This is a genomic window from Janthinobacterium sp. GW823-FHT06H09 (assembly GCF_058794735.1).
In genome coordinates this window covers 1-57,671 of record NZ_JBXAHC010000014.1, presented here as the reverse complement: position 1 = coordinate 57,671, position 57,671 = coordinate 1, and the positions used below count along the sequence as shown (strand labels likewise).

The window sequence follows — 57,671 nt, the reverse complement described above, 5'->3', positions numbered from 1 at the left end:
GAACAGGAAATCCTATGTCTGAACACAATCAACACGCCGCCATCGATCTGGAATGGGCGAATCTCCTTTCGCCGCAGCGCCGCACGCTCTTGCGCGGCGGCGGCCTGGTGGCGGCGCTGGCCGCTTCCGGCCTGGCGGGGTCGGCCCTGGCGCAGGATGGCGCGGTAAAACGAGTCAAGCCGCCACCCGGTAAAAGCCCATGGGGCGAGCATACGGATACGGCGCCCACGCCGCGCCCGGTCAGCGTGCGCCCCGGCGAGGAAACCTTGCCGAGCAAGCCGCGCGCCTACACGGATATCGAGAGTTATCACGCGCATATCTATTTTGACGAAGACAGTTACCAGAAGGCGGCGCTGATACGCAAGTGGGCGGCCGAGCGCTTCCAGATCGAGCTGGGCGACTGGAATCTGGAGCCGCGCGGCCCGCACGTGACGCCGTCGTTTTATTTTGGCTTTACGAATGACCTGTTACCGGTGATCGTGCCGTGGCTGCAGCTCAACAGCCTGGGCCTGACGATATTGATCCACCCGAATACGGAAGATCCGCGCGCCGACCACCTGTATTACGCGTTGTGGGTGAACCGTTCGCAGCCCGTGAACGGCTATGCGATGAAGAAGCCGGGACCGGGCGAGCCAAGGGTCGAGCAAATCTTTGTCAATACGCGCCCGACGGTGAAAATCGAACGGGCATGAGCGAGGCATAAAAGAAAACGCCACGCCAGTATGAACTGGCGTGGCGTTTCGATGGGTATGCCGTGTATCAGCCGTGTTTCTGGATGAATTCGCCGATCTTCGGGCAAATGATCTCGCGCCAGCGGCGGCCCGAGAAGATACCGTAGTGGCCGCATTTCGGCGCCACGAAGTCTTGCTGCATGTCGGCAGGGATGCCCGAACACAGATCATGCGCCGCCTGCGTCTGGCCGGCACCGGAAATGTCGTCCAGCTCGCCTTCCACGGTAAACAGGGCCACGTTCGTGATGTCTTGCGGACGCACCAGCTGACCGCCCACTTTCCATGTGCCCTTCGGCAGGCTGAATTCCTGGAAAACCGTTTTAATGGTTTCCAGGTAGTACTCGGCCGGCATGTCCAGTACGGCGTTGTACTCGTTGTAGAACTGGCGGTGGCCTTCCGCCGGCTCGTCATCGCCCGTCACCAGGTGCATGTAGAACTCGCGATGGCTTTGCGCGTGGCGGCCCGGGTTCATGGCGATGAAGCCGGCGTGCTGCAGGAAGCCCGGATACACCTTGCGGCCAAAGCCCGGGTAGTTCGGCGGCACCGCGTAGATCACGGTGTTTTCAAACCACGAGAACTTCTTTTCCGTCGCCAGGTTGTTTACTTGCGTGGGCGAGCGGCGCGGGTCGATCGGGCCGCCCATCATCGTCATGGTTTTCGGCATGTGCGGATCTTTTGCCGTCGCCATCAGCGAGATGGCGGCCAGCACGGGCACGGTCGGTTGACAGACGGAAATCACGTGCAAATCAGGCGCCAGCAGGCGGATGAATTCTTGCACATAATAAATGTAGTCATCGAGGTGGAACGGGCCTTCCGTCAGCGGTACCATGCGCGCGTCCGTCCAGTCGGTGATGTAGACATCGTGCTCGGCCAGCAAGCCGCGCACGGTATCGCGCAGCAGGGTCGAGTGGTGACCGGACAGGGGGGCAACCAGCAAAACTTTGGGCTGTTGCAAGCCAGTGGCTTCTTTTTTGAAGTGAATCAGGCGGCAAAACGGTTTTGTCACGACAACGTGTTCGCGGATGTCGACGCTCTCGCCCTGGACGAGAACGGATTTGATGTCGAATTGCGGTTTTTCGTAGTCTTTGCCAAGGCGGTACATCAGCTCGTAGCCGGCTGCGATGCGTTGCGAAAACGGGGTGTGGGCCAGAGGGGAAACCGGGTTGGTAAATAACTTGGAGGACATGTCTGCCCATTGCATCACCGGAGTGAGGAAAGAGCGTTGCAGTTCGTGCAGTTGGTAAAGCATATAGAGTCCTTGTTTGATTCCAAGCGCCAATATCGGCTCAAATATCATAATCCAATTTTACGATATTTGTTGAGGACAAAATGTGCTTTACCGCGCATAGGTCCACTGTTTGCGCATAGTTGTGACAGCGCGCCACAGTTACGTGGATAGAGCTGCAACGATGCTTTAAAAGCAAAAAAAGCAGCGTTTCCGCTGCTTTTTGTCTGTTTTTTTGCCGCCACGCCCCTGCGGGGAAGAATATCCATCCCCGCCGGAATTGCCGCCGCAGCTGCCGTGCGCTTAGCGCACCAGCATGTCGAGCTTGTCCTTGACGTCCTTGTATTGCTCCGCTTCCGGCAAGGCAGCCTTCGTCTTGGTGATCGAAGGCCAGTTACGGGCCAGATCGACGTTGATCTTGATGAAGGCTTGCTGGTCGCCCGGCACGTCCTCTTCCGCGAAAATCGCGTTCACCGGGCACTCTGCCACGCAGACGGCGCAGTCAATACATTCGTCCGGATCGATTGCCAGGAAGTTCGGGCCTTCCCGGAAACAATCTACCGGGCAGACATCGACGCAGTCGGTATAGCGACAGGCGATGCAGGATTCGGTGACAACGTGGGTCATAACAGTCCTATCAATTTGGGGGAGGTGCTGTAGCGCCTGCAGGAACCTCGGCGGCGCATACTAAAGCAAAGCATTGTATTTTAAGGCAATTCGCTATTTCTCACAAATCCCGCTTATATACAATACATATAAGCAAATTCATTTTTTGGCAGTGTCATTGCCGCGCAGAGCGGGCAATTCAGCGACTATCCGGGACGTTGCCATGAAGAACGCAGCAAGAACGCGACAGTCGCCCGATGCGGCAGGGGGCAGGGCGGGGGATGTGCTGGCTTGACGTGTGGTGTTTTTGTTTTACTCAAATCAAGATCGGCACAAATAAGTGCCGGAACACTCAGGCGCTGGCGCGTATTTGCGCCAGCAATTGCTGCCATCGTGCATTTTCAGCGCTGCCATCCTCGGCAAACGTGATGGTGCGCCGCGCGGTGGGCGCGTCGACGGTGATCTGCCAGCGGGGAATATCGGCGCCCACGTGTTCATCCGTGGCCTGCGGCTGCGTGAAAAAGCCGCTGCTGGCCAGTGCCGCTTCCAGCCTGGGGCCAGCGGGATGGGCTTGCGTATCGATCTCATACTGTTCGCTCAGGCCGGCAAAGCCGCCACTGCTGCGGGCTGAAATTTTCATGCTGCTCCTTGCTGTTGTGGGTGGTGTGGGCCGCGTCATGGCCTGCCGCTGCTGCGGCTGGCCTGAAGCGGACGCGCCGGTGCGCTGCCTTGCATGGGACTGTTTACCGGGGACCGTAACTGCGGCACCAGGCGGCCAGCGCTTCGCGCTCCGCTTCGAGCAACTGGTCCGATTCGCTGTATTCCGCATGGTTCATGGTACCGCAGCAGGCGCGCCGGTCTTGCACGGCGCCGTCTTCGTCGACGATATCGGGGGCAAACGTCATTTGCCCCTCCTCCGTCATGGCATTGGCCTTGAGCACTTCGCGCACGGTAAAGCTGTTGCGGATAAAGTCCAGGTAGGCGCCATTGCCATCGGCCTGGGCGATCGTCAGCATGTGGCCGGCCACGTCGGCATAGGTGGCGGCCTGGTCGGGCGATGCCACCAGCGCGCGCAGGACCAGGCTGCGCAGGTAGTCGCCGCAGCGGTGCAGCACGGCCGCGTCGTCTTCCAGCTGGGGCTGGCGTTCGTGGGCAAAGATGTCGGCCAGGATGTCGTAGATGGCGCCCGTAAACACTTGCGAGATGGCGTGCACTTCCGTGCCCGCTTCCGACAATTTGATGTCATTGTCGGCATTGCGCAAGCCATTCGGCCGGCCCAGGGCCAGGCCGAACTGCTCCGCCAGGTCGGCCAGGAAGGTTTTATCGTGCAGGTCGGACTTCGTTTGCGCGATCACCGCTTCCACCTGGTCCAGCTGCGACAGGGCCAGGAAGATGGCCGTCAGGTCGCCAAACGATTCGTGCAAGCCGCCCGTTTGCGGCGGATTGTTGCTGAGCAGCCAATTCGGCTTGAGGCCATCGAGCACGGCGTGCCCCGTTTCATGCGAGACGATGTCGAGCGAGCGGCAGGTGTAGACGCGCTCGGTGGCGCCGCTGGGGATGAAGTCGCCGAACTTGAGTGCCTTGTCGCTGCGGCTGTAATACGCATTCATGACATTGGGCAAGCCATGCGGGAACACGCGCAGCGGGGCCGTATTGCTGGCGCTGTTCCATTGCCAGGGCAGGGGCGGCGCCGTGTCGTTGCTGGCCAGCGCGCGCTGGTACATGGTGAGTGTCATGCGCACGATGGCAAACGTGTGCACGGCGTCGAACTGGTCGGTATTGGGCGAGACGATGAAGTCGCCGAAGGCATTCGGGCTGACTTGCGCGATGCCCGGTTCGCCAAACGTGATGCGCGCGTCGCGCGGGCCTTGCAGGATCAGCCCGGGCAAAAAGGCTTTACGGGTGCCCAGGTCGCTGACGGACGGATCTTGCTTCCAGATCAGCACGCGTGAACCGACGGGCACGGCGGCCAGGTTGCGCACCGTTGCCTCCGTCAGGCGGGGCGGGCCCGGCTGCAAGGTCAGTTGCGCATTCTTGCGGTGCTGGCGGTAGGGCGCCGAGGGGGTAGGGACATAGCCGACGGGCAGGGACACGCATTTGGTCAGGACGGCTTCGACCGGCACGATGACTTTCTGGTCCATGGTAGTTCTCCAAGACACGCGCAACTGGAACTGGAATAGTCGTCCCGCTTGGGCGCATCCGGTTTGATTCCGCGCAAACGATGCGCGGGAAGGACGGGCTTTTTTGGCCGTACGGCGCCCGCTGCGGCCGTGCCCGCCGCATGGCGGCTGGTATGATGCTGGCCGTATTGCCCCCGTTTTTATAATAAAAGGATCGTTTGATGGCGGATATAAATATAGTTCAGCAACATAAGCTGACAGCAGCAAAGGCGCGCGAAGCGGCGCAGCAAGTGGCCGACAAGCTGGCCCAGGAATATGACCTGGCGTGCGCCTGGGATGGCGATGTGCTGCGCTTCGAGCGCAGCGGCGTCGATGGTTCGCTGACCCTGGAAAAAGAGCAGGCGCAACTGCAAATCAAGCTGGGTTTCATGCTCAGCGCCTTCGCCTCCACGATTGAAGGCAAGATTGCCGAGAAAATGCGCAAGGTGTTTACCGAAGCAGTTTGATGGCATTTGGCCCGCTTGTCTGGCGCCCTGTTTGGTGCTAGGGAGCATGTCGCGGCGATGGGCGAAAGACGATGAAAACATGTCGCTTTTCGCCTTTTTTACGTCCGACTGTACGCTGGCGAACATTGCTAGCACATTTCTATTTGGAAAGCCATTGGACTTTGATGGCTTTTTGCGTTATACTTGAGTCATATTTACAACAGCTACACCGCGTTTCACCTTCTGCTTCGCAGTACTCTCCGCTCGCTGAGTGGTGAATAATTCTTCGGGTTTTACACCCGCATCCAGTTTAAAAGTAGCTTGGTCGATTTTTTTTCGGTCAAATACATTTGGTGCCATGTATTTGCATGGCGCTAGCGTTGTTAAAAGTCCTGAACCACAGCCTCTTTTAGCACGCACACGGCACCCCGGCACCGGCTTTGGCCATCCGCTGGTCACACGCGTGTCACCCCCTGTTTCCTGTCGCTCCCGTGCGCATTGTGCGCCGTGGCGTAGCCGACGCAACAGGGTTTGCTGATTCCCGCCGCAAGCTAGCAGGCTTGCTGGGTTTCAATCCATTCGTCAAATCGAGGGAGAACCACATCGTGGCAAAACAAATCATTATCGACCATGTGTTCAAAGTGTTCGGCGACAAGCCAGAAGAAGCACTTGAACTCGTCCGTCAGGGCGCCAGCAAGCAGGACATCCTGGCCAAGACCGACTGCACCATCGGCGTCTTCGACGCCACCTTTACCATTGAAGCGGGCGAGATTTTCGTCATCATGGGCCTGTCCGGTTCGGGCAAGTCGACCCTGGTGCGCATGCTGAACCGCCTGATCGAGCCCACCGCCGGCCGCATCCTGATCGACGGCAACGACATCAATACCTTGCCGGACGCCCAGCTGCGCGCCCTGCGCCGCAAGGACATCAGCATGGTGTTCCAGTCGTTCGCGCTGCTGCCGCAAATTACCGTGCTCGACAACACTGCCTTCGGCATGGAACTGGCCGGCATGCCCAAGGCCGAGCGCCATGCGCTGGCCCAGCAAGCACTGGAGCAAGTGGGCCTGGACGGCTACGGCGCCAGCTATCCCGACGAATTGTCGGGCGGCATGCAGCAGCGCGTGGGCCTGGCGCGTGCGCTGGCTTGCGATCCATCGATTTTGCTGATGGATGAAGCGTTTTCCGCGCTCGATCCGATTATCCGTACGGAAATGCAATCGGAACTGCTGCGTTTGCAGCAAATCAAGCGCCGCACCATCGTCTTCATTTCGCATGACCTCGATGAAGCCATGCGCATCGGCGACCGCGTCGCCATCATGAAAGACGGTCACGTGGTGCAAGTGGGCACGCCGGAAGAAATCCTGCGCAAGCCGGCCAACGATTATGTGCGCAACTTCGTGCGCGGCGTCGATGCGGCGGCCGTCTTCAAGGCCAGCGATATTGCCCGCAAGAGCCAGATCGTCGTGTCGGAATCGCCGAGCCGCGGTTCGCGCGCCGCGCTGTCGATGCTGGAAGAGCAGGATCGCGCGTTTGCCTATGTCGTCAATCCGCAGCGCAAGTTCCTCGGCGTCGTCTCGGCCGATTCGCTGCGCAGTGCGCTCGACGGCCATGTGGGTCCGCTGGGCCTGGCGCATGCCTATCTGCCCGACGTGCAGACCATCGATGCAGACGAGCCCGTCGCCGGCCTGTTCGGCCAGGTGGCGCAACTGCCTTACGCCGTCCCTGTGGTGGCCAATGACGGCAGCTTCCGCGGCGCCATCAGCAAGACGACCTTGCTGAAGTTCCTCGACCGCGACACGCCAGCCATAGCCGAACAACAACAGAAAGGACAAGCATGAACCCAAGCACCGTTTCCACAGTAGAACCTGTTGTTGAACAGGCCGCCCAGATCAATCCCTGGGCGCTGACGCCCCCCACCGACGCCAGCACCGCGTGGCTCGACGCCGCCGCGCCCGCCGTACAGCCGGAACATGCGGCCGGCTTTCACCTGACGCAGATTTTCGACGGCTCGCTGCCGCTGGAAAGCTGGATCAACCAGGGCCTGGGCTGGGTCGTCGCCCATTTCCGTCCGTTCTTCCAGGCCGTGCGTGCGCCGATCGACAGCGTGCTGTCCGGCGTGGAAGGCGTGCTGCTGGCCGCTCCGTCGCTGACGGTGATCGCCATCATCGGCTTGCTGGCGTGGCAGTTCACGAGCCGCACCCTGGCCATCGGCACCGTGCTGGCGCTGCTGCTCGTGTCGATGCTGGGCATCTGGCCGGAAGCCATGACGACCCTGTCGCTGGTGTTGACGTCGCTGGCCTTCTGCCTGGCCATCGGCTTGCCGCTCGGTATTTTCCTTGCCAGCAGCGACCGCGCACAGAATATCCTGCGCCCCTTGCTCGATGCCATGCAGACGACGCCCGCCTTCGTCTACCTGGTGCCGGTGGTGATGCTGTTCGGTATCGGGAATGCGCCGGGCGTGATCGTGACGATCATCTTTGCCCTGCCGCCGCTGGTGCGTTTGACCAACCTCGGTATCCGCCAGGTGCGTCCCGACCTGATCGAAGCGGCCCGCGCGTATGGCGCCTCGCCGTGGCAGTTGCTGACCCGCGTGCAGTTTCCGCTGGCCATGCCGTCCATCATGGCCGGTATCAACCAGTCGCTAATGCTGTCGCTGTCGATGGTCGTGATCGCCTCGATGATCGCCGTGGGTGGCCTGGGCCAGATGGTATTGCGCGGCATCGGCCGCCTGGACATGGGCCTGGCAACGGTCGGTGGCCTCGGCATCGTGCTGCTGGCCATCACCCTGGACCGCTTGACGCAAGCGATGGGCCAGCCACGCCGCGGCGTGCGCCACTGGTACCAGACGGGTCCCGCCGGTTTCGTGCTGCGCCTGGTGCGCGGCAACACGGAGAAAAATAATGTTGAACAGCAAGCAACGCTGGCCAACGCACAATAAGAAAGGATTTACATGCATCAAATTGACAATTTTAAAGTGACGCAAAAATCGCAACGCAAGTTCCAACTGTTTTCCGCCCTGGCCATCGCCGCCATGGCCCTGACCACCAGCCTGGCCATGGCGCAGACGCCGGCCGCAGCTGCCGATGCGCTGCCCGGCAAGGGCGTCAAGGTGCAGCCGCTGCAAAGCTCGATCGCGGAAGAAACCTTCCAGACCATGCTGGTCGACAAGGCGCTGGAAAAGCTCGGCTACGAAGTGCAGCCGATCAAGGAAGTGGAATACCCGACCGCGCATATCGCCATCGCCAATGGCGACGCCACCTTCATGGCCGTGCACTGGGACCCGATGCACAAGGATTTCTATAATAATGCGGGCGGTGACGCTAAGCTGTCGCGCACGGGCCAGTATGCGGGGCCTGCCGCGCAAGGTTATCTGATCGACAAGGCAACTGCCGAGAAGTACAACATCACGAATATCGACCAGTTGCGCGATCCCACCCTGGCCAAGCTGTTCGACCACGATGGCGACGGCAAGGCCGATTTGACGGGCTGCAACCCTGGCTGGGGCTGCGAAGCGCTGATCGAGAACCACATGGATGCGTACAAACTGCGCGAAACGGTAACGCACGTGCAGGGCAGCTATGCGGCTCTGATCGCCGATACCCTGGGCCGTTACAAGCGTGGCGAACCGATCCTGTACTACACGTGGACGCCATACTGGGTCAGCGGCGTGCTGGTGCCGGGCAAGGACGTGGTCTGGCTGAAAGTGCCGTTCTCGGCCAATCCCGACAAGGTGAACACCCGCCTCGACGATGGCAGCGACTACGGTTTTGCCGTCAACACGGCGCGCATCGTATCGAACAAGGCCTGGGCGGAGAAAAATCCGGCCGCGGCCAAGCTGTTCGAAGTGATGCAATTGCCCGTGGCGGACATCAATGCGCAGAATGAGCGCATGCGCCGTGGCGAAAACACGCAAGCCGGTATCGCGCGCCATACGGCCGGCTGGATCAAGTATCACCAGCAAAAGTTTGACGGCTGGATCGCGCAAGCGCTGGCGGCGGCAAAAAAGTAAATTACGGCTGATACAGCGTAAAAAAAGTGGCTACCGGTTTGGTAGCCACTTTTGCGTTAACGGCCTGTTTTGGTGGTTTTTGGTGAGTTTTCAGCCGTTTACGGCCAGTTTCAGGTGCAAAATGGGGAAAGGCTTGCCAAAGGGGTCGCATTCCGAGCGGCTTTCCCCGATAAAACCCAGGTGGCGGTAAAAGCCGTGCGCTTGCGTGTTGTGCTCGTTGACGTCGACGGCCGTGGCGCCCAAGGCCGTGATGGCGTACTGGACCAGCGTGCGGCCGGCGCCGCTGCCGCGTTGATCGGGATGCACGAACAGCATCTCGATCTTGGCGTGCTCGACGCACAGGAAGGCGTAAGCGCTGCCATCGGCATCGCGCAGCACGTGCAGCAGGCGTTCGGCCGTCACTCTGGCCAGCTCATCGCGAACGAAGGGCATGAGGAAAGCGATATCGCTGTCGGCGAGGAAATCGTGGGTGGCGCGTACGGACAGGTGCCAGACGTCGAACAAACGGGGCAGGTCGGCGGCATGGGCCAGGGAAATCGGTGATGGTGTCATGCGGAAATAATAACATTGCCCCGGGCTGTGCCGGGGCAGGGGGATGATCAATCCTTCAAGTCTTCGATCAGGTCGATGTATTGCTGCTGCGCATCTTCCTTCGAGGTGCCGGCCAGGGCCGCCCAGGCGTCGAACTTGGCGCGGTTGACGAAGTCGGTCATGCCAGGGCGCTCGCCCGTGGCGTCGCCGCTCGACGCTTGCTTGAACAAGGCGTAGATTTTCAACAAGGTCATATTGTCCGGACGCTCGGACAGGGTCTTGGAATCGAGCTGCGCTTGGTCGAATTGCTCTTGTAAACTCATGATGGCTCCTGTGTGCTGATGGAATCGCTGGAAAAGTGCGGCAGGCCCGACGGAGTGGCCACCGTGCGTGCTGCAGTGCCTGACATCATAGTGAAAAAAGCGCGCCGTGCATTAGAGGACACACTCAAAACAAAAGCGCCGCCGCTGCGTGAACAGGGGCGGCGCCAGGTACAGTCGCTCGAGCGCTGCGGAGTCGGTACTTATACGCCCAGCAGTTCGACGTCGAAAATCAGGGTGGCGTTCGGTGGAATCACGCCGCCGGCGCCGCGGGCGCCATAGCCCAGTGCTGCCGGGATGATCAGCTGGCGCTTGCCGCCCACTTTCATGCCTTGCACGCCTTCGTCCCAGCCCTGGATGACGCGGCCTGCGCCCAGCGGGAATTCGAACGGGTCGTTGCGGTCCTTGCTCGAATCAAATTTCGAACCGGCGCTGCCGTCGTCGTTCTGCAGCCAGCCCGTGTAATGCACGACAACATTGTTGCCGGCTTGCGCTTCAGCGCCTTCGCCGACGACGGTATCGATGTATTGCAGACCGGAAGCGGTAGTGGTGGTGGTCATGATAATCCTTGTGTTGGCGATGAAAGCTTCAGATTGTAGAGCAATGAGTTGCAAAGCGCCATTCCAGGCCCGCTGCAGGGAAAATGGGGAAGTTACGACGAGGTTTGGCGACGGCTTGTATTTAAGGGGGGATTTCACACAATAAATACGGTGTTCCACGTAAAATGCATGTTTTGTATTTAACAGTGATTTCTTCCATGTTCCGCAGTCTACGCCGCCTTGTTTTTTCCTCGCTGTGCCTGGTTTCCGCAATATCGACGGCGCAAGCCGAAGTGGTGGTGGTACTCAATTCCCGTGATGCTACGGTGCAACTGCTAGACCAGAAAACCTACGCCCCCCTGTCCACCTTTGCCGTTGGCAAGGAACCGCACCACCTGATGGAGACGCCGGACGGCAAGTCGCTGATCGTCGCCAGCTCCGTCGGCAACGAACTGATCTTCCTCGACCCCGTCTCGGGCCAGATCCAGCGCCGCATCAGCAACATCCTCGATCCCTACCAGATCGGCTTTTCGCCGGACCAGAAGTGGTTCATCTCGAATTCGCTGCGCCTGGACCGCATCGACCTGTACCGCTACGACGGCAAGAACCTGACCCTGGCCAAGCGCATCGCGCTGCCGAAGCTGCCCAGCCACATGGCCTTCACGGCCGACAGCACCATGGCTTTTATCACGCAGCAGGGCAGCAACCAGGTCAGCGCCATCGACCTGGCCACGCAGACGGTGAAATGGACCATGCCCGTCGGCCCCGCGCCGGCCGGCATCACGATGACGCCCGACGGTAAATATTTGCTGGTTGGCATCATGGGCAGCGATTACGTGGAAGTGATCGACTGGCGCACGCAAAAGACCGTCAAGCGCATCAAGGCGGGCGCCGGCACGCATAATTTCCGCGCGCTCGGTGACAACCGCATGACGTTCGTGTCGAACCGCGTGTCGAACACGATCAACATCATCGACCAGCAAACCCTGGAAAACGTGGGCACCATCAACGTGCCCGGTGGCCCGGACTGCATGGAAATCACGCCCGATGGCAAGACCATGTGGGTCACCCTGCGCTGGATCAAGAAAGTGGCTGTGATCGATTTGACCACGCGCAAGGTGATCAAGACGATCCCCGTGGGCCGCTCGCCCCATGGCGTGTATTTCGCCACGCACTCGCCGCGCATGTGATGACGGGTGTGATGATGAAACGCCTGATTTCCGCGGGCCGCGTGCCCGCCGTGCTGCTGTGCGCCAGTGCCATGCTGACGTCCGCGCATGCTGCTGCACCTGCCGCCGCTGTACCAGCCGCAGCTTCAGTGCCGGCCGCCTGCAAGGGCACGATCTACATGACGTTCGACACGGGCAGCCAGTCGCAAGCGCAACTGATCGCCGACGTGTTGAACAAGCGCCGGATCAAAGCCACGTTCTTCCTGGCCAATGAAAAGACGACGCGCGGCGACTATTCGCTCGACCCGTCGTGGGCGCCGTACTGGAAAGCCCGCGTGGCCGAAGGCCATGCGTTCGGCACGCACACGTTTGACCATGTGTACTGGAAGAAGGATCTGGCCAACGGCTTGATCCAGGTCAAGCCCCAGTTCGGCAAGGATGGCGGCAAATTGGCGTCGGTGACGGATCAGCAGTTCTGCGAGGAATTGCGCCGCGTCGATACGCGCTTCCAGGAACTGACGGGTCGCAAGCTCGACCCGTTCTGGCGCGCGCCGGGCGGCTACACATCGCCGCGCACCCTGGCGGCCGGCAGCGCCTGCGGCTACCAGCATGCGGGCTGGGCGCCGGCGGGGTATTCCGGCGATGAGCTGCCCAGCGACAAGTATCCAAACGCCATGCTGCTGAAGAAAGCGCTGGCGAATTTGCGCAGCGGCGACATTTTCATTGCGCACATGGGCATCTGGTCGCGCAAGGATGCATGGGCGCCCGCCAACCTGGACGCCTTGATTTCCGGCCTGCAAGACAAGGGTTTCTGTTTTGCCACCCTGCGCGAGCATCCTGCCTACGCGCGCAAGAAGGGCCAGCCATGATGGCCGCCGACATCGTCAGTTTCGTCACCCCGATGATCGACGCCGTGATCGATGCGTTTGGCGTGGCGCAAGGCTGGCTGTTCCAGACTGTGGTGAATCCCCTCGTCTATCACCTGGGCTTTGGCGAATTTACGGAAGAAGCATTCGAGGGCACGGAATGGCTGCTGATCGGCCTGTGCGAACTGGTGCTGCTGTTCCTCGTGCTGCGCCCGCTCGAAGCCCTGATTCCCGCGCAAAAGATCACGGACCCGCGCGCCCGCTGGAACGACTTCATCTACACGGTACTGCACCGCATCGGCCTGTTTTCCGTGCTGGTCTTTTTCACGCTCGATCCGCTGATGGATGCCTTGGCAGGCGCCTTGCGTTTCGACAATATCCATCCATTGAACCTGGAATCGCTGTTGCCCGGCATCAGTCCCTTAGTCAGTTTTATCATTTATTTTGTGATACTGGACTTCGTCGACTATTGCTACCACCGTGCCTCGCACCATTTCGGCTGGTGGTGGGGCTTGCACAGCCTGCATCACAGCCAGCAAAACATGAATTTGTGGAGCGATGACCGCAATCACCTGCTCGACGACTTCCTGCGCGACGTGGTGATGGCGCTGGTGGCGCTCGGCATCGGCGTGCCGCCGGGCCAGTACGTGCTGCTGGTGTCGGTTTCGCGCATTCTGCAAAGCTTGCAGCATGCGAATGTGAGGATACACTTCGGCCGCATCGGCGAGCGGCTGCTGATCTCGCCCCGTTTCCACCGCACACACCATGCGATCGGCGTGGGGCACGAGTCGAAAGGCAAAGGCAGCATGGGGGGCTGCAACTTCGGCGTGGTGCTGCCGATTTGGGATATGCTGCTGGGCACCGCGAATTTCTCGGCCGGCTATGCGCGCACGGGCGTGCGCGACCAGCTGGCCCGTATCGACAGCCAGGGCGTGGGCCGGCCCGGGCGCAACTATGGCCGCGGCTTCTGGCAGCAGCAATGGCTGGGCCTGCGCCGCATGGTGGAATTTGCAAGAATCAAACGAAAAGGACGCCGTTGATGCGTAATGTGCTGAATTCGTATGGCCGTGCTTTCCTGTCGCAATTGCACGGCAGGATATTGCTGCTGAGCATAGCGCCGTTCATCCTGTCGCTGATCCTGTGGGGCGCCCTGCTGTATGTGGGCTTGCAGCCGCTGATCGACAGCCTGCATGCGCTGTTTACGCAATATGACTTCTTCCGCACCAGCGGCCAGGTGCTGGCCGCCTTCGGCCTGGGCATGCTGAAAGCGGTGATCGTACCCCTGATCGCCATGTTCATGCTGCTGCCGCTGATGATCTTGACGGCGCTGATCTTCATGGGCCTGTTCGCCATGCCGGCCATCGGCCGGCATATCGGCGGGCGGCATTTTCCGCAGCTGGAAAAGAAGCATGGCGGCAGCCTGCTGGGCAGCGTCGCCACTTCGCTGGCGACGTTCCTGCTGTTCATCATCGTCTGGGTGCTCATGCTGCCCCTGTACGCGTTTCCGCCGGCCGCGCTGGCGGGCCAGGCCGTGCTGTGGGGCTGGCTGACCTACCGCGTGATGGCGTATGACGCCATGGCCGACTACGCCAGCGTGGAAGAGCGGCGCGCCATCATGCGCACGCAGCGCTGGCCCCTGCTGGCCATCGGCATGGTCTCCGGCGCGGCCGGCGCCGTGCCCGGCATGCTGTGGATGGGCGGCGTGATGTCGGTGGTGTTCTTCCCCTTCCTGGCGGCGTTCGCCATCTGGCTGTATGTATTGATCTTTATCTTTACGGGTCTGTGGTTCCAGTATTACTGCCTGGAAGCACTGGCGCGTTTGCGGGGCGTACGCGGCATGACCGACGTGGCGCCGGCGGACGCTTGAGTATTTTCATCGAATTCTACGAGGGAGCTTCATGGCTATCGGATTGATCATCATCGGCGACGAAATCCTGTCGGGCAAGCGCACGGACCAGCATTTTCCGAAAGTCGTGAGCATGCTCAAGGCACGCGGCTTGCAGCTGAGTTGGGCGGAATACGTGGGCGACGAGCCGGCCCGCCTGGTCGCCTTGCTCCAGCGCAGCTTTGCAAGCGGCGACATCGTCTTCAGCTTTGGCGGCATCGGCGCCACGCCGGACGACCATACGCGCCAGGCGGCGGCCGATGCGCTGGGCTTGCCGCTGGTGCTGCATCCGCAGGGCAAGCTCAATATCCAGCAGCGGATCACGGAAATGGGCGAGGAGGCGGGCGTGCCGGCCGATTTGAACTCGCCGGAAAACCTGCACCGCCTGAAAATGGCGGAATTCGTGCAGGGCGCCGAGCTGATTCCGAATCCGTACAACAAGATTGCCGGCTTTGCCGTGCGCGAACATTATTTCGTGCCGGGCTTTCCCGTCATGTCCTGGCCCATGATCGAATGGGTGCTCGATACCCATTACGCCCACCTGTTCAACCAGGTGCCGCACGCGGAACATGCCTTGCTCGTGTATGAAACGGCCGAATCCTTGCTCACGCCGCTGATGGTGCGCCTGGAAGCGGAGTTTCCGCTGATTAAGGTGTTCAGCCTGCCCAGCGTGGGCGATGCGCAGACGCGCCGGCATATCGAACTGGGCGTCAAGGGCGAGCCCGCGCAAGCGGCGGCTGCCTTTGCCGAGATGCGCGCCGCACTCGATACCTTGCAGGCGGAGTACACCACCATTTGAGATGCCGCCAGCCCGGCGCCGGCGGCTTTTTCGCTGGCGTCCAGCCCGCCATGCATCTATGTACGCCAGCGTACGTTCCAAGACGTTGTTTTTTTGCGAAAATCTTCAATGAAGCAAGATTTTTGTGCGCGCTCGTCAGTCGTTTTCATGCCGATGTGGTGGAATGGTGAACAGGGGCCTTGCGTGTCGAACGCGCGGTCGCCTGCCTGTGCAGTAGCGTGTTTTTTTGATTCACCGGTATGGACATCATGTTAAGCAAGTTTTGTTGTGACCGGCCCTGGCTGGCCCTCGTCTTATCCTGCGCGGAGCGGCATCGTTGCCGCCTTTTCCGCGCCGTCCAAACCCAACCTTACCCCAGCATCCCATGAAAGACACAGGCGTCAATCTGGCCGCGCAAGAGCGGCCCCCCTCTGATCCAGCACCCGAGGCGCCGCCGCCGGCGAGCCCGCCGAAGAAGCGCCGTTCACGCATCTGGCCGATCTTTGCCATCATCGTGCTGGCGCTGATCGCCGGCGTGGCGTGGTTCGTCATGCGCGAAGTGCGCACGTCGGCCCTGCAGGCAGAGTTTTTCACGCGCCTGGACCGCCAGCTGGCGTTCAAGGTCGAGCCCGGCCCTGCACCGGCGGGCGCCATCCGCTATCCGCAGCACGGCCCGTATGACGAGCGGCTCGGCTATGCCAGCTTGCCCGACTTCATCACCAAACTCAATGCGCGCGACTACGCCGTCACGGCGCAGGCGCGCATGTCGCCGAAAATGGTGCAGCTGGTCGACCGTGGCATCTTTGCCACCTATCACGAGAAAAACCGCGCGGGCCTGACCATCCTCGATTGTCGCGCCGCACCGCTGTTCGCGGCCAGCTATCCCGAGCGCATGTTCGACGGCTTTGCCGAAGCGCCGCCCGCGCTCGTGCAAAGCCTGCTGTTTATCGAAAACCGCGAATTGCTCGACCCGGGCACGCCCAAGCGCAATCCCGCCGTGGAATGGGACCGTCTGAGCAAGGCGATTCTCGACAAGGCGCTGAACCTGTTCGGCGGCCACCGCGGTGGCGGCGGCAGCACGCTGGCCACGCAGATCGAAAAATACCGGCATTCGGAAGACGGGCGCACCAGTTCCATGCAGGACAAGCTGCTGCAGATGATTTCGGCCAGCCTGCGCTCGTACCAGGATGGCGAAAACACCATGGAAGCGCGGCGCAAGATCGTCGTCAATTACCTCAATACCGTGCCGCTGTCGGCAAAGAGCGGCTTTGGCGAAGTCAACGGCATCGGCGACGGCATGTGGGTCTGGTATGGCCGTCCGTTTGCCGAAGTGAAAACTTTGCTTAGTGGAAAAATGGACCAGCCAGGCAGCGCGCTGGCCTACAAGCAGGCGCTGAGCCTGCTGATCGCGCAGCGCCGTCCTTCCCATTATCTGGTGGCTGGCGGCGCCGACCTGGAAGAATTGACCAACAGCCATCTGCGTTTGCTGGCGCAGGCGGGCGTGATTTCGCCGCAGCTGCGCGATGCGGCCGTCGCCGAGAAGCTGCGTCCGTCGACGGCGTCCGGCGTGCAATCGGAAGCATCGACCTCGTTCGTTACGCGCAAGGCCTCGAATGCCGTGCGCAACCACCTGGCCACCATGCTCGGCGATCCGCGTTTGTACAACCTCGACCGCCTCGACCTGAAAGTGGTCAGCACGCTCGACGCGCAGGCGCAAAACGCCGTCACCAAGGTCTTGCGCGAGTTGCGCGACCCGGAAGTGGCGAAAGCGGCGGGCTTGACGGGCAAGGGCATGCTGGGCAATGGCGACCCCGCCAACGTGGTCTACAGTTTTACCTTGCTGCAAAAGGGCGAGCAGGCCAACTTGCTGCGCGTGCAAACGGATAACTTTGACCAGCCGCTCGACATCAACGAAGGCGCCAAGCTGGACCTCGGTTCCACGGCCAAGCTGCGCACCCTGGTCACGTACCTGGACATCATCGACCAGTTGCACCAGCGCTACAGCGGCATGGGCGCCGCCGAGCTGGGCAAGATTGCCGTCGATCCCAAGGATATGCTGTCGCAGTGGGCGATTGCCTATCTGAAACCATTGCCGCTCGGCGAAGCGCGCAACCTGCCGGCCATGCTGGCGGCCGCCATGGAACGCAAATATTCGGGCAACCCGGGCGAAGGCTTCTTCACGGGCGGCGGCTTGCACCATTTCGGCAACTTCTCCAAGCTCGACGACAGCCGCATCATGACGGTGCAGCAGGCGCTGCGCCAGTCGACCAACCTGGTGTTCGTGCGCCTGATGCGCGACGTGGCCCGCTACTACATGTTCTCGCGCCCCGATTCTTCGGCATCGCTGCTGGCGGACGCGGACGATCCGCGCCGCGCCCAGTACCTGAGCCGCTTTGCCGACAAGGAAGGGCGCGAATTCCTGCACCGTTTCTATCAGAAGTACCGCGGCAAGAGCGTCGACGAGCAGGAAAAGATTTTATTGGCCAGCATCCGCCCGACGCCCGTGCGCCTGGCGAATATCTTCCGCACCGTCAACCCGAAGGGCACGGTGGCGGAATTCGGCGATTTCCTCAACGCCAACCTGCCGTCGCAAAACGAAGTGCCGCCCGAGCGCGTCGCCAAGATGTACCAGCAGTACGCGATGGAAAACTGGTCCTTGGCCGACCGCGGTTATCTGGCCAATGTGCATCCGCTGGAACTGTGGATGGTGGCGTATCTGCGCCAGCATGAAGGTTCCACCCTGACGCAGATGGTGGCGGCCAGCGAAAAGGAACGCCAGGAAGTCTACAAATGGCTGTTCAACACGCACCGCAAGCATGCGCAGGACCGCCGCATCGCCAACTTGCTGGAAGTGGAAGGCTTCCTGGAAATCCACCGCCAGTGGAAGAAGATGGGCTACCCGTTTGATTCGCTGGTGCCGTCGTATGCGACCACCCTGGGCGCGTCGGCCGACCGTCCCGCCGCGCTGGCCGAATTGATGGGCATCATCATCAACGATGGCGTGCGCAAGCCGAGCGTGCGCATCGATTCCATGCATTTCGCCGCCAACACGCCGTACGACACCATGGTCAAGCGGGGCAGCAAGGTGGAGGCGGAGCAAGTGTTGTCGCCGGACGTGGCCAAGGCCGTCGCCAAGGCCATCCGCGAAGTCGTGTCGGACGGTACGGCGAAACGGGCGAAGACGGCATTCGTCGGCGCCGACGGCGTGCCGATCCCGATGGGCGGCAAGACGGGCACGGGCGACCAGCGCTTCGACGTGTATGGCGCCGGCGGCCGCCTGATCGAGTCGCGCTATGTGAACCGCTCGGCCACGTTCGTCTTCAATATCGGCGAGCGCTTCTATGGCAGCATGACGGCGTATGTGCGCGGACCGGAATCGAAGAACTACGATTTCACCAGCGCCTTGCCCGTGCAACTGCTGGTGTCGCTGGCGCCGAGCTTGATGCCGCTGATCGAGCCGCCTGCGCCGGCCGAGGGTGTGGCCAGGCAGTGCACGAATTAACCGGCAGTATGCGGATTGAGCAAAACGCCAGCTTCCATGCTGGCGTTTTTTCTTGCTAGCCGGCAAACATGGCCGTTTTATCTTCCAGGCGCGCGTGATAGGCGGCGATGGCCGGATAATCGGGGCGCTGCATCGGAGCCATCAGCCAGCGCTTGACGGACAGGCCCAGCACGATATCGGCCAGGGTGAACGCTTCGCCGCAGACGAATGCGCCCGTGCGCTGCAGCTGCTGTTCCAGCACGCCCATCATCTTGTTCCATCCGGCAATACCGGCCGCCAGCTGCGCCGCATCCTGGTGGGCCGGGCTGTGGCGCACCAGCGACATGAAGGCGTAGCGCCAGCTGTTGTTCAAATCGCCCATTTGCCAATCCATCCATTTTTCCACTTCCGCGCGGGCGCGTGGCGTGCTTGGAAGCAAGTCGTCGCGGCCCGCCTGGGCGCACAGGTAGCGGCAGATCGTGTTCGATTCCCACAGCACCAGGTCGCCATCGAGCAGCACGGGCACCATGGCGTTCGGGTTCAAGGCCAGGAAAGCCGGGTCGTCGGTGGTGCGAAAGCCGCTGCCCCAGTCTTCGCGTTCGTACGGCAGGTCGAGTTCCTCGCACGTCCAGAGGACTTTGCGGACATTGATCGAGGCGGCTTTTCCAAGAATTTTCAGCATGCGGGGCTCCAGAGGGCAGGTGATCGATCTGCCACTGTAGCGGAAATGGCCAGGCCGCGCATGTGAAAGTGCCTTGCATAGTTGGGCTTTTCTTGGCATCGTAGCCACCCATGAAACCTATGCGCCACCACATGTCCAAAATTCTCGCGTTCAGCCGCTTTTCCGTGCGCGATTTCCTCGCCACTGCCGGTCCCACCCTGCTGCTCGTCGGCGCATTCTGCGCGCTTGCTTACTGGCTGGTCGACCCGGCGCCGCCGCGCCAGGTGAGCCTGTCGACGGGGCAGGACAATAGCGCGTATGAAGAGTTCGGCAAGAAATACGCGGCTACCCTGGCCAGGCACGGCATCAAGGTGACCTTGCAGCCATCGCTGGGTTCGCAGGAAAACCTGCAGCGCCTGAATGCGGGCAAGACCGATATCGCCTTCGTGCAAAGCGGCTCGACGGAACACGCCGATGCCGAGCGCCATGGCCTCATCTCCCTGGGCAGCCTGTTTACGGAACCCGTCTGGCTGTTCTTGCGCGAAGACAAGGCGGTGACGGAACTGACGCAATTGAAGGGCATGAAGATCAACCTGGGGCCGGAAGGCACGGGCGTGCCCAGCCTGTTCCGGCAGTTGCTGTCCGTGAATGGCGTCGAAGCGAGCGAGCTGACCGTGAGTGCCTTGCAAAACACGCCCGCCACGGTGGAGCTGCTGGAAGGGCGCATCGACGGCCTGGTGTTCAGCTCGGCGCCGGAAGCGCCGCTGATCCAGATGCTGCTGCAAACGCCGGGCATCAAGCTGTTTGATTTTTCGCAAGCGGAGGCGTACACGCGGCGCCTGCCTTTCCTCACGCATGTCGTCTTGCCGCGCGGCATAGTCGACCTGGGAAAAAACATCCCGGCGCAGGATTATCACCTGATCGCGCCGACCGCCACGTTGGTTGCGCGCGAAGACTTGCATCCGGCCCTCGTCGACCTGTTCGTGCAGGCGGCGGCCGGCATCCATGGCGGCACGGGCTGGTTCCAGCAGCAGGGGCAGTTCCCGTCCGCGCGCTACACGGAAATTCCTGTAGCGCCCGAAGCGCTGAAATTCTACAAGGATGGCGCGCCCGTGCTGCAGCGCTATATGAGTTTTTGGCTGGCTAATTTCTTCGACCGCATGTGGGTGCTGGTGGTGGCGCTCGGTGCCTTGATATTGCCCTTGTCGCGCGTGGTGCCGCCCCTGTACGTGTGGCGCATCCGCTCGCGCGTGTACCGCTGGTATGGCCAGCTGCGCACGGTGGAGCAGGCGCTGGAAGACGTGCCGCAGGAGCAGCGCGCGCAAGTGTATGCGGAGCAATTGAAGCGGCTGGACCAGATCGAGGACATGGTCAACCAGATCTCGATTCCCCTGTCGTTTGCCGATGGCCTGTATGGCTTGCGCAGCCATATCAATTTCGTGCGCAAGCGCATATTGACCCTGATGGGCGAGCATCCCGAGGCAGGCGAGGCGGCCTGAGCGCTTAAGTCGCTTAAACGAGGGTGACCGACAGCTTGCGTCCAAGCAGCACGGCGGCCCGCTCCAAGGTGGAGAGCGTCACATCGCTGCCGGGGTCGAGCAGGCGGTCGAGCTGCGAGCGGCTCGTCTGCAACAGGGCCGCCATGCGCGTCTTCGACATCGCTTGCTCCTGCATCGCCTGCGTCAGTTGCCAGGCGATCACTTCCTTGATGGCGCGGGTTTGCGTTTGCTCAAAGATGCCTTCTTCCTTGAGGAAGTCGTCGAGGCTGCTGCCGAGATGGGGGGCGGTGGCGTTCATGTCAGTTCCTTGTAGCGTTTGCGGGCCAGCGCCAGGTCGTCTTCCGGCGTCGTCCGGGTTTTCTTGATAAAGCCGTGCAGCGCCACCAGGCAATCGCCGTGATGGCAGATCAGCACGCGCGCAATGCGGTTGCCGGGCAAGCTGCTGCGCACTTCCGACAAGCCGTGCCCGAGATGCCGGCACAGGGGCATGCCCACGGGCCAGCGCCATTGCGCATGCATCAAGTCTTGCCCGATCACATGGCGCTCTTCAAGCGGCAAGGACTTGAGCCAGTCGCGCACGGGTTCGCCGCCATTGCCGTTCGCATAGAACAGCAGGGTAATCTGCCGCAAGCCGGAAGCATCCATGACGCACCTCTACGTTGTACTATATAAGGTACATTTCTTCAAGGAGAATTTGCGCCGCAGTTGAAAAAATCGGGCGCGCATGGATGGTTGTAGTCGATGACGGGCCATCGCGTGGCCCGCCAGATCAAACACTGTTGAGATAGTCAGGCGGCCAGCGTCAGGCGCCCAGCCACGGCAGCCCGGCCTTGCACCAGCCGCCGATCTGCTTGCGGTGGCCGTCCGCATCCTTGTCGCCTTCAAACCCTTCAAGGATGTCGAAGCAGTTGATATAGCCGTGCTCGGTGGCCAGCTTGGCGGCATGGCGCGAACGCACACCCGAGCGGCACAGGAACAGCAGCACCTCGTCTTTGCCGGCCTGGGCCGCCAGCTGCGCGAGGAAATCGGGATTCGGCACGCCGCCCGGGTAGGTGGCCCACTGCACCGCACCATGCTGGGTATCGGCGATGTCGACCCGGCCGACCCAGTCGCGCTCGGCGTTCGTGCGCACGTCGATGAGCTTGGCGGCTGCGTCCAGTTGCAGCAGCTCGTACGCTTCCTGCGGCGTGACGGCGCCGGCATACGGCGTACCTTCATTGGCCCGGCTGCGGGCAGTGGTCAGGATGTCGGCGGCGGTAGTCATGGCGTCCTCGATGAAAGTGGGCAGGTATGGTCGATTATAGTGCGCCATCCGCGCCCCGCAAACGGGAATGCCGTGGTGCACACTCAATGCACCACAACGAGGCATTTTTCAGAAATCCGCACAAAATGCACGATAATGGTGCGTTATTCGTTTTTCGCACTTGCATAGTGCATTCTTGATTTGACGCAAACTCAGCAGGAAAATCGCGGGCGGGAAAACTTTCATTGGGATAGCCGGGTTTTGCCTCTGGCGGCCAGGTCTCTTCTGGAGCTGGCATGGAATCTGCTATGATCCTTATGAGTTTTGGTGGCACGCAATGTTTGCTTCGCTTCATCAGCCCAGACGCACTAAGGTCGGCTCACCCCACATTCATTTAGGAGATACGCATGGCAATGACAGCCGCAGAAGTCTTGAAGATGGTAGAAGAAAACGAAGTCAAATTCGTTGATTTCCGCTTTGCTGATACCCGTGGTAAAGAGCAGCACGTGACGGTTCCCGTGTCGCACTTCGACATGGACAAATTCGAGTCGGGCCACGCCTTTGACGGTTCTTCGATCGCTGGCTGGAAAGGTATCGAAGCGTCCGACATGATCTTGCTGCCGGATCCAAACACGGCCAATATCGACCCGTTCATGGAAGAAACGACCTTGTTCATGCAGTGCGACGTGATCGAACCGTCGGACGGCAAGGGCTACGACCGCGATCCGCGCTCGATCGCGAAACGCGCCGAAGCCTACCTGAAATCGTCGGGCATGGGCGACACCGCCTACTTCGGCCCTGAGCCGGAATTCTTCATCTTCGACAGCGTGCGCTGGAAGATCGACATGTCGGGCTGCTTCGTCAAGATCGGTTCGGACGAAGGTTCGTGGTCGACCGGCAAGGATATCGAAGGCGGCAACAGCGGCCACCGTCCTACCGTCAAGGGCGGCTACTTCCCCGTGCCACCAGTGGACAGCTTCCAGGACATGCGTTCGGAAATGTGCCTGATCCTGGAATCGCTGGGCATCCCGGTTGAAGTACATCATCACGAAGTGGCCGGCGCCGGCCAGAATGAAATCGGCACCAAGTTCTCGACCCTGGTCGAGCGCGCCGACTGGACGCAAAACCTGAAATACGTGGTGTGGAACGTGGCGCACAGCTATGGCAAGACCGCCACCTTCATGCCAAAACCTATCGTTGGCGACAACGGTTCGGGCATGCACGTGCATCAATCCGTATGGAAAGATGGCAAAAACCTGTTCGCTGGCGACGGCTATGCCGGCCTGTCCGATTTCGCCCTGTACTACATCGGCGGCATCATCAAGCACGCCAAGGCGCTGAACGCGATCACCAACCCGGGCACGAACTCGTACAAGCGTCTGGTACCAGGTTACGAAGCGCCAGTGAAACTGGCGTACTCGGCGAAAAACCGTTCTGCCTCGATCCGTATCCCGCACGTGGCCAATCCAAAAGGCCGCCGCGTCGAAGCGCGCTTCCCGGATCCGCTGGCCAACCCGTACCTGTGCTTCGCCGCACTGCTGATGGCCGGCCTGGACGGCGTTGCCAACAAGATCCATCCGGGCGAAGCCGCCTCGAAAGATCTGTACCATCTGCCGCCGGAAGAAGACGCACTGATCCCTACCGTGTGCGCTTCGCTGGAAGAAGCACTGGAAGCCCTGGACAAGGACCGCGAGTTCCTGACCCGCGGCGGTGTGTTCAGCGATTCGATGATCGACGCTTACCTGGAACTGAAAATGCAGGACGTGCAGCGCATGCGCATGACCACGCATCCTGCCGAGTTCGACATGTACTACTCGCTGTAATGGCGCCACGCCGGCAACGTGCCGGTAGTGAATAAAAAAACGCGGGTGAGGCGATGGTCTTGCCCGCGTTTTTTGTTATGGCGCCACAGTGCGTTGTTGTATAGTCGGCCCAGGAACGATGCGGCATGTGCCGACAGGAGTAGAGATTGACCAAGCATTACAGAATGGCGCTGATGGCAGGATTGCTGGGCGCGGCGGCACAGGCGCACGGGCAGTTGTATGTGTGCGCCGATGCGCAAGGACACAAGACGTACACGGACAGGCGGGCTGGCGCGCATTGCCAGCTGCTCGATTTGCCGGGCGCCCTGACAGAGCCGCCACGCAAGACGGCGCCGCTGGCAGGCGCGCCTGCCCGACCCGCCACACAGGCGGCGGTCACGGCGGCGCCTGCCGCCGGCGCGTTTCCCAAGGTCGATGGCGCCGAGCAGCGCGCGCGCGACCTGGACCGGCGCCAGATCCTGCAGGACGAATTGCGCAGCGAAGAGCAGAAACTGGCGTCGCAGCGCCTGGAATTTAACGGCGGGCAGCCCGAGCGCCAGGGCAATGAGCGCAACTATGCGAAATACCAGGAACGGGTGGCGCAGTTGAAGGACAACATCAGCCGCACGCAGCAAAATATAGACGCCCTGAAACGCGAGATCGCCAATATCCGATGACGAGACCATGACAATAGACAATTTTTCCAGCCGTCCCGCCCACCTGGCAGGCCTTGATCTGCTCGCTTCGGCCGTGATTCTGCTCGACGGCGACGGCCGCATCAGCTATGCCAACGCGGCGGCGGAAAACCTGCTGGAAAGCTCATTAAAGGCGCTGTCGCGGCAAAAACTGATGGCGCTGTTCCTCAATCCCGAGGAGCTGGCCGGCATCTGCGCGCAGGCGCTCGAACATAAATTTTCCGATTTGCGCCAGGACCTGAGCCTGGAACGCCTGGGGCGCGAGCCGCTGCGCGTGCACAGCATCGTCAGCGCCCTCGACGCACCGCGCGACGGCGTGCTGATCGAGCTGCGCGAAAACGTGCAGCAGCTGAAACTCGACCGCGAGGAGCGCATCCTCGACCAGAGCCAGGTCAACAAGGAGCTGATCCGCAACCTGGCGCATGAAATCAAGAACCCGCTGGGCGGCATCCGCGGCGCGGCCCAGCTGCTGGAGCTGGAATTGCCGGCCCTGCACCTGAGCGAATTGCGCGAATACACGCAAGTCATCATCAAGGAAGCGGACCGCCTGCAGACGCTGGTCGACCGCCTGCTGGCGCCGCACCGCCGCCCGCACATCGTGGGCGACGTGAATATCCATGAAGTGTGCGAACGGGTGCGCAGCCTGATCCTGGCCGAGTTCCCCAGCGGACTGACCATTTCGCGCGATTACGACGCCTCGATCCCCGAGTTTCGCGGCGACAAGGAGCAGCTGATACAGACCGTGCTCAACATCGCGCATAACGCGGCGCAGGCGCTGGCCGAGCGCATCGAAGCGGGTGACGCGGAGCTGATTTTCAAGACGCGCGTGGCGCGCCAGGTGACCCTGGCCAAGGTCCGCTACAACCTGGCATTAGACTTGCATATCATTGACAATGGACCGGGCATCGCACCCCAGATCCGCGACCGGATTTTCTACCCGCTGGTGTCGGGCAGGGAAGGCGGCAGCGGTCTGGGGCTCACCTTGGCGCAAACCTTCGTGCAACAGCACCTGGGCGTGATCGAGTGCGAAAGCCGGCCTGGATACACCGATTTCAGGATCGTTCTCCCCTTGCCATAAGCGAGGAAGTATCCCACCCATGAAATCCATTGCGGGACGCACACACTAATGAAGCCAATCTGGATAGTTGACGACGACGAATCAATCCGCTGGGTGCTGGAAAAAGCCCTGGCGCGGGAAAATCTCGCCACCAAGAGTTTTGCCAATGCGCGCGACGCCATCGCCGCGCTGGAATTTGACACGCCGCAAGTGCTCGTGTCCGATATCCGCATGCCGGGCGCGTCCGGCCTGGAGTTGCTGCAAACGGTCAAGTCGCGCTTTCCCGGCTTGCCGGTCATCATCATCACGGCCTTTTCCGACCTCGATTCGGCCGTCGCGGCCTTCCAGGGCGGCGCCTTCGAATACCTGGCCAAGCCGTTTGACATCGACAAGGCCGTCGAGCTGATCCGCCGCGCGCTGGAAGAAAGCCTGCGCGAGACCAGCGTCGAATCGGGCCCGTCGGAAACGCCGGAAATCCTCGGCCAGGCGCCGGCCATGCAGGAAGTCTTCCGCGCCATCGGCCGTTTGTCGCAATCGAATGTGACGGTGCTCATCACGGGCGAATCCGGTTCCGGCAAGGAACTCGTGGCGCGCGCGCTGCACAAGCACAGCCCGCGCGCGGCGCAGCCCTTCATCGCCCTGAACACGGCGGCGATCCCGAAGGATTTGCTCGAGTCCGAACTGTTCGGCCATGAACGCGGCGCGTTTACGGGCGCGCAGACGACCCGCCGGGGCCGCTTCGAGCAGGCCGAGAACGGCACCCTGTTCCTCGATGAAATCGGCGACATGCCGTTCGACCTGCAGACGCGTTTGCTGCGCGTGCTGTCCGACGGCCATTTCTATCGCGTCGGCGGCCATCAGCCCATGAAGGCGAACGTGCGCGTCATTACCGCCACGCACCAGAACCTCGAGCAGCGCGTGCGCGACGGCCTGTTCCGTGAAGACTTGTATCACCGGCTGAACGTGATCCGCCTGCGCCTGCCCAGTTTGCGGGAGCGGCGCGAGGATATCCCCATTCTGGTGCGCCACTTCCTGGTGCAAAGCGCGCGCCAGCTGGGCGTGGAAGCCAAACGCATGAGCGAACCGACGATGCAGTTCCTCAGCAGCCTCGACTTGCCCGGCAATGTGCGCCAGCTGGAAAACCTGTGCAACTGGATCACCGTCATGGCGCCGGGCCAGACGGTGGAAATCAAGGACTTGCCGCTGGAATTGACGCAGGGGCAGGGCGATGGCGCCGCCACCGCCGCGGCGGGCGAGGCTGCGTCGCCAGCTGTTGCTCACCAGCATGGCGGTCAGGTCTTCGAAGCGGCCGCGCCCGCCAACGGCGCGCCGCCGGGATGGATCGGCTTGCTGGAATTGCAGGCGGCCGGCATGCTGGGCGCGGGACAGCAGGAAGTCATGGCCGTGCTGGGGCGGCAATTCGAATCGGCCCTGATCAAGACGGCGCTCAAGCATACGCACGGGCGCAAGAACGACGCCGCCGTGCGCCTGGGCATCGGCCGCAACACCATCACCCGCAAGATATCGGAACTGGGCATCGACGGCGCCAAGGACGATTGACGTCTTGCCGGACGGGGACTCTCCCGTCCGCTTTTTCTTGCGGTGTTCCTTGCACGCCACAACACCCACAGCAGGCGATAAGGTAAGCTGACGCCTGCCGGACTGTTTCGTCCGGTCTTCATTTGATTGTGGAACTGTATGCTCATAAACTGCGTGGCCTACCAGGATGGCAAAAAACTGGCCGACTTGCCGATCGACGATATCAGCGATTACGTCGAGCGCCCCGATTGCTTCGTCTGGGTGGCCCTGCTCGATGCCACGCCGGACGAGCTGAAACAGATGCAGCACGAGTTTTGCCTGCACGAACTGGCTGTCGAGGATGCGCAGCGCGGTCACCAGCGCCCGAAGATCGAGGAATACGGCGATTCCCTGTTTGCCGTGGTGAAAACCGTGGAAATGGTCGAGAATGAACTGGTGCTGGGCGAAGTCGATATCTTTGTCGGTGCCAATTACGTGCTTTCGTCGCGCAGCAACAGCTCGCAAGGTTTCCTCGGTGTCCGCGCGCGTGCCGAGCGCGAACCGCATCTGCTGCGCCAGGGCTCGGCTTTCGTGCTGTACGCGCTGATGGACGCGGTCGTCGACCGTTACTTTCCCGTGCTCGACGCGCTCGAATCGGAGCTGGAACTGATCGAGGACCGCATCTTCGACCGTGGTACCGAGCGCGACAATATCGAACGGCTGTATCAATTGAAGCGCAAGGTCATGGTCTTGCGCCACGTGGTGGCGCCCCTGATGGAAGCGGTGGGCAAGCTGCACGGCGGGCGCGTGCCGCCGCTGTGCCACGATACCCAGGAGTATTTCCGCGACGTGCACGACCATCTGGCGCGCATCAACGGCACGCTCGACACTATCCGCGATACGATCAGCACGGCCATCCAGGTGAATCTGTCGATGGTGGCCATCGACGAGAGCGAAGTGAACAAGCAGTTGGCGGCCTGGGCGGCTATCTTTGCCGTGTTTACCGCATTTGCCGGCATCTGGGGCATGAACTTCAAGTTCATGCCGGAACTGGACTGGCATTATGGCTATCCGGCCGCAGTGGCAGTGATGAGCTGTGTCTGCGGTTATATGTATTACTTGTTCAAGCGTTCCGGCTGGCTATAAAAATTTCCTGCGTATCTGTATTATTAAACAATAGCCAGGGGTACAATCGCGGCAAGTCCGTTGACTCGGGCCTTTGCTGAGGATCGCCGCGCCGGCAGCTTTGCCTGCGCTTCCCGTGCTGCGCAGGAGCATTCATGAGTATTCCGTTGTTCGATGTGAATTCGCAAGAACCCCTGTTCGATCCCGAGCAGCGGCGCACCCTGGCGGAAGCGGCCCTGCGCTCGATCACCGCCTCGACGGCGCACGCCCGTGGCGACGACTTCCTGCGCATCCTCGTCAAGGACCTGGCCGAAGCGCTCGACGTGCACTATGTGATCGCCGGGCGGCTGGTGCGCATGGACGATGGCAGCGAAGGCATCCGCACCCTGGCCCTGTGGGGCGGCGATGGCTACCAGCCGAATATCGAATACAGCCTGCAGCACACGCCTTGTCAGGACGTGACTTGCCAGAGCATGTGTTTTCACGGCAGCGATATCCAGCGTCGCTTTCCACTCGATACCCTCCTGGTCGACATGCATGCGGAAAGCTATGTCGGCATGCCGCTGATCGATACCGATGGCAAGACCCTGGGCATCCTGTCGGCCATCGACACGCGTCCCATCGATGAAAACAAGCGCTTGCTGGCGCTGCTGCTGTTGTCGATCTTCTCGGCGCGCGGCGCGGCCGAGCTGCAGCACCAGGAGCGCACCCAACAGCTGGAAGAAATCGTGCGCGTGCGCACCGAGTCGCTGCTGGCGGCGCAGGCCAATCTGATCGAGCAGGAACAGATGGCGGCCCTCGGCTCGCTGGTGGCGGGCGTGTCGCATGAAGTCAACACGCCCATCGGCGTGGCGCTCACAGCCGCGTCGAGCATGGGCAGCTATGCCGACCAGCTGGTGCAGCTGCTGGGCGGCGCCAAGGTCAGCCGCACCGAACTGATCGACATTGCCGAATCCCTGAAAGGCGCGGCGGCCTTGATCGAGCGCAACCTGGCGCGTGCCGCCGACCTGATCGGCAATTTCAAGCAGCTGGCCGTGGACCAGGTCAGCGAATACGTGGCGGACCTGGCGCTGCACGATTATGTGCATGGCCTGGTGTCGGCGCACAGCCCGGAACTGCGCAAGGCGGCGCTCGGTGTGGAACTCGATATCGCGCCCGATTGCCAGGTACGCCTGGCGGCCGGCAAGCTGTCGCAGATCCTCTCGAACCTGCTGATGAACAGCGCCCGCCATGGCTATCCGCAAGGCGGCCCGGGGCGCATCACGATCCGCGCGCGCATCGAGGAGGAGGGGGACGCCGCCGCCGGGCGCTGGCTGCTGCTGGACTTCTCCGATGACGGTATCGGCCTGGCGCCGGCTGTGCGCGAACACATGTTTGAACCGTTCTTCACCACCAAGCGGGGCCAGGGCGGCTCCGGCCTGGGCATGCACATCGTCTACACCATCGTGCAGCAACTGGGCGGCCAGGTGTGCGCGATCGACTGCACTCCCGGCTGTCATATACAAATCAGGCTGCCGCTGGCCAGCTGATGCCGCATGGCCTCGCGGCTAGCCGCGAGCGCGCCTTATCCCTTGTCGCCCCTGCTTTTCATATGTTGTATGTACGCCATACGCATGTTGAGTTCTGTTGACACTCATATTCTTGCCGTGATTCTATGTAGTTGTCTAGTTGACTTTTAGTTGCCTAGTTCCATTTCTGTACACGTGTCCCAGCGAACTTCACGGCGCCTGATCCGGTGCCGTGCGAGGCGTTTCCTTTAGATGAACGAGTGTAATCCGGGTAACAAATCCGGAGTCATATATAACCGTACAAATGAAAAAGGGTTCACCATGCTTAAAGAAACCGTCATCTCTCGTGCAGTTCGCATCGTCTGCGCCGGTGGTATGGCAGCGGCCTTGTCCGTTGCCTCGCAGTCTGCGGTAGCACAAGATGCGCAGGGCGCCGATGCGCAAATCCAGCGCGTTGAAGTCACCGGTTCGTCGATCAAGCGTATCGCTGCCGAAGGCGCCTTGCCGGTCACCGTGCTGACCGCCGAAGCCATCCGCACATCGGGCGCCACTTCGGTCACCGATCTGGTCAAGAAGCTCTCTTCCGCCCAGGGTGCCACGAGTGAAAGTTCCTCGGTTGGGGGAAGCACCTTCGGTTTCTCCGGTATTTCCGTGCATAACGTGGGGGAAACGCGTACGCTCGTCTTGCTGAACGGCAAGCGCCTGGCCCAGTTCGGCGGCCAGACGCTGACGGGTTTCGCCGCTGGCTTCGACTTGAATTCGATCCCTATCTCGGCCATCGAGCGTGTGGAACTGCTGACCGATGGCGCCTCCGCCCTGTACGGTGCCGATGCGATCGCCGGCGTGGTCAACTTCATTACCAAGCACGATACGACGATCGGTGATGTGTCCATCGGCTACTCCGCACCAAAAAACGGTGCGCGTGAGAAACGCCTCAGCGCCACGAAGGGCTTTGGCAACCTGGACGAAGATGGCTACAACGTGGTGCTGACCTTTGGCCACGACGAGCGCGACAAGCTCGCTTCCGTCGACCGCAAGTTCGCCAGCACGGGCAAGGTGCAATTCTCGGCCAATGGCAAGCGCTATCAGAAGCAACAGTTTTCGGCCAGCCCGATTCCGGCCAATGCCACCGATGACAATGGCCAGCTGATCAGCCCTTACCAGAAGGCCAACGGCTCCTGCCCGGACAAGACGTTCCGCGTGATCGAACCGTATAACGACGGCAGCGGCCTGGTCGATGACTACTGCGGCTACGACTTCACCAAGGACCTGGAAATCTATCCGGAGCGCAAGCGTGACAACTTCATGGCATCGGGCACCTTCAAGATCGCCGGCCAGGAAGTGTATGCGGACGTATTGCTGTCACGCACGAAACAAACTTCGCGTATCGCCCCCGTGCCTGGGGCGATCGCCGTCGATGCAGGCACGCCGCTGCATGACAAGTATTTAGTGCCAGCTGGTATTACCGGCGACAGCACGGCTTTTTACCGGCTGTTCGACATGGGGCAGCGTACCTCGAAAGATACGGCCGATTTTGCCAGTGTGGTGGTCGGCACGCGCGGCATTCTGGCCGGTTGGGACTATAACGCTGCTTATAATTTTTCGGAAAGCCGCGTAAAAGGCAGTATTTCCGGCTATCCTGGCGCCATTGCTGTCAATAATCTCACATCGAGCGGCTTGCTCGATCCCTTCGTTGGCCCTGGCAAGCAGTCCACTGCGGCACAGGAAGCCATCAAGGCTGCCGCGTACACCGGTTACTGGGATGGCGGTACTTCGCGCCTGCAAACGATTAACCTGAATGGCTCGACGGAACTGCGCCGACTGCCTGGCGGCGCGATGATGCTGGGCATGGGAGTCAACATCAATCGCGAAGAATTCTCCGCGAAGCCAAGTCCGTTTGCGCAAGGCATCCTGGCCGACCCCGTGAAGGGCACCTTGTGCGGCGGCACGACAGGACTGGAGTGCGACCAGCGCTTCGGCGATGCGGCCAGCAGCCAGCCGTACAGCGCCAGCCGTACGTCGAAGGGCATTTTTGGCGAAGTCATCGCGCCTGTGCTGAAAGAGCTGGAATTGGGCGCGGCCTTGCGTTTCGATGAATTCTCGGACTTCGGTGGCGCCACCACGGCCAAGGCCAGTTTTAAATGGACGCCGGCACCCACCTTGCTGATCCGCGGCTCTGTCGGCAACGGTTTCCACGCACCGACAGTGCCGCAAGTCAACGCCCTGCAGCGCGGCTATGGTGTCACCAGCGAGAAGTACACGTGCACGCCGGCACTGCAGGCGATCGCCACGCGTCTGAACGCACAATGCCAGCCAGGCAATCGCCAGTACGACCAGCTGGCCGGCGGCAACCGCGAGTTGCAGCCTGAGAAATCGAAACAGGCGACCATCGGCTTCCGTTACGAGCCGATCAGCGCCATTACCCTGGGCGCCGACCTGTGGCATGTGCAGATCCGCGATTCCTTCGGTCAATTGACCGAACAGCTGGTATTCGGCAATCCGTCCAACTTCCCGAAATCCTGGGGCGTCAACAAGGACGTGGGCACGGGTACCACCTACCTGGCCTTCCTGGCGGACAACCAGAATCTGGGCAAGTCGTTTGCCACCGGTGTCGATATCGATATCAGCGCCCGTTACCGTTCCGGCATTGGCCTGTTCACGTCGCAGCTGAACGCGACGCAAATGCTGCGCGAGGATGTGCAGCTGGAACGCGGCGGCAAGTATTATTCGGCGCTGGGCAACTTCGCCGATCTGGGGACGGTGACTTTCCGCACGCGCGGCCAGTGGACGAATACCCTGAAAACGGGCAACTGGGCCAACTCGCTGACGGTCAACTTCCTCTCCGGCTACAAGGACCAGGAAACGTCGGTCGACGTGCTTGACGCTTCGGGCGCCGTGACGGGCCAGGAAAAGATCCGCATGCAGGTGGGTTTCTATTCGACGCTCGACTGGCAAACGGTGTGGACGCCAAGCAAGAGCTGGGTCCTCACCGCCGGCGTGCTGAACCTGACCGACAAGAGTCCGCCATTCGTGCCATCGACGTCCGGCGCGAACCGCGGCCAGCAATTCGGCTATGACGACCGCTATTACGATCCGCGCGGCCGTACCGGCTACCTGAATGCCTCGTACAAGTTTTAAAGAGCGGGAGCAGGCATAAAAAAACCGGCACTGTGAACTCAGTGCCGGTTTTTTTTCGTCCCGCCGCAGTATGGGGAGGGCGCGGCCTAGCGGCGCGCCGCCATCGACAGGGCCACCGCCTCGGCCACCTTGATGCCATCGACGGCCGCCGACAGGATGCCGCCCGCATAGCCGGCGCCTTCGCCTGCGGGGAAGAGGCCCCGCGTATTCAGGCTTTGGAAGTCGTCGTCGCGGCGCTTGATGCGGATCGGCGACGAGGTGCGCGTTTCAACACCCGTCAGCACGGCGTCGGCCTTGTAATAGCCCTTGATCTGCTTGTTGAACGCCGGGAAGGCTTCGCGCAGGGCCGTGATCGCGTATTCGGGCAAGGAGGGCGCCAAGTCCGTCAGATGCACTGCCGGCTTGTACGACGGTACCACGCTGCCGAATTCCGTCGAGGCGCGGCCAGCCACGAAGTCGCCGACCAATTGTCCAGGGGCATCGTAGTTGCCGCCGCCCAAGGCAAATGCGCGCTCCTCCAGCTCGCGCTGCAGGGCAATGCCGGCCAGCGGGTCGCCCGGGTAGTCGGCCGGCGTGATGCCGACGACGATGGCGCTGTTGGCGTTGCGCTCGTTGCGCGAGTACTGGCTCATGCCGTTTGTCACCAGGCGGCCCGGTTCGGAGGCGGCGGCCACCACCGTGCCGCCCGGGCACATGCAGAAGCTGTAGACGGAGCGGCCATTGCTGGCGTGATGCACGAGCTTGTAGTCGGCCGCGCCCAGGATAGGGTGGCCGGCGCTGGGGCCGAAGCGGCAGCTGTCGATCAGGGATTGCGGGTGTTCCACGCGAAAGCCGATCGAGAACGGTTTCGCTTCGATGTACACGCCGCGGCGGTGCAGCATCTCGAAGGTGTCGCGCGCGCTGTGGCCGATGGCCAGCACGACGTGGTTGCTGGCGATGGTTTCGCCATTGTCCAGCACCACGCCGCGCACCTGGCCGCCATCGCTGCCCGGCTCGATGTCGAGATCGACCACTTTGCTGCTGAAGCGGTATTCGCCGCCCAGCCGTTCGATATTCGCGCGCATTTCTTCCACCATCTTGACCAGGCGGAAGGTGCCGATGTGCGGCTTGCTCACGTACATGATTTCTTCGGGCGCGCCGGCCTTGACGAATTCCGTCAGCACCTTGCGGCCGTAGTGCTTGGGATCCTTGATCTGGCTGTACAGTTTGCCGTCCGAGAAGGTGCCGGCGCCGCCTTCGCCGAACTGCACGTTCGATTCCGGGTTCAGTTCGCGCTTGCGCCAGAAACCGAAGGTGTCGACCGTGCGCTCGCGCACCTGCTTGCCCCGTTCCAGGATGAGGGGGCGCAAGCCCATCTGTGCCAGGATCAGCGCCACGAACAGGCCGCAGGGGCCCGTGCCGATGACGATGGGGCGCGGTTCATTGGTATGGCCGGCCAGCTGTTCGCCGCCGGCGACGAATTTATAGTCGGTATCGGGCGCAGGCATCAGGTGGATATCGTGGCCCAGGCGCGCCAGCACGGCCGCTTCATTCTTGACGTCCACGTGCAGCGAGTAAATCAACACCACGGCGCTGCGCTTGCGCGCGTCATAGCTGCGCTTGAAGACGGTAAAGCCGAGCAGCTCATCCGCGGCAATGCCGAGGCGCGCCAGAATGGCGGCGGGCAGGGCCGCTTCGTCGTGTTCGAGGGGGAGTTTTACTTCGTTGAGTCGCAACATGGTGTGTATTTTTAAAAATTGCCGGGCTCCGTATCTAGCGGAGAGTGTGCGGTGCCGCGTGACGGCATCCGGGCGCTATTTTACCTCCACATCGTTCACTGCTTCGTTTACCCGGACTTTTTTCGGGGGGGGACAGGCGGCAGTGCCGTCTGTTCGCATGGTCGCCACCGTGCCGTGGCGCAATATGGCGGCGTTTCCTGGCTGCTACAAACTGGTGCAAAATCGGCGCGTTGCTGGTGCATCCGCCGCCCCTTGTTGGGGCGTGCAAATCGGGGCCAAATTTTCCCCGTAATTTGTGTTGCTTTTTTGTTGTGGCTGCTTGATTTTGTTGACGCCTTGCCATTGCGTGTGATTTGATAGTGTTTTGTTTCTTGCAGGTGCAATTCTGTATCTTTGCTTCGCACGCATTGAAGGAAATGAGCAGCGCTGACTCTTGCCGCTGTCGCGTCATCAATGGAATGCAGGATTTATTTTTGAGATGATGACGAGATATTTTTTTATATGGAACTGTCCTGAAAAAATCTGATTGATTTATTGCGGGATGGATGTGCAATATATTTTACCTCGTCCCGTAAAATAATTTCGTCTTGCGCGTCATTTATTTTTCGGGCTTTTTATATTCATCTTTTTTTAGAAACAACTCTTCCTGCAGCATTCTGATGCCATTGGTGCAAAGCCACTGTTTGCAGGCATTCCAAGTAAATTTGATTATCGTCCGCGAGTGTTTTCATTCAGCCTGGATGCGCTTCTGCTCGTCTATTTTTTGTATAAATTGAAGTGTTGCGCCAACAGAACAGTTTTTCTAATTTTATTGACCAGTCCGTTTCAATATGTTTCGATGTGTCATTCTGTTTATTTTGCGTATGCAAAGTGGATCGAGAGGATGCCTTGTATGAAGGGATTACAAGGTGATGAGAGTAAAAAGCGTTCAAAAACGCATAAGTGTGAGTGATAAACTCCTTTACCAAAGCAGTAATACTGCGCTCATAAATAAATAGGGAATGACATGTTGAGAAAAACTGTAATAGCACGTGCATTAACGATCGCTTTCAGCGCATCGGTATTGAGCGCTGCGATTGTTCCAACGGTAATGGCACAGTCGAATGCCACGGGCAATATCATCGGCAAGATCGCGCCGGATGCCAGCGCATCGGTGCAGATCGTCGGTGCTGACAATGGCTTCAAACGGACCATTTCGCCCGATGCAAGCGGTACTTTCCGCATCACCTCCCTGCCAGTTGGCAACTACAAGGTGACCCTGCTGAAAGGCTCTTCCGTCGTCAGCTCGCAGGATGTGGAAGTGCGCATCGGCCAGGAAAGCGAAGTGGCGCTGCAGCAGGTGCAAACCGTGAACGTGACGAGCCGCCGCCGCGCGATCGATGTCACCAGTTCCAACTCCGGTTCTTCCTTCAATTCGCGCGAACTGGCTACCCTGCCATTGGCGCCTACGGTTGCCAACATCGTGCAATTGGCTGGCGGCACCACGCGCGCCGACTCGCGCTACGGCAACAACGCCGCCAGCTTCGGCGGCTCCAGCGCGTCGGAAAATGCGGCGTACATCAACGGTTTCCCCGTCACCAACAGCCTGTATCAGGTTGGTTACTCTTCCCTGCCTTTCGGCTCGATTGCTGAAGCGCAAATCATCACCGGCGGCTATGGCGCCGAATTCGGACGTTCGACGGGTGGCGTGGTCAACATCACCACCAAGAGCGGTACGAATAACTGGGAATTCGGCGCCGGCTTTACCTACGCGCCTGATTCGCTGCGCGGCAAGGCCAAGAACATCATGTTCCCGAATACGGGCGCCAATCCCAAGACGGATGGCAAGATCTACAACTACCGCGAAGGCGACAAGCTGACCGAGAAGGTCTATAACGCCTATGTCAGCGGCCCGCTGATCAAGGACAAGCTGTTCATCTATCTGGGTGGCGAATTTACCAAGATGGACCGCGAAACGGCGCGTCTGGCATCGACCAGCCAGGTGAACAACCAGACCGGCTGGCTGGTGCAGAAATCCGATGTGCCGCGTTATATCGCCAAGATCGACTGGAATATCACCGACAACAACCGCCTCGAATACACGCACATTTCGGACGAGTCGAATGTCAACGATCAATACTACGGCTTCAACTACGACACCAAGCAGCGCGGCTATGTGCAGAACGGCGGCGCCAGATTCAAGAACTATTCGGCAGGCGTGCTGTTCCTCAACGCCACCGGTGCCGCGCTGGCGGCAGCCCAGGGCTCGAACATCGACATCCTCAAGCTGACCAGCTATGTGACCGACGATCTGACCGTGCAAGCCCTGGTTGGCCAGGCGAAGACGCAACGCGAGCAAAATCCGTTCGGCTACATTCCAGGCTTGCGTCCAATCGTCGTTAGTTCTCCAGAGTTTAAGGTACCAGGCCTGAATTATTCGCCTAGCCAAGTGCAGGGTTTCAGCTCGGCCCTGCTGCGCGACGGCGCGCAAGACACCAACCGCGGTTATCGCCTGGATCTGGAATACAAACTGGCCAAGCAGCATACGATACGCGGCGGTCTTGACCACAACAAGATCAATGCCCTGAACGGTACGGAAGCGGCTGGCGGCGGTACCTGGACGTATCTGAAAACCGATCCGAACACCGTATTGTCTGGCCACAATATCTCGCCGGCAGCTGGCGGCGGTTATGGCACCCAAGGTTACTACGTGCGTGAAAACCTGCAGCGCGGCGGCTCCACCCCGACCGTCGAGCAGTCGGCGCAATACATCGAGGACCGCTATCAGGCCACCGAAAACCTGGTCGTGACCCTGGGCTTGCGCAATGAGTCGTTCAAGAACATGAACGGTATCGGCGAAACCTTCGTGGAACAGAAAAACATGCTGGCACCGCGTTTGAATGCGGCCTGGAATGTGTATGGCGACGGTTCCCTGAAAGTCTTCGGTACGGCTGGCCGCTACTTCATGCAATTGCCGGCCAACATGGCCGTACGTTTTGCCGGCGCTTCGCTGAACACCGACCGCTTCTACACCTACACGGGCGTCAACCCGACCACGGGCGCACCGCTGGGCTTGAACCCGATCAGCAATGTCGTGTCGGCTAACAATGAATTTGGCCAGGAAAAACGCGCCAATGAGCTGGCTTCGACCAACTTGAAGGCCCACTTCCAGGACGAGATCAACCTGGGCTTCGAGAAGGCGCTGACGCCTGACTTCAACGGCGGTATCAAGTTCACCTATCGCAAGCTGAAAAACACGATCGATGACTACTCGGATCCACGCGCCATTTCGGCCAAGCTGACAGGCGCTGAAAAAGAGTACTTCGACGATCATGGCTGGAACGGCGCCCTGTTCAATCCAGGCAAGGACAACACCTTCATGATCCCGGTGGGACCAAACGGTGCACAGCGCGCGGTGACGATTACGGCTGCCGATGCCGGCTTCCCGGAAAAAGCCAAGCGTACCTATACGGCGCTGGAATTCATGCTCGAACATCCGATGCGCAATGGCTGGTACGGCAAGATGAACTACACCTGGTCGCGCAGCGAAGGCAATCAGGAAGGTCAGACCAAGTCGGATAACGGCCAGGCCGACGTGGGCTTCAGCTCGGGATGGGACTTCCCTGAGACGATGATCAACGGCAGCGGCTTGTTGCCGAACAACCGTACGCACCAGTTGAAAACCTATGGCTACTATGAGTTCACGAGCCAGTTCGGCGTCGGTGGCAACTTGCTGGTGGCAACGGGCCGTCCTATGTCGCGTACTTGCAATATCCCAGCGTCCATGGATCAACAGGGCTTGGGCTTGTCGCAATACGGTTCGATCTTCTTCCTGTGCCCAACCGGCCCGAACGGCCGTGGCGCTTACGGCACGCTGCCAACGGAAATGCGCCTGGACTTGAACTTCATCTACAAGCCAGAGCAGATCAAGGGCATCGTGTTTAAAGTCGACGTGCTGAACGCAACCAACCGTCAAGTGGCGCAATCGATCGACGAGGCTTACAACACCAGCGCCGCTGGTACTGCCGTCAGCACGACCGCCGGCATGGTCAACTCCTACTCGAGCCCGCGCACCGTGCGCTTGTCGGCCCAGTACAGCCACAAGTTCTGATGTGATTCCCTCCTTGCCGGTTGACAGTCGTCAGCCGGCGGAGACGGGGATGCACGGACGGACGGATACAGCAAAGGCATCATCAGTCATGCCAGTAAAATGCCCCGCAAGCTGCAAAGCTTGCGGGGCATTTGTTTTGGCGGCACGCTCGGTGCCTGATCGTCGTACGCTGGCTTACATCCCGCCCCACAAGGCGCCCAAGGTGGCCAGCGCCGTCAGGCCCGCCGTTTCCGTGCGCAGGATGCGCGGCCCCATAGCCAGGCCGATGGCGCCGGCGGCCAGGGCCGCCTTTTCTTCCGCTTCCGAAAATCCCCCTTCCGGCCCCACCATCACGGTGATCGCCTGCGGCGGCTGGTGACGCGCCCAGTCGGCCAGCGACTGCTCCGCACGCGGCGTCAGGATGATGCGTTTATGTAAATCCTGCTGGCTGCTCCAGCTATTAAAATCCTGCAATGGCGCCAGCTGCGCCAGGCGGTTGCGCCCGCATTGTTCCGATGCGGACACGATGATCGCTTGCCAATGGGCCAGTTTTTTCTCCGCCCGCTCGGCGGACAGGCGCACGACGCAGCGTTGCGCCGCCAGCGGCACGATGCCGGCCGCGCCCAGTTCGATGGCTTTTTCGATGATCCAGTCCATTTTGGACGCTTCCGGCAGCGCTTGTGCCAGGGTCACGGCGTAGGGCAGTTCCGCTTCGCGCGCCGTGTGGGACTTCAGTTCGGCGCTGGCGCGTTTTTTCTCGACGTTGCACAAGACAGCCGTGTACTCGCCGCCCTCGCCGTTGAAGACGGTGATGGCCTCGCCCGGCATAAGGCGCACCACATGGACGTGGTGGGCGACGGCGTCGGGCAGAGCGATGGTGGCGCCTATGGCGAGTGGCTGGGGACAGAAAAAACGCGGCATGCAACATCCTGGCGGAAGGAAACAATGGGAGGTGCCGCGCCGCGCGCGGGTGGGGCGCGCGCGGCTGCGACTCGAGAGTGCAATTTTAGTACCGCTGCGCGCGGCCGGGGGAAATTCTTGCCGCTGGGCCTGCGCGGCGCATCCGGGACGGGAAATTGCGTGGAGATAACAAGCTGACTAAAACGAAATGTTGTTTTTTGATTTCATAAATCATTGCATTATTGACAGTGATACTTTTGGCGTGGTTTGATGACTATACAAGTTGTGTTGAACGACATCAATTGTTTCCAGCAATGTCGTCCGTGATGTGATTCGGTATGGCATGGGGAGACGCCGCACGTTTCAATGCCCGGGCCTATGACCCCGGGCGCGTTGCGGCCAGCTTAAATTGGTTGGACAAGCATGCCACTGTAGCGGGAGGGGCCTTGCAGTTTTTCGCAAGACCATGAGAGATTTAAGTGATTATAAAAATACAAACTAATCGCTTATCAAGTGATATCAGGGATCATGAAAAGGAATAAGTTATGATGTTTCGCGAAAAAAAGAGTGTGCAGGTGGTGAGATTGGCGTTGGCCGCGTTCGCCGGCGTCGCAACGATGAGCGTGCATGCGCAGGAAGCGATCGATGCGCCGGTGCCTAAGGTGCAGCGCGTCGAAATCACCGGTTCGAGTATCAAACGCATCGAAGCCGAAGGTATTTCCCCGATCACCGTGATGACGCGCGAATCGATTGCCCGTTCGGGCGCGACGTCGGTGCTGGATCTGATGCGCAACCTGACTTCTGCTGGCGGTAACGGCGGTGAGCTGGCGACATCGAGTTCCTTCCGAAACGGCGCCACCAGCGTCTCGCTGCGCGGTCTGCCGACCCTGATTCTGTTGAACGGCTATCGCCTGCCGGCGTCCGGTTCGGACGATTATAGCGGCCAGACCTCCGTCGATCTGAACGCCATTCCGCTGTCGGCCATCGAGCGCATCGATGTGCTCAAGGACGGCGCCTCGGCCATCTACGGCACCGATGCCGTCGGCGGCGTCATCAACTTCATCCTGCGCAAGGATTACCAGGGCTTGACCCTCGACGCCAGCACCGGTTCGACCACCTATGGCGACGGGCAAAACCATAAGGTGTCCGTGTCCGGCGGTTTCGGCGACCGTGACGCACAGAAATTCAACGTGACGTATTCGGCCTCTTACGAAAAAACCAAGGCTATCCACGGCGTCGACCGCGATTGGGCGAACAGTACCGATTTCACCGGCCACAATGGCGGCCTGTATCAGGGTGGCGTGTACGGCGCCAAGGGCCGCGATCCCGGCACCATATCGCTGGGCGGTTCGCAGCGCATGCCCGATCCGGAGTGCGACGCGGCCCACAGCAAGCCCTATCCGGATGCGCCGGAATGGGTGGCTGCGCCGAATCGCAGCTCCTGCATGTATTCCGCCGCTGAGTCGATAGACCTGGTGCGCCCGTCCACACGCTACGGCGGGGCGGTCACGGCGAACTGGGATTTGACGCCGGATGTGTCGCTGTTCGCCAATCTGTTTTACAACCACTTCGATACGCGCGTCCAAGGTTCGCCGGCCTGGATCCAAAATGCCGACCGCTCCGGCGTGCTGCGTGTGGCGGCGAACAACCCCTTCAATACTTACGGCGTGCCGGTCAATATCCGCCGCCTCTTCCCTGCCGCCGAGGGTGGTACGGGCACCAATGTTGACACCACCTGGCTGGTTGGCGGCGCCACCGGCCGCGCAGCCAACTGGGATTGGACCGTGTCTGTGGGCCACAGCCAGGAGAAGGGCGAAACGCGCGTGTACGGCTCCTTCATGCACGATAAATTGCAGAGTTACCTGGCGCAGGGCAAGTTCAACCCCTTCGGTGGCAACCATAATTCGGAGCAGATCATCAACGAACTGACGGCCGACCAGTACACCAAGACCAAGTCCTCGACGGACTTTGCCAAGGTGACCGCTTCCAGCGAATTTGGCCAGCTGCCCGGCGGCAAGATCGGTGTGGCCGTCGGTGCCGAGTACAAGCGCGAGAAGCTCAGCTACGATCCGTCGCAGGCTTGGCGCGATGGCGCAATCGGCATCTATTCGACCCTGCGCGGCATCGACGGCTCTGAGTCGCTCGGCGCCGTGTTCGGCGAGTTGGCCCTGCCGCTGCTGAAAAACCTGGAAGCGCAGGCGGCCGTCCGCTATGATCGCTACCAGTTGGCTGGCGGTACCACCAACCCGAAGCTTGGCCTGCGCTGGACCGCCTTGCCGACCTTGATGTTCCGCACCAGCTACAGCACCGGTTTCCGCGCGCCGACACTGTCGCAGCGCTTTAACGAAGGCCGCGGCGGTTTCGTCGCGACCAAGGATCCGAAGCGTTGCATCGTGGGTGACGCGTATTTTGACACCGCTTGCAGCGGTTCGGCGCTGTCTCTGCTGTCCGGCACGAAGGATTTGAAGCCCGAAAAATCGAAGCAGTTCAACCTGGGCGTGGTCGCCGAACCGATCAAGAACCTGACGCTGGGTTTAACCTACTGGAATATCAAGTGGAACGATCGCGTCGAGAATCTTGACAACGAAACCGTGTTGGCGGGCGAGGATGGTCAGTACAAGGACGCCGTCACGCGCTATGCCGTCACGGCGGAAGACCAAGAGAAGTATAACGCGCTGAGCGCCGCCCAGCGCGCGACGCTGGGTCCGTTGGTAGGTCGCCTGAAGCAGCTGCAGGTTGGCCTGATCAACCGCAGCAAGGTCGTCACCGACGGTCTGGATGTCGAAGCGTCGTACACGCTGCGCACGGCCGAGATGGGGCGTTTCAAGGTGTTCGGCGAGGCGAGCTACACGCTGTCCTACAACCGCACGCTGCTGCCTGATGATCCGGCGATCAATTGCCCCAACAACACGGCTTGCGAGGCAGGTGAATACGGCTATCCTAAGCTGCTGGCCAAGCTGGGTGTCAACTGGGACCGCGGTGCTTGGGCGGCGACGACGAGCGCCAACTTCACTTCGCATTACCACGTGGACCGGACACCGTCGGCGACGATCAACCTTTACTACGACGAGTACGCGAACGGCCTGATGATCCCGAGCGCGACCCTGGTTGACGCCTCGCTGTCCTACAGCGGCTTCAAGAACCTGGTGCTGCGTGGTGGCGTCAATAACGTGTTCGACCGTGCGCCGGCATTCGATCCATCGTCGAACATCGGCTACGACACCGCCTACGGCAATCCACGTGGCCGCTACATCTACATGTCGGCGTCGTACTCGTTCAAATGACGTGAGGGTGGACTGACGGGTGGGGCGGGCCGATTTGCGGCGCGCCCCGCAGCGGCGTACGTCGCGAAAAACCGGGCCTGGCCCGGTTTTTTTTCGCCCCTGCCGGGCGCAAGCGGCACAAGCTGCGGCGGCGCGCGTTGCGCGGTTTGATTTTTCCCCTTGTTGGTCTGGTAAAATACATAGCTCTGACTGCGCCCAGCTGCGCTGCAAACGAATTTAAACTCCGCGACTGACCCACACCATCATGACAACTACGCTCCCGACTACCAAAATGGCCAATGCGATCCGCGCACTGGCAATGGACGCTGTACAAAAGGCCAATTCCGGCCATCCAGGCATGCCGATGGGCATGGCCGAGATCGCAGTTGCCCTGTGGAGTGGTCACTATCGCCACAATCCCGCGAACCCGAAATGGCAAAACCGCGACCGTTTCCTGTTGTCGAACGGCCACGGCTCGATGCTGCACTACGCGCTGCTGCACCTGACGGGCTACGACCTGTCGATGGATGACATCAAGGCCTTCCGCCAGATGCATTCGAAAACCCCGGGCCACCCGGAAGTCGATATCACGCCCGGCGTGGAAACGACCACCGGCCCGCTGGGCCAGGGCATCGCCAACGCCGTCGGCATGGCCCTGTCGGAGCAATTGCTGGCCGCTGAATTCAACAAGCCTGGCCACGACATCGTCAACCACTACACCTACGCCTTCGTCGGTGATGGTTGCCTGATGGAAGGTATTTCGCACGAAGTGTGCGCGCTGGCCGGCACCCTGGGCCTGAACAAACTGATCGCCCTGTACGATGACAACGGCATTTCCATCGACGGCAAAGTCGAAGGCTGGTTCACGGACGATACCCCGGCCCGTTTCGAAGCGTACGGCTGGAACGTCATCCGCGCCGTCGACGGTCACGATGTGGCCGCCGTGGCAGCCGCCATCGCCGCCGCCAAGACCGCATCGAAGCCAACCCTGATCTGCTGCAAGACCATCATCGGCAAGGGTTCGCCGAACCTGCAAGGCGGCGACAAGGTCCACGGCGCCGCGCTGGGCGACAAGGAAATCGCTGCCGTGCGCGAATACATCGGCTGGGATGCCGCACCGTTCGAAATGCCGGCCGACGTGTACGCCGCGTGGGACGCCAAGAAGCAGGGCGCCCTGCTGGAAGCGGACTGGAACGAGCGCTTTGCCGCCTACAGCCGCGAATTCCCGCAGCAAGCGGCTGAACTGACGCGCCGCATGCAAGGCGAACTGCCACAGGCATTCGAAGCGGCCCTGAGCGCCGCCATCGCGTCCTGCGTCGAGAAGAAAGAAAACATCGCCACCCGCAAGGCCAGCCAGAACGCCATCCAGGCACTGGCTTCGTCGCTGCCGGAATTCCTCGGCGGCTCGGCCGACCTGACCGGTTCGAACCTGACCAACTGGAAAGAGTGCGTGGCCGTGCGTTCGGGCCAGCCTGGCAACCACATCAACTACGGCGTGCGCGAATTCGGCATGAGCGCCATCATGAACGGCATCACCCTGCACGGCGGCTACATCCCGTTCGGCGCCACGTTCCTGACGTTCTCCGACTACAGCCGCAATGCCCTGCGCATGGCCGCCCTGATGAAACTGCGTTCGATCTTCGTGTTTACCCACGATTCGATCGGCCTGGGCGAAGACGGCCCGACGCACCAATCGGTCGAACACGTCTCGTCGATGCGCCTGATCCCGAACCTGGACAACTGGCGTCCATGCGACACCGTCGAGTCGGCTGCCGCCTGGGGCGCCGCCGTGCGCCGCAAGGACGGTCCGTCGACCCTGATCTTCTCGCGCCAGAACCTGCCGTACCAGGAACGTAGCGCCGAACAGATCGAGAACATCTACCGCGGCGGCTATGTGCTCAACGACGTGCTTGAGCCCAAGGCGATCCTGATCGCCACCGGTTCCGAAGTGGAACTGGCCGTCGCCGCCGCCAGCGCGCTGGCCTCGGAAGGCATCAATGTGCGCGTCGTGTCGATGCCGTCGACCGACGTCTACGACCGCCAGGACGCCGCCTACAAGGCCAGCGTGCTGACGAAAGGCGTGCCGCGCGTGGCCATCGAAGCGGGCGTGACCAGCTTCTGGTACAAATACGTGGGCCTGGAAGGCGCCGTGGTCGGTATCGACACGTTCGGCGAATCGGCGCCTGCCGGCGTGCTGTTCAAGCACTTCGGCTTCACGGTCGAGAACGTCGTCGCCAAGGTGAAAGCCGTTATCGCTGGCTAATATTGATTTTTAACGGTCCTGGCGATGTTGTCGCCGGGGGCGTGCATGTACCTTCTTTTTTAATCAGGAGCAGAGTATGACGATCAAAGTTGCAATCAATGGCTACGGCCGCATCGGCCGTAATGTGTTGCGCGCTTTCTACGAAGGCGGCAAGAAACAGGATATCCAGATCGTTGCCATCAACGACCTGGGCGATGCCAAATCGAACGCCCACCTGACCCGCTACGACACTGCGCACGGCAAGTTCCCGGGCACGGTCACCGTCGAAGGCGACAACATGATCGTCAATGGCGATCCGATCCGCGTATTCGCACAGCGCAATCCTGCTGAAATCCCATGGGGCGAGCTGGGCGTGGACGTCGTGCTGGAATGCACGGGCTTCTTCACCACCAAAGAGAAGGCTTCGGCTCACTTGAAGGGCGGCGCGAAAAAAGTCATCATCTCGGCACCCGGCGGCAAGGACGTCGATGCGACCGTCGTGTTCGGCGTGAACCACTCGGTGCTGAAATCGACCGACACCGTCATCTCGAACGCGTCGTGCACCACCAACTGCCTGGCACCGCTGGTCAAGCCATTGAACGACGCCATCGGCATCGAAACGGGCCTGATGACCACCGTGCACGCCTACACCAACGACCAGGTGCTGTCCGACGTGATGCATGAAGATCTGCGCCGCGCCCGTTCGGCCACCATGAGCATGATCCCGACCAAGACGGGCGCCGCCGCCGCCGTGGGCCTGGTGCTGCCTGAGCTGAATGGCAAGCTGGACGGCTTCGCCATCCGCGTGCCGACCATCAACGTGTCGCTGGTCGACCTGTCCTTCATCGCCAAGCGCGACACCACCGTGGAAGAAGTCAACGCGCTGATGAAAGCCGCGTCGGAAGGCGCCCTGGAAGGCATCCTGACCTACCAGACCGAACCGCTGGTCTCGATCGACTTCAACCACAACCCGGCTTCGTCGAACTTCGATTCGACCCTGACCAAGGTGTCGGGCCGTCTGGTGAAAGTATCGTCGTGGTACGACAATGAGTGGGGTTTCTCGAACCGCATGCTCGACACCACCGTCGCACTGATGTCGGCCAAGTAATTTTGTGACCGCATAAGAAAAAACGCCCTTCGGGGCGTTTTTTTATTCATGGCTGTGCGAATAAAAACGGCGCCGGTAGAAGCGCCACAAGACGCGCAAGTCGCGCAGCACGGGCACGCCCGATAGCAGGGTCAGCACGCCGGCGAGCAGGATGGTGGCGGCGGGAAAGCCGATGTGCTTGAAGGCCAGTGCGCCGCTGACGCCGCCGATGAAGAAGCAGCTGATCAGCAGGCTGTGCGTCCTGAGCTTGCCGCGGTTGACCTTGACCATGCGGTCCGGCAGGTGGCGCCGGTTGTAATACGCCATCTTGCCCAGTTCGATGCCGATGTCGGTCGACAGCCCCGTCACATGCGTGGTGCGGATGACGGCGCCCGAAATCTTGGTGATGATGGCGTTCTGCAAGCCCATGACAAAGCACAGCAGCAAGATGGTGACGGGGCCCAGCACGTCGGGCATGGCGGCCAGGTAATTGCCCGTCAGGCCGAACAGCAGCAACAGCGCCGCTTCCAGCAGCAGGCTGGCGGCAAACTGGCTGTGCAGCCGGCGCCGCTTGCCCCAGTTCACCATGATGGCCGTGACGGCCGCGCCGCTGACAAAGGCCAGCCAGGCGCCCAGCGCGGCCAGGGCTACCGTGACGTTGCCCAGCGCCAGGTCGTCCGCCATGCCCGAGACGATGCCCGTCATGTGCGAGGTATAGCCGCCGATGGCAAGAAAGCCGCCCGCGTTGACGGCGCCCGCCACCAGCGCCAGCACGCAGCCCAGCTGCAGATTGGCTTGCGTATCGCGCGCCGATCCGCTCAGACGGGACAGGTAATGGAGCGGCATGCGGGCGCGTTTTCCTCTTGCCGTGGCTTATTTATAGATGCCGGAACCGACGATCATATTGTCGACCCGTTCGATGTAGCCGGATTTTTGTTCGACCACCTTGGTCAGGGGATTGGGCCACTTGAAGTCTACCCAGCCGCGTCCGGCCGGCGTGCTGGCCGTGGCGATCAGCGACTTGATGACGGCCTTGCCTTCATTGTCCTTCAGGTCGATCAGGTTCTTGCCGACCATCTTGGGATTGTTGCCGTGCGCCAGGGTGACGCCATTCATGTCGTACACATAAATGTACAGGTCGCGGTCATGGAAGCTGGTGTTGGCGGGATCGGCAATGGCGGCAAAGGCCTTTTCCTTGCCGTCGGCCTTGATCATGGCCACGGCGCGCTTGGTCATGGCGATGGCTTCATCCGCGCTGCCTCTGGGGGCGGCCCATGCCGTTGCCGGCATGGCGCAGAGGATGAAACTGGCAACGAGGGCGTGGATGCCCGTTTTTACACTTGCCGTTTTTACACTTGTCTTCATACGCTGTCTCCTGGTATGGGCAACCCCGGCGCGGCCTGTTGTACGGCACCACTGGGAAGTGGAGTTGCCTGTACGTATCATACGCCGGCGCCGTGCTTATGCAATCGTCGCGGGAAAGATCGTGTGCCACAGGCGCATCACGTTGTCCGCATGCACGCGCACCCGTTCCGGTTCCACCCGGGCCAGGTCCTGCCCTTGCAGGCGCAGCTGGTGCTGCAGCTTGCGCAGCGCGCGGTAGGCGTCGGCAACGAGGGTCGCCAGTTGCGCGTCGATCAGTCCCAGTTCGCCGCACAGGCGCAGCAGGGCGATATTGCCCGAGTTGGCCGTCAGCTGCGGATACTGCGCCGCATGCTGCAGCACCAGGTATTGCACCATGAACTCGATGTCGATCATGCCGCCCGGATCCTGTTTCAGATCAAAGCTGCCGGGACGGGGCGGATGCGCATCGAGCATCTTCTTGCGCATGGCCACCACTTCGCCCTTGAGCGGACCGTTTTCCGGGCGTTCCTTGCGCAGGATCGTGTCGCGGATGCGCTCGAAATGCTTGCCGATGCTGACGTCGCCCGCGCAAAAGCGCGCGCGCGTGAGCGCCTGGTGTTCCCACACCCAGGCCGCGCTGCTCTGGTAGCGCTCGAACGCCTGCACGCTGGACACCAGCATGCCCGAGGCGCCATCGGGGCGCAGGGCGATGTCGATGTCGAACAGGATGCCGGCCGAAGTGTGCGAGGTCATCCAGGTGATGAAACGCTGCGCCAGTTTGGCGTACAGGCCGGGTGCTTCCTGGTCGTCGTCGTCGAACAGGAAGATGACGTCAAGGTCGGAGACATAGCCCAGTTCTTTGCCGCCCAGCTTGCCATACGCGATGACGGCGAATTTCGGCACCTCGCGGTGGCGCGCAGGTAACGTTTGCCACACGGCTTGCACGGTGGCGGCGACGATGATGTCGGCCAGCTGCGACAGGTAATCGGCCAGCTTTTCCACGCTCAGGTCGCCCGCCAGGTCTTGCGCCAGGCACTGGAACAGCTGCGCGTGGTGCATTTCGCGCAGGATATCCATCTGCCGCTCCGTGTCGCCGGGGGCGTCGTCGAGCTGGCGCTGCAGGTCCAGCGCCAGCGCGGCCGGGTCGGGCACCGTGTTGCGGATGCGTTCATCGAGCAGCTCGTCGAGCAGGATCGGGTGCTGCGTGAGGAAGGTGGCGGCCCAGCCGCTGGCGCACACCATGCGCACCACGCGCTCGAGCGTGTGCGGGTACTCTGTCAGCAATGACAGATAGGCCGAGCGGCGCGCAATGGCTTCCAGGAAATCGAGCAGCCGGCCCAGGGTGGCCAGCTGGCTGGCATTGCCGTTGGACACGGAGCAATCGGTGATCAGGGGCAGGGCGGAATTGACGAGGGCCACCAGACGCGTGCGGCTCGCTTCGGGCAGGGATTGCAGCCGGGGCGCCTGCCACGTGGCCAGCAAACGGCGCGCGCAGGCGGCCGGTTCATGGAAACCCATGGCGGCAAAGCGCGCCTCGATGGCTTCCTGCTGGTCGGACGCGGCGCAGTCGTTCGACGTCTGCGGGTCGATGCCCGTGTCGGCCGGCGGCGTGCCGCTGCTCTTGTCGCTGAACATTTCGTCGAACTGGCCGGCGACAAACACGCGGTGCGCTTCCAGCTGGGCCAGCAGGGTAGCGACGTCGGGCAGGCCCATCATCTGCGCCACCACCAGGCGGTCGGCGTCATTCGCGGGCAGGGTGTGTGTCTGTGCATCGTCAAGATACTGCAGCCGGTGTTCGAGGTTGCGCAGGAAAGTGTAGGAACCAAGCAACTGTTCCACGATGGCCGGTTCCAGCAAGCCCTTGTCCGCCACCGTACGCAGGGTGGCGCGCGTGGAGCGCTCGCGCAGCTCGGCGTCGCGCCCACCGCGTATCAATTGGAATACTTGCGCGAGGAATTCGATTTCGCGGATACCGCCACGGCCCAGCTTGACGTTGTTGCTGCGGTCCGGATGCAGCCGTTCCTGGCGGTTGACCTCGGCGCGGATCTGGCCGTGCATGGTGCGGATGGCGTCGATGACGCCGAAATCGAGGTAGCGGCGGAAGACGAAGGGGCGCACGATGGCGTCGAGCGAGGCGATGTCCTCCGGCTTGCCCGTCACGGCGCGCGCCTTGACCCAGGCATAGCGCTCCCATTCGCGTCCCTGCACAATCAGGTATTGCTCGACCATGCCCAGACTGGCGGCCAGCGGACCCGAGTTGCCGTTCGGACGCAAGGCCATGTCCACGCGGAAAGTAAATCCGTCCTGTGTGATCTCGGCCAGGGCGGCGATCAGTTTCTTGCCCATGCGAATGAAAAACTCGTGGTTGGACAGGCTGCGCTGGCCCGGCAAGGTCGCTTGCGTGTCGCCATCTTCCGGATACACAAAGATCAGGTCGATATCCGACGAGACGTTGAGCTCGCCGCCGCCCTGCTTGCCCATCGCCAGCACCATCAAAGCCTGTTCCTCGCCTGATTCCTCGCCGACAGGCATGCCGTGCAGGGCCACCATTTCGTCCATGATGGCGTCCACATGCGTGCGGATGGCGAAATCGGCAAAGCCCGTCATGGCCGTGACGACTTCATGCAAGTCGGCCTGACCGCCAAGATCGCGCGCGATCAGACCGCAGACGAGCAGATTGCGCAGGCGGCGCATGGCCCGCTCGGGCGGCAGCGGCGGCGTGGCGGCGTTCGATTGCTCGGCCAGCGCGGCGGCAAAGTCGAGCCCGTCCAATGGTGCGCGCACCAGTTGCGTTACCTGCGCGGCGCGCTCGGGGGCGGCGTCCAGCCAGCGCTGGTAGAAACGGGAGGCGGAGATCAAAGGCTGTGTGCTCATGGTATCGGTAAGGGTCTCGTGGATGCTGCGTGCATGTTCTTGTTTAACTTGGCGGCGAACGGCGGGGGATGCGGTAAAATTGTGCCGCCGGCCCAATACCGCCGGTAGTGCGTGCTCTTCCGAACGATGGTAAGGGAGGCTTTGCTCAGACGCAAGCGCAAGGATGCAGGCGCGCACCACGAATGCAGACGATTTTTGCCATTATTTGACGCCGGGCCAGTTTATTAGCTTATTGATGCAAAAACCGCCAGAAGCAAGCGTGACAGAGCATGTGCCCTTGGCCCTGCGCTGGCAGCGGCTGCGTGCCGCCTATCGCCTGGCCAACCTGGCCACCCACCATGTGCTGGGTTTTACCATCAAATTGGTGCTGCTCGCGTATTTCGCCTTCGCCGTGCTGTTTTTATTCCTGCGCTACGCGATCCTGCCGAATATCGATTATTACAAAGGCGATATCGAGCGGGCGGCCAGCCGCGCGCTGGGCAACCCTGTCAGCATCGCGCGTATTTATGCCTCCTGGCATGGCGTGCGGCCCAATCTCTTCTTCGGCGACGTGACCCTGCGCGACCAGGCGGGCCGCCAGGCGCTCAGCCTGCCGAGCATATCGGCCACCGTGTCGTGGTGGAGCGTGCTCGGTTCCGTGCGCTTCACCACCCTGGAAATCACGCGGCCCGACCTGGACGTACGGCGCAGCAAGGATGGCAAGCTGTATGTGGCCGGGGTGTTGATCGACAGCACGCAAGGCAGCGATGGCAAGGGCGCCGACTGGCTGCTGTCGCAGCATGACATCATCATTCGCGACGGCAAGGTGCGCTGGACGGACGAAGCGCGCGGCACGCCGGAGCTGGCTTTGTCGCAGGTCAATCTGCTGCTGCGCAATCGCTGGCGCAGCCACAGGCTGGGCTTGCAGGCCACGCCGCCCGCCAGCCTGGCCGCGCCCATCGATGTGCGCGCTCACTTCACGCATCCGCCTTTCAGCACGCGCATCTCCGATGTATCGATGTGGAAGGGCGAGCTGTACGCGGACCTGAAAAACGCCGACCTGGCCGCCTGGCGCCGCTACCTCGACTATCCATTCGAACTGAGCCAGGGCAAGGGCGCGCTGCGCGCCTGGTTGAGCCTGGATCACGCGCGCCTGGCCGGCTTCACGGCCGATGTGGGCTTGACGGATGTGCAGGCGCAGCTGGGCGAGCATATCGCGCCGCTCGACCTGCTGTCGGTCAGCGGACGCATTTCGGCCAAAGAAGAGCTGTCGGCGCAGGTGCCCGACGGCAAGCCCACCTTTGGCGCGAATGGCCATCAGGTGGAATTGACGAATTTCGCGGTGGAAACCCGCGATGGCCTCAGCCTGCCGCCCACGACCTTGTCCGAGCGTTTCATCGCTGCCACGAAGCGCAAGCCGGCGCGCACGGAAATCACGGCCAAGTCGCTCGATTTGCAAACCCTGGCCGCACTGGCCGACAAGCTGCCGCTGGGCGAGCAGCAGCGCCAGCGCCTCGACGCCCTGGCACCGCGCGGGCGTTTGCAGGATTTTTCAGCGCAATGGGAAGGCGAGATGGCCACCCCCGCCAGCTACCGTCTGCGCGGCAAGCTCATCGATCTGGGCCTGAATGCGCAGCCGGCGCGCCTGGCCGTGGCGAAGACGGCGACCAGCCCCGCGCAGGCCGCCGCACCGGCTATTCCCGGTTTCGAACATTTGACTGGCAGTATCGACGCCAGCGACAAGGGCGGCAAGGTCGATATCGATGCACGGGGATTGGTATTGCAATTGGCCTCCTATTTGAGTGAGCCGGCCTTGCCGTTCGAACAGTTCGAAATGGAGGCGCGCTGGGCTTTCCAAGCAGACAATATGCTACAAGTCGACCTGGACAGGCTTGATCTTAATCAACAAGGCATGCGAGTCGCCCTGCATGGTTCGCATCGGATGCCGCTCGACGGCAAGAACCTGGGCCAGGTCGACTTGGCGGGCACCATCGATAATTTCGAGATCAACACCATCGGCCGCTACCTGCCGCTGCAAACGCCCGAGCATCTGCGCCACTGGCTGACGGGCGCGCTGGAAGGCGGCATGGCGCACGATGTCAGTCTGCGCCTGCGCGGCGAACTCGAGCATTTTCCGTTCAAGGCCGATACACCCGCCCAGCGGAATGCCGCCCAGCGCAACCGTGGCGACTTCCGTATTGCCGGCAAGATCGAGAATGGCAAGCTGAACTATGCGCCCGGCGAATTTGCCGAAAGCGGCCCGCTGGCGGGCAAGGCGCCCCTGTGGCCGCAGGCGGAAAAGATCAAGGGCAGTTTTGTGTTCGAGCGGGCGCGCATGGAAATTCGCGGCGACACGGCCACCACGGGCGGCGTGGCCTTGACGAATGTCAAAGCCGTGATCCCCGACCTGACCGTCTTCGACACCTTGCTTGACATTGAAGGCAATGCGGCTGGACCGATGCAGGAATTCCTCAAGTACGTGACGGCCAGCCCCGTGCTGGGCTGGATCGAGCATTTCACGGACGAAACGACGGCGACGGGCAACGCCAGGCTGGCCCTCAAACTGCACTTGCCGATCGAGCGCATGCTCGAGTCGACCGTGCAGGGCAGCTTGCAGCTGGCGGGCAACGACGTGGTGCTGTTCCACGACATGCCGCCCGTGCTGGGCACGCAGGGCAAGATCGAGTTCAACGAAAAGGGCGTCAACCTCAATGGCTTGAATGGCAGCCTGCTGGGCGGGCCGCTGGCCATCTCGGGCGGCACGCAGGCGGACAGTTCGATTCAAGTGAAAATCGCCGGCAACATGACCATCGACGGCTTGCGCAAGACCTATCCGGCGCCCGTGCTGCAGCGCCTGGCGAAACATTTGAATGGCGGCGCGCGCTACAACGGCTTGATTACGGCGCGCGACCACCAGGTGGTGGTCAATGTCGAGTCGCCGCTGACGGGCCTGGGCCTGGATTTCCCCGCTCCCCTGAAAAAGCCGGCCGGCGACAGCCTGCCCGTGAAATTCACCCTGACGGGCAATGCGGCCAACGGCGCGGGCCTGCGCACGGATGATATCCGCATCGCGCTCGGCTCCGGCATCGCTGCCCGCTACCAGCGCCAGAAGCAGGGCAAGGACGCCTGGCGCCTGGTGCGCGGCGGCATCGGCGTGAACGTGCCGGCGCCCGAGCCCGATAGCGGCATGATGCTTAACGTCAACATGAAAACCCTGGACGTGGACAGCTGGATCGCCGTCGGCAGCGAGATCGCCGGCAGCGCCCCGGCGTCCGGCGACAGCGGCGCCGCCGACGATGCGCCCGATATTGCGCAATATGTGGTGCCGGACATGATGGCGGCCCGTGCCAGCGAACTGATGCTGGGCGAGCGCAAGCTGGAAAACGTCGTGGTCGGCGCCACGCATCAAAAGGATGTGTGGCAAGCCAATATCGACGCAAAACAAGTGTCGGGCTATGTGACGTGGCTGGAAACGCCGTCCGGTCTGGGCAAGATGACGGCGCGCCTGTCGTCGCTGATCATTCCGGAGTCGGCTGCCAACGACGTCAAGAATTTGCTGGAAGGAAAGAGTGGCGCCCAGTCGATCCCCTCGCTCGATATCGTTGCCGAGCAATTTGAACTGTTCAACAAGAAGATCGGCCGGCTGGAGTTGCAGGCCTATAACACGATGGCGGCGGGCGGGCGCGAGTGGCGCGTGGGTAAGCTGCAACTGTCGAACGCCGATGGCGCGCTGAGCGGCAGTGGAAAATGGGTCATCAAGGATGGACAAAGCACGACCAGCCTGCGATTCGGCCTCGACATCGTCGATGCGGGCAAGCTGCTCGACCGCTTCGGCTTTGCCGACACGGTGCGCCGCGGCAAGGGCCGTCTGAGCGGCGATATCGCCTGGAATGGCTTGCCGTATTCGCTAGACATTCCCACCTTGTCGGGACAGATCGAGATGAAGGTGGAATCGGGCCAGTTCCTCAAACAGGACCCGGGCGCGGCCAAGCTGCTGGGCGTACTCAGCCTGCAAGCCTTGCCCCGCCTGCTGAAACTCGATTTCCACGACGTGTTTTCCGAAGGCCTGGCCTTCGACGGCATCACGGCCAACGCCAGCATCAAGCGCGGCGTGGTGACCACCGATAACCTCAAGATGCATGGCGTGGCGGCCACCGTGCTGATGGATGGCACGGCCGATATCGCCAATGAAACGACGAATTTGCACGTGGTGGTGATCCCCGAATTTAACCTGGGAACGGGACCGCTCGTGTACGCGCTGGCCGTCAATCCCGTCATCGGCCTGGGCAGTTTCCTGGCGCAACTGTTCCTGCGCGCGCCCGTGATGAAAGCACTCACCTACCATATGCAGATCGCCGGCCCGTGGAAATCGCCCGTCGTGACCAAGCTCGATGGTGGTAAATTGGAACCTGTCGCCATGCCCGCAGCGGCGGCGAGCGATGCCGTGGCGAAATAAATGCCATTCGGCAAGGTCGAATGTACAAGAGGTGAAATGATGCATACAGTTGCAGCAGTACAAATGATTTCCTCGCCTTCCGTGGAAGACAACCTGGCTACGGCGCGGCGCCTGGTGGCGCAGGCCGCCGCCGGTGGCGCGCAACTGGTGGTGCTGCCCGAATACTGGGCCATCATGGGCAAGCAGGAAACGGACAAGCTGGCCCACGCGGAACAGCCTGGCAGCGGCCCCATCCAGGATGGTATGGCGCAGATGGCGCGCCAGCACGGCATCTGGCTGATCGGCGGCACCTTGCCCCTGATTTCCGGCGAGGAGGGCAAGGTTTTGAACACCACGCTGGTGTACGACCCGCAAGGCGAGCCGGCCGGCCGCTACGACAAGATCCACCTGTTCGGTTTTACGCGCGGCACCGAGTCGTACAATGAATCGCGCACCATCGTGCCGGGCGCGCAGGTACGCGCTATCGAGACGCCGTTCGGCCGCGTCGGCCTGTCCATCTGCTATGACCTGCGCTTTCCCGAACTGTACCGCGCCATGGGCGATTGCGCGCTGATCGTCGTGCCGGCCGCGTTTACCCATACGACGGGCAGCGCCCACTGGGAAGTGCTGCTGCGCGCGCGCGCCATCGAAAACCAGTGCTATGTACTGGCCTCGGCGCAGGGCGGCCTGCATCCGAACGGCCGCCGCACCTGGGGCCACAGCATGCTGATCGACCCGTGGGGCGAAGTGATCGCCGTGCTGCCGGAAGGCGAGGGCGTGGTCAGCGGCGAGATCGACCTGGTGTTTTTGGCCGGCGTGCGCGAGTCCCTGCCCGCGCTAACCCATCGGACGATGTAAATTGAATGTTGAGAAAAGATAGCCATGATTCCATTTGAACCCAATCTGTCCAGCCTGGCCGTGGCGCGCGATATCCTGCTCACGCCGTTCGGCCTGGACGAAGACAAGCTGCTCAAAGCCCTGGGCACGATGTTTACGCACAAGGTCGACTATGCCGACCTGTATTTCCAGTCGACCAAGAGCGAAGGCTGGAGCCTGGAAGAGGGCATCGTCAAGACGGGCAGCTTTTCCATCGACCAGGGCGTGGGCGTACGCGCCGTGTCCGGCGACAAGACGGCGTTTGCGTACTCCGATGACATTTCCGAGCGGGCCCTGCTGGAAGCGGCAGCGGCCACGCGCACGATTGCGCGCGCGGGCGCCGGCAAAATCAAGATCGCGGGCCGGATGCAGCCGCAGGGCGGACGCTCGCTGTACCTGCCTAACGATCCGCTCGCCTCGCTCGATGCCACGGCCAAGGTGCAGCTGCTCGAGCGCGTGGAAAAGATGGCGCGGGCGAAAGACCCCCGGGTGGTGCAAGTGATGGCGGGCCTGGCCGGCGAGTACGACGTGGTGCTGGTGCTGCGCAGCGACGGCGTGCTGGCGGCCGACATCCGCCCGCTGGCGCGCGTGTCGCTGACCGTGATCGCGGAACAGAACGGCCGCCGCGAAACGGGCTCGGCCGGCGGCGGCGGGCGTTTCAGCTACGACTATTTCAGCGATGCCGTGCTGGAGCAATATGCCAGCGATGCCGTCAATTCGGCGCTGGTGAACCTGGAAGCGCGCCCCGCGCCCGCCGGGCCCATGACCATCGTGCTGGGACCGGGCTGGCCCGGCATCTTGCTGCACGAAGCGATCGGCCACGGCCTGGAAGGCGATTTCAACCGCAAGGGTTCGTCCGCGTTTTCGGGCCGCATCGGCGAACGCGTGGCGGCCAAGGGCGTCACCGTGGTCGATGACGGCACCCTGGCCGGCCGGCGCGGTTCGCTCAATATCGACGACGAGGGCAATCCCACGCAGTGCACGACCCTGATCGAAGACGGCATCCTGAAGGGTTACATCCAGGACACGATGAACGCGCGCCTGATGAAGATGCCCGTGACGGGCAACGCGCGTCGCGAATCGTTCGCCCACCTGCCCATGCCGCGCATGACGAATACGTATATGCTGGGTGGCGACAAGGACCCAGGCGAGATCCTCGCTTCCGTGAAAAACGGCTTGTATGCCGTCAACTTCGGCGGTGGCCAGGTCGACATCACGAATGGCAAGTTCGTCTTTTCGGCCAGCGAAGCGTACATGATCGAAAACGGCAAGCTCAGCTATCCGGTGAAGGGCGCCACCCTGATCGGCAACGGCCCGGACGTGCTCAACCGCGTCTCCATGATCGGCAACGACATGCGCCTCGACTCGGGCGTGGGCGTGTGCGGTAAGGAAGGGCAAAGCGTGCCCGTGGGCGTGGGGCAGCCGACCTTGCGCCTGGACGGCATCACGGTCGGCGGCACGGCCTGATTTTGCTGAACACGGGGCGGCCAACACGGTTGTCGGATTACGCCCTCCGGGCTAATCCGACCTACTTTCTCTGACATGGCGCTGGCGTAGGTCGGGTTAGCGCAAGGCGCGTAACCCGACACCACTGCCGGCCGCGTCAACACGGTTGTCGGATGACGCGTGGCTGCGCCCCGCTAATCCGACCTACCTGCTGTGAGGTCAACGCGATTGTCGGATTACGCCCTCCGGGCTAATCCGACCTACTTTTCCGAGATTTCGCTCGCGTAGGTCGGGTTAGCGCAAGGCGCGTAACCCGACACCACTGCCGGCCGCGTCAACACGGTTGTTGGATGACGCGTGGCTGCGCCCCGCTAATCCGACCTTGTATTATTCCCCTCATGCCGTTCGTGGTATTGCGAACGGTATCGACCGCTGTCAAAATCTTGG

The 57,671-nt window shown here is 61.5% G+C and carries 43 protein-coding genes; 26 read left to right on the top strand and 17 right to left on the bottom strand.

Going from position 1 to position 57,671, the window contains the following annotated elements; genetic code table 11:
- Positions 1-14: 14 nt before the first annotated feature.
- On the top strand, positions 15-692 hold the full coding sequence (locus AC1Q6X_RS22240) for a DOPA 4,5-dioxygenase family protein (RefSeq protein WP_492498407.1): 678 nt from the start codon (positions 15-17) through the stop codon (positions 690-692).
- 67 nt (positions 693-759) lie between these two features.
- Here AC1Q6X_RS22240 and AC1Q6X_RS22235 read toward each other — a convergent pair whose 3' ends face one another.
- From AC1Q6X_RS22235 to AC1Q6X_RS22220, 4 genes are all read right to left on the bottom strand, one after another.
- A complete protein-coding gene (locus tag AC1Q6X_RS22235) occupies positions 760-1,980 on the bottom strand; it encodes a polyhydroxyalkanoate depolymerase (RefSeq protein ID WP_070291132.1) in 1,221 nt (406 codons plus the stop codon).
- A 279-nt stretch (positions 1,981-2,259) separates the two neighbouring features.
- On the bottom strand, positions 2,260-2,583 hold the full coding sequence (gene fdxA, locus AC1Q6X_RS22230; protein WP_010395176.1) for a ferredoxin FdxA: 324 nt from the start codon (positions 2,581-2,583) through the stop codon (positions 2,260-2,262).
- A 331-nt stretch (positions 2,584-2,914) separates the two neighbouring features.
- The gene (locus AC1Q6X_RS22225; RefSeq protein WP_070219272.1) at positions 2,915-3,202 is read right to left on the bottom strand and encodes a protealysin inhibitor emfourin; all 288 of its coding nucleotides are present in this window, start codon (positions 3,200-3,202) and stop codon (positions 2,915-2,917) included.
- A gap of 103 nt (positions 3,203-3,305) precedes the next feature.
- On the bottom strand, positions 3,306-4,703 hold the full coding sequence (locus AC1Q6X_RS22220; RefSeq protein ID WP_070219271.1) for a gluzincin family metallopeptidase: 1,398 nt from the start codon (positions 4,701-4,703) through the stop codon (positions 3,306-3,308).
- Positions 4,704-4,903: 200 nt separating this feature from the next.
- Between AC1Q6X_RS22220 and AC1Q6X_RS22215 the strand changes: the two genes are divergently transcribed.
- Positions 4,904-5,188, top strand: coding sequence for a polyhydroxyalkanoic acid system family protein (locus AC1Q6X_RS22215; RefSeq protein ID WP_070219270.1), 285 nt, complete (start codon positions 4,904-4,906; stop codon positions 5,186-5,188).
- A gap of 177 nt (positions 5,189-5,365) precedes the next feature.
- On the opposite strand, the gene AC1Q6X_RS22210 is transcribed toward AC1Q6X_RS22215, so the two are convergent.
- Positions 5,366-5,527 carry a hypothetical protein gene (locus AC1Q6X_RS22210; RefSeq protein WP_162995550.1) on the bottom strand — a complete coding sequence of 54 codons (162 nt, stop codon included), beginning with the start codon at positions 5,525-5,527 and terminating at the stop codon, positions 5,366-5,368.
- Positions 5,528-5,772: 245 nt separating this feature from the next.
- Here AC1Q6X_RS22210 and proV point away from each other — a divergent pair, with 245 nt between their 5' ends.
- Genes proV through proX form a run of 3 tightly spaced genes read left to right on the top strand, consistent with a single transcriptional unit; the run spans position 5,773 to position 9,176 of the window.
- On the top strand, positions 5,773-7,005 hold the full coding sequence (gene proV / locus AC1Q6X_RS22205; protein ID WP_070219346.1) for a glycine betaine/L-proline ABC transporter ATP-binding protein ProV: 1,233 nt from the start codon (positions 5,773-5,775) through the stop codon (positions 7,003-7,005).
- Positions 7,002-8,105, top strand: coding sequence for a glycine betaine/L-proline ABC transporter permease ProW (proW, locus tag AC1Q6X_RS22200; protein WP_070219269.1), 1,104 nt, complete (start codon positions 7,002-7,004; stop codon positions 8,103-8,105). The genes proV and proW overlap by 4 nt, the downstream gene beginning before the upstream one ends.
- A 12-nt stretch (positions 8,106-8,117) precedes the next feature.
- Positions 8,118-9,176: a glycine betaine/L-proline ABC transporter substrate-binding protein ProX gene (proX, locus tag AC1Q6X_RS22195; RefSeq protein ID WP_492498406.1), complete on the top strand. Its 1,059-nt coding sequence runs from the start codon at positions 8,118-8,120 to the stop codon at positions 9,174-9,176.
- Positions 9,177-9,266: 90 nt separating this feature from the next.
- On the opposite strand, the gene AC1Q6X_RS22190 is transcribed toward proX, so the two are convergent.
- The 3 genes from AC1Q6X_RS22190 to AC1Q6X_RS22180 form a co-directional block, all read right to left on the bottom strand.
- Entirely contained in the window at positions 9,267-9,728 is a 462-nt protein-coding gene (locus AC1Q6X_RS22190) for a GNAT family N-acetyltransferase (protein WP_492498405.1), read from the bottom strand.
- 47 nt (positions 9,729-9,775) lie between these two features.
- Positions 9,776-10,030 (bottom strand): acyl-CoA-binding protein, encoded by a 255-nt coding sequence (locus tag AC1Q6X_RS22185; RefSeq protein WP_070219266.1) that lies wholly within the window; start codon positions 10,028-10,030, stop codon positions 9,776-9,778.
- 200 nt (positions 10,031-10,230) lie between these two features.
- Positions 10,231-10,587 carry an FKBP-type peptidyl-prolyl cis-trans isomerase gene (locus AC1Q6X_RS22180; protein ID WP_034760263.1) on the bottom strand — a complete coding sequence of 119 codons (357 nt, stop codon included), beginning with the start codon at positions 10,585-10,587 and terminating at the stop codon, positions 10,231-10,233.
- 197 nt (positions 10,588-10,784) lie between these two features.
- Between AC1Q6X_RS22180 and AC1Q6X_RS22175 the strand changes: the two genes are divergently transcribed.
- From AC1Q6X_RS22175 to AC1Q6X_RS22150, 6 genes are all read left to right on the top strand, one after another.
- A complete protein-coding gene (locus AC1Q6X_RS22175; protein WP_070291134.1) occupies positions 10,785-11,756 on the top strand; it encodes a YVTN family beta-propeller repeat protein in 972 nt (323 codons plus the stop codon).
- Positions 11,757-11,770: 14 nt separating this feature from the next.
- Positions 11,771-12,604, top strand: coding sequence for a polysaccharide deacetylase family protein (locus AC1Q6X_RS22170; protein WP_492498450.1), 834 nt, complete (start codon positions 11,771-11,773; stop codon positions 12,602-12,604).
- Between the two features lie 32 nt (positions 12,605-12,636).
- On the top strand, positions 12,637-13,641 hold the full coding sequence (locus tag AC1Q6X_RS22165) for a sterol desaturase family protein (RefSeq protein WP_492498449.1): 1,005 nt from the start codon (positions 12,637-12,639) through the stop codon (positions 13,639-13,641).
- A complete protein-coding gene (locus tag AC1Q6X_RS22160) occupies positions 13,641-14,468 on the top strand; it encodes an EI24 domain-containing protein (RefSeq protein WP_492498404.1) in 828 nt (275 codons plus the stop codon). Before AC1Q6X_RS22165 ends, AC1Q6X_RS22160 begins: the two co-directional genes overlap by 1 nt.
- Positions 14,469-14,499: 31 nt before the next feature.
- On the top strand, positions 14,500-15,285 hold the full coding sequence (locus tag AC1Q6X_RS22155) for a competence/damage-inducible protein A (protein WP_492498403.1): 786 nt from the start codon (positions 14,500-14,502) through the stop codon (positions 15,283-15,285).
- A gap of 364 nt (positions 15,286-15,649) precedes the next feature.
- Complete coding sequence (locus AC1Q6X_RS22150; RefSeq protein ID WP_492498402.1) at positions 15,650-18,766, top strand: transglycosylase domain-containing protein; 3,117 nt, start codon at positions 15,650-15,652, stop codon at positions 18,764-18,766.
- A 55-nt stretch (positions 18,767-18,821) separates the two neighbouring features.
- On the opposite strand, the gene AC1Q6X_RS22145 is transcribed toward AC1Q6X_RS22150, so the two are convergent.
- Positions 18,822-19,427, bottom strand: a complete 606-nt coding sequence (locus AC1Q6X_RS22145; protein ID WP_492498401.1) for a glutathione S-transferase family protein — start codon at positions 19,425-19,427, stop codon at positions 18,822-18,824.
- A gap of 131 nt (positions 19,428-19,558) precedes the next feature.
- Here AC1Q6X_RS22145 and AC1Q6X_RS22140 point away from each other — a divergent pair, with 131 nt between their 5' ends.
- Entirely contained in the window at positions 19,559-20,905 is a 1,347-nt protein-coding gene (locus AC1Q6X_RS22140; RefSeq protein ID WP_492498400.1) for a TAXI family TRAP transporter solute-binding subunit, read from the top strand.
- Positions 20,906-20,918: 13 nt separating this feature from the next.
- Here AC1Q6X_RS22140 and AC1Q6X_RS22135 read toward each other — a convergent pair whose 3' ends face one another.
- The 3 genes from AC1Q6X_RS22135 to AC1Q6X_RS22125 form a co-directional block, all read right to left on the bottom strand.
- Complete coding sequence (locus AC1Q6X_RS22135) at positions 20,919-21,203, bottom strand: Fis family transcriptional regulator (protein ID WP_492498399.1); 285 nt, start codon at positions 21,201-21,203, stop codon at positions 20,919-20,921.
- The gene (locus AC1Q6X_RS22130; RefSeq protein WP_070219259.1) at positions 21,200-21,550 is read right to left on the bottom strand and encodes a type II toxin-antitoxin system RelE/ParE family toxin; all 351 of its coding nucleotides are present in this window, start codon (positions 21,548-21,550) and stop codon (positions 21,200-21,202) included. The genes AC1Q6X_RS22135 and AC1Q6X_RS22130 overlap by 4 nt, the downstream gene beginning before the upstream one ends.
- Positions 21,551-21,707: 157 nt before the next feature.
- The gene (locus tag AC1Q6X_RS22125; protein WP_099410353.1) at positions 21,708-22,169 is read right to left on the bottom strand and encodes a rhodanese-like domain-containing protein; all 462 of its coding nucleotides are present in this window, start codon (positions 22,167-22,169) and stop codon (positions 21,708-21,710) included.
- 386 nt (positions 22,170-22,555) lie between these two features.
- Between AC1Q6X_RS22125 and glnA the strand changes: the two genes are divergently transcribed.
- The 7 genes from glnA to AC1Q6X_RS22090 all read left to right on the top strand — a co-directional run bounded on the left by glnA (position 22,556) and on the right by AC1Q6X_RS22090 (position 32,991).
- Positions 22,556-23,971, top strand: coding sequence for a type I glutamate--ammonia ligase (gene glnA, locus AC1Q6X_RS22120; RefSeq protein WP_070219258.1), 1,416 nt, complete (start codon positions 22,556-22,558; stop codon positions 23,969-23,971).
- Between the two features lie 146 nt (positions 23,972-24,117).
- The gene (locus AC1Q6X_RS22115) at positions 24,118-24,627 is read left to right on the top strand and encodes a DUF4124 domain-containing protein (protein WP_492498398.1); all 510 of its coding nucleotides are present in this window, start codon (positions 24,118-24,120) and stop codon (positions 24,625-24,627) included.
- Positions 24,628-24,634: 7 nt separating this feature from the next.
- Positions 24,635-25,723: a nitrogen regulation protein NR(II) gene (gene glnL / locus AC1Q6X_RS22110; RefSeq protein WP_492498397.1), complete on the top strand. Its 1,089-nt coding sequence runs from the start codon at positions 24,635-24,637 to the stop codon at positions 25,721-25,723.
- Positions 25,724-25,771: 48 nt separating this feature from the next.
- On the top strand, positions 25,772-27,262 hold the full coding sequence (ntrC, locus tag AC1Q6X_RS22105) for a nitrogen regulation protein NR(I) (RefSeq protein ID WP_492498396.1): 1,491 nt from the start codon (positions 25,772-25,774) through the stop codon (positions 27,260-27,262).
- A gap of 138 nt (positions 27,263-27,400) precedes the next feature.
- On the top strand, positions 27,401-28,366 hold the full coding sequence (gene corA / locus AC1Q6X_RS22100) for a magnesium/cobalt transporter CorA (protein WP_034760218.1): 966 nt from the start codon (positions 27,401-27,403) through the stop codon (positions 28,364-28,366).
- Positions 28,367-28,500: 134 nt separating this feature from the next.
- Entirely contained in the window at positions 28,501-29,874 is a 1,374-nt protein-coding gene (locus tag AC1Q6X_RS22095; RefSeq protein ID WP_492498395.1) for an ATP-binding protein, read from the top strand.
- A gap of 300 nt (positions 29,875-30,174) precedes the next feature.
- Positions 30,175-32,991, top strand: coding sequence for a TonB-dependent receptor plug domain-containing protein (locus tag AC1Q6X_RS22090; protein WP_230506618.1), 2,817 nt, complete (start codon positions 30,175-30,177; stop codon positions 32,989-32,991).
- A gap of 86 nt (positions 32,992-33,077) precedes the next feature.
- On the opposite strand, the gene AC1Q6X_RS22085 is transcribed toward AC1Q6X_RS22090, so the two are convergent.
- Positions 33,078-34,709 carry an NAD(P)/FAD-dependent oxidoreductase gene (locus AC1Q6X_RS22085; RefSeq protein ID WP_070312781.1) on the bottom strand — a complete coding sequence of 544 codons (1,632 nt, stop codon included), beginning with the start codon at positions 34,707-34,709 and terminating at the stop codon, positions 33,078-33,080.
- A gap of 1,090 nt (positions 34,710-35,799) precedes the next feature.
- Here AC1Q6X_RS22085 and AC1Q6X_RS22080 point away from each other — a divergent pair.
- Positions 35,800-38,799 carry a TonB-dependent receptor gene (locus tag AC1Q6X_RS22080; protein WP_083287270.1) on the top strand — a complete coding sequence of 1,000 codons (3,000 nt, stop codon included), beginning with the start codon at positions 35,800-35,802 and terminating at the stop codon, positions 38,797-38,799.
- Positions 38,800-38,973: 174 nt separating this feature from the next.
- Here AC1Q6X_RS22080 and AC1Q6X_RS22075 read toward each other — a convergent pair whose 3' ends face one another.
- The gene (locus tag AC1Q6X_RS22075) at positions 38,974-39,699 is read right to left on the bottom strand and encodes a 16S rRNA (uracil(1498)-N(3))-methyltransferase (protein WP_070312782.1); all 726 of its coding nucleotides are present in this window, start codon (positions 39,697-39,699) and stop codon (positions 38,974-38,976) included.
- Positions 39,700-40,223: 524 nt separating this feature from the next.
- Between AC1Q6X_RS22075 and AC1Q6X_RS22070 the strand changes: the two genes are divergently transcribed.
- The 3 genes from AC1Q6X_RS22070 (at position 40,224) to gap (ending at position 46,291) form a co-directional block, all read left to right on the top strand.
- Positions 40,224-42,962, top strand: a complete 2,739-nt coding sequence (locus tag AC1Q6X_RS22070) for a TonB-dependent receptor (protein ID WP_070312783.1) — start codon at positions 40,224-40,226, stop codon at positions 42,960-42,962.
- A gap of 244 nt (positions 42,963-43,206) precedes the next feature.
- Positions 43,207-45,204, top strand: a complete 1,998-nt coding sequence (gene tkt, locus AC1Q6X_RS22065; protein WP_070312784.1) for a transketolase — start codon at positions 43,207-43,209, stop codon at positions 45,202-45,204.
- A 76-nt stretch (positions 45,205-45,280) separates the two neighbouring features.
- Positions 45,281-46,291: a type I glyceraldehyde-3-phosphate dehydrogenase gene (gap, locus tag AC1Q6X_RS22060; RefSeq protein WP_010395244.1), complete on the top strand. Its 1,011-nt coding sequence runs from the start codon at positions 45,281-45,283 to the stop codon at positions 46,289-46,291.
- Between the two features lie 42 nt (positions 46,292-46,333).
- Here gap and AC1Q6X_RS22055 read toward each other — a convergent pair whose 3' ends face one another.
- The 3 genes from AC1Q6X_RS22055 to glnE form a co-directional block, all read right to left on the bottom strand.
- Complete coding sequence (locus AC1Q6X_RS22055) at positions 46,334-47,116, bottom strand: YoaK family protein (RefSeq protein WP_070219248.1); 783 nt, start codon at positions 47,114-47,116, stop codon at positions 46,334-46,336.
- A gap of 27 nt (positions 47,117-47,143) precedes the next feature.
- Positions 47,144-47,635 carry a cache domain-containing protein gene (locus tag AC1Q6X_RS22050; RefSeq protein ID WP_083287269.1) on the bottom strand — a complete coding sequence of 164 codons (492 nt, stop codon included), beginning with the start codon at positions 47,633-47,635 and terminating at the stop codon, positions 47,144-47,146.
- Positions 47,636-47,731: 96 nt separating this feature from the next.
- Positions 47,732-50,488, bottom strand: a complete 2,757-nt coding sequence (gene glnE / locus AC1Q6X_RS22045; protein ID WP_492498394.1) for a bifunctional [glutamate--ammonia ligase]-adenylyl-L-tyrosine phosphorylase/[glutamate--ammonia-ligase] adenylyltransferase — start codon at positions 50,486-50,488, stop codon at positions 47,732-47,734.
- A 259-nt stretch (positions 50,489-50,747) separates the two neighbouring features.
- Between glnE and AC1Q6X_RS22040 the strand changes: the two genes are divergently transcribed.
- The 3 genes from AC1Q6X_RS22040 to tldD are packed head-to-tail and all read left to right on the top strand — an operon-like array spanning position 50,748 to position 57,245.
- Positions 50,748-54,923 (top strand): YhdP family protein, encoded by a 4,176-nt coding sequence (locus tag AC1Q6X_RS22040; RefSeq protein WP_492498393.1) that lies wholly within the window; start codon positions 50,748-50,750, stop codon positions 54,921-54,923.
- Between the two features lie 36 nt (positions 54,924-54,959).
- Positions 54,960-55,760, top strand: a complete 801-nt coding sequence (locus AC1Q6X_RS22035) for a carbon-nitrogen hydrolase family protein (RefSeq protein ID WP_070291147.1) — start codon at positions 54,960-54,962, stop codon at positions 55,758-55,760.
- Positions 55,761-55,784: 24 nt separating this feature from the next.
- The gene (tldD, locus tag AC1Q6X_RS22030; protein ID WP_492498392.1) at positions 55,785-57,245 is read left to right on the top strand and encodes a metalloprotease TldD; all 1,461 of its coding nucleotides are present in this window, start codon (positions 55,785-55,787) and stop codon (positions 57,243-57,245) included.
- Positions 57,246-57,671: the final 426 nt, after the last annotated feature.

Coding starts and splice junctions, on each gene's coding strand:
- AC1Q6X_RS22170 (WP_492498450.1), top strand. CDS start 11,771: ATGAAACGCCTGATTTCCGCGGGCCGCGTGCCCGCCGTGCTGCTGTGC.
- glnE (WP_492498394.1), bottom strand. CDS start 50,488: ATGAGCACACAGCCTTTGATCTCCGCCTCCCGTTTCTACCAGCGCTGG.
- gap (WP_010395244.1), top strand. CDS start 45,281: ATGACGATCAAAGTTGCAATCAATGGCTACGGCCGCATCGGCCGTAAT.
- AC1Q6X_RS22080 (WP_083287270.1), top strand. CDS start 35,800: ATGGCACAGTCGAATGCCACGGGCAATATCATCGGCAAGATCGCGCCG.
- proW (WP_070219269.1), top strand. CDS start 7,002: ATGAACCCAAGCACCGTTTCCACAGTAGAACCTGTTGTTGAACAGGCC.
- AC1Q6X_RS22055 (WP_070219248.1), bottom strand. CDS start 47,116: ATGCCGCTCCATTACCTGTCCCGTCTGAGCGGATCGGCGCGCGATACG.
- AC1Q6X_RS22070 (WP_070312783.1), top strand. CDS start 40,224: ATGATGTTTCGCGAAAAAAAGAGTGTGCAGGTGGTGAGATTGGCGTTG.
- glnL (WP_492498397.1), top strand. CDS start 24,635: ATGACAATAGACAATTTTTCCAGCCGTCCCGCCCACCTGGCAGGCCTT.
- tkt (WP_070312784.1), top strand. CDS start 43,207: ATGACAACTACGCTCCCGACTACCAAAATGGCCAATGCGATCCGCGCA.
- corA (WP_034760218.1), top strand. CDS start 27,401: ATGCTCATAAACTGCGTGGCCTACCAGGATGGCAAAAAACTGGCCGAC.
- AC1Q6X_RS22225 (WP_070219272.1), bottom strand. CDS start 3,202: ATGAAAATTTCAGCCCGCAGCAGTGGCGGCTTTGCCGGCCTGAGCGAA.
- AC1Q6X_RS22135 (WP_492498399.1), bottom strand. CDS start 21,203: ATGAACGCCACCGCCCCCCATCTCGGCAGCAGCCTCGACGACTTCCTC.
- AC1Q6X_RS22185 (WP_070219266.1), bottom strand. CDS start 10,030: ATGAGTTTACAAGAGCAATTCGACCAAGCGCAGCTCGATTCCAAGACC.
- AC1Q6X_RS22215 (WP_070219270.1), top strand. CDS start 4,904: ATGGCGGATATAAATATAGTTCAGCAACATAAGCTGACAGCAGCAAAG.
- proX (WP_492498406.1), top strand. CDS start 8,118: ATGCATCAAATTGACAATTTTAAAGTGACGCAAAAATCGCAACGCAAG.
- AC1Q6X_RS22175 (WP_070291134.1), top strand. CDS start 10,785: ATGTTCCGCAGTCTACGCCGCCTTGTTTTTTCCTCGCTGTGCCTGGTT.
- tldD (WP_492498392.1), top strand. CDS start 55,785: ATGATTCCATTTGAACCCAATCTGTCCAGCCTGGCCGTGGCGCGCGAT.
- AC1Q6X_RS22035 (WP_070291147.1), top strand. CDS start 54,960: ATGATGCATACAGTTGCAGCAGTACAAATGATTTCCTCGCCTTCCGTG.
- AC1Q6X_RS22085 (WP_070312781.1), bottom strand. CDS start 34,709: ATGTTGCGACTCAACGAAGTAAAACTCCCCCTCGAACACGACGAAGCG.
- AC1Q6X_RS22145 (WP_492498401.1), bottom strand. CDS start 19,427: ATGCTGAAAATTCTTGGAAAAGCCGCCTCGATCAATGTCCGCAAAGTC.
- AC1Q6X_RS22235 (WP_070291132.1), bottom strand. CDS start 1,980: ATGCTTTACCAACTGCACGAACTGCAACGCTCTTTCCTCACTCCGGTG.
- AC1Q6X_RS22125 (WP_099410353.1), bottom strand. CDS start 22,169: ATGACTACCGCCGCCGACATCCTGACCACTGCCCGCAGCCGGGCCAAT.
- AC1Q6X_RS22095 (WP_492498395.1), top strand. CDS start 28,501: ATGAGTATTCCGTTGTTCGATGTGAATTCGCAAGAACCCCTGTTCGAT.
- AC1Q6X_RS22165 (WP_492498449.1), top strand. CDS start 12,637: ATGATCGACGCCGTGATCGATGCGTTTGGCGTGGCGCAAGGCTGGCTG.
- AC1Q6X_RS22155 (WP_492498403.1), top strand. CDS start 14,500: ATGGCTATCGGATTGATCATCATCGGCGACGAAATCCTGTCGGGCAAG.
- AC1Q6X_RS22220 (WP_070219271.1), bottom strand. CDS start 4,703: ATGGACCAGAAAGTCATCGTGCCGGTCGAAGCCGTCCTGACCAAATGC.
- AC1Q6X_RS22090 (WP_230506618.1), top strand. CDS start 30,175: ATGCTTAAAGAAACCGTCATCTCTCGTGCAGTTCGCATCGTCTGCGCC.
- AC1Q6X_RS22050 (WP_083287269.1), bottom strand. CDS start 47,635: ATGAAGACAAGTGTAAAAACGGCAAGTGTAAAAACGGGCATCCACGCC.
- AC1Q6X_RS22210 (WP_162995550.1), bottom strand. CDS start 5,527: ATGGCACCAAATGTATTTGACCGAAAAAAAATCGACCAAGCTACTTTT.
- ntrC (WP_492498396.1), top strand. CDS start 25,772: ATGAAGCCAATCTGGATAGTTGACGACGACGAATCAATCCGCTGGGTG.
- glnA (WP_070219258.1), top strand. CDS start 22,556: ATGGCAATGACAGCCGCAGAAGTCTTGAAGATGGTAGAAGAAAACGAA.
- AC1Q6X_RS22140 (WP_492498400.1), top strand. CDS start 19,559: ATGTCCAAAATTCTCGCGTTCAGCCGCTTTTCCGTGCGCGATTTCCTC.
- AC1Q6X_RS22150 (WP_492498402.1), top strand. CDS start 15,650: ATGAAAGACACAGGCGTCAATCTGGCCGCGCAAGAGCGGCCCCCCTCT.
- AC1Q6X_RS22190 (WP_492498405.1), bottom strand. CDS start 9,728: ATGACACCATCACCGATTTCCCTGGCCCATGCCGCCGACCTGCCCCGT.
- fdxA (WP_010395176.1), bottom strand. CDS start 2,583: ATGACCCACGTTGTCACCGAATCCTGCATCGCCTGTCGCTATACCGAC.
- AC1Q6X_RS22160 (WP_492498404.1), top strand. CDS start 13,641: ATGCGTAATGTGCTGAATTCGTATGGCCGTGCTTTCCTGTCGCAATTG.
- AC1Q6X_RS22240 (WP_492498407.1), top strand. CDS start 15: ATGTCTGAACACAATCAACACGCCGCCATCGATCTGGAATGGGCGAAT.
- AC1Q6X_RS22130 (WP_070219259.1), bottom strand. CDS start 21,550: ATGGATGCTTCCGGCTTGCGGCAGATTACCCTGCTGTTCTATGCGAAC.
- AC1Q6X_RS22075 (WP_070312782.1), bottom strand. CDS start 39,699: ATGCCGCGTTTTTTCTGTCCCCAGCCACTCGCCATAGGCGCCACCATC.
- AC1Q6X_RS22180 (WP_034760263.1), bottom strand. CDS start 10,587: ATGACCACCACCACTACCGCTTCCGGTCTGCAATACATCGATACCGTC.